This window comes from Streptomyces sp. NPDC094034, from assembly GCF_040303865.1.
Lineage (GTDB): Bacteria > Actinomycetota > Actinomycetes > Streptomycetales > Streptomycetaceae > Streptomyces.
In genome coordinates, this window is record NZ_JBEOUD010000001.1 from 1 (window position 1) to 56,820 (window position 56,820).

The 56,820-nt window shown below is 69.0% G+C and carries 49 protein-coding genes and 5 pseudogenes; 26 read left to right on the forward strand and 28 right to left on the reverse strand.

Going from position 1 to position 56,820, the window contains the following annotated elements:
• Window positions 1-82 precede the first annotated feature (82 nt).
• Together ABTZ59_RS00005 and ABTZ59_RS00010 are read right to left on the reverse strand one after the other, a co-directional pair.
• Window positions 83-421, reverse strand: coding sequence for a transposase family protein (locus ABTZ59_RS00005; RefSeq protein ID WP_351386759.1), 339 nt, complete (start codon window positions 419-421; stop codon window positions 83-85).
• Window positions 422-512: 91 nt separating this feature from the next.
• Window positions 513-1,226: a hypothetical protein gene (locus tag ABTZ59_RS00010; protein ID WP_351386766.1), complete on the reverse strand. Its 714-nt coding sequence runs from the start codon at window positions 1,224-1,226 to the stop codon at window positions 513-515.
• 885 nt (window positions 1,227-2,111) lie between these two features.
• Between ABTZ59_RS00010 and ABTZ59_RS00015 the strand changes: the two are divergent.
• Window positions 2,112-2,387: pseudogene (locus tag ABTZ59_RS00015) on the forward strand (tyrosine-type recombinase/integrase); the annotation flags it as partial.
• 197 nt (window positions 2,388-2,584) lie between these two features.
• On the opposite strand, the gene ABTZ59_RS00020 reads toward ABTZ59_RS00015, so the two are convergent.
• Window positions 2,585-3,058 carry a hypothetical protein gene (locus ABTZ59_RS00020; RefSeq protein WP_351386771.1) on the reverse strand — a complete coding sequence of 158 codons (474 nt, stop codon included), beginning with the start codon at window positions 3,056-3,058 and terminating at the stop codon, window positions 2,585-2,587.
• Window positions 3,059-4,075: 1,017 nt separating this feature from the next.
• Between ABTZ59_RS00020 and ABTZ59_RS00025 the strand changes: the two are divergent.
• A pseudogene (locus ABTZ59_RS00025) lies at window positions 4,076-4,315 on the forward strand (tyrosine-type recombinase/integrase); the annotation flags it as partial.
• A gap of 174 nt (window positions 4,316-4,489) precedes the next feature.
• Here the strand turns inward: ABTZ59_RS00025 and ABTZ59_RS00030 are convergent.
• A complete protein-coding gene (locus ABTZ59_RS00030) occupies window positions 4,490-4,741 on the reverse strand; it encodes a hypothetical protein (protein WP_351386776.1) in 252 nt (83 codons plus the stop codon).
• A gap of 4 nt (window positions 4,742-4,745) precedes the next feature.
• Window positions 4,746-12,569, reverse strand: a complete 7,824-nt coding sequence (locus ABTZ59_RS00035) for an RHS repeat-associated core domain-containing protein (RefSeq protein ID WP_351386782.1) — start codon at window positions 12,567-12,569, stop codon at window positions 4,746-4,748.
• A 316-nt stretch (window positions 12,570-12,885) separates the two neighbouring features.
• Here ABTZ59_RS00035 and ABTZ59_RS00040 point away from each other — a divergent pair, with 316 nt between their 5' ends.
• Window positions 12,886-13,080, forward strand: a complete 195-nt coding sequence (locus ABTZ59_RS00040; protein WP_351386793.1) for a hypothetical protein — start codon at window positions 12,886-12,888, stop codon at window positions 13,078-13,080.
• A gap of 121 nt (window positions 13,081-13,201) precedes the next feature.
• Here the strand turns inward: ABTZ59_RS00040 and npdG are convergent, their stop codons facing one another.
• The gene (gene npdG / locus ABTZ59_RS00045; protein WP_351386800.1) at window positions 13,202-13,912 is read right to left on the reverse strand and encodes an NADPH-dependent F420 reductase; all 711 of its coding nucleotides are present in this window, start codon (window positions 13,910-13,912) and stop codon (window positions 13,202-13,204) included.
• Window positions 13,913-14,006: 94 nt separating this feature from the next.
• On the opposite strand from npdG, the gene ABTZ59_RS00050 reads away from it, so the two are divergent.
• Window positions 14,007-14,636, forward strand: a complete 630-nt coding sequence (locus ABTZ59_RS00050) for a hypothetical protein (RefSeq protein WP_351386806.1) — start codon at window positions 14,007-14,009, stop codon at window positions 14,634-14,636.
• A gap of 114 nt (window positions 14,637-14,750) precedes the next feature.
• The gene (locus ABTZ59_RS00055; protein ID WP_351386816.1) at window positions 14,751-16,037 is read left to right on the forward strand and encodes an MFS transporter; all 1,287 of its coding nucleotides are present in this window, start codon (window positions 14,751-14,753) and stop codon (window positions 16,035-16,037) included.
• A 122-nt stretch (window positions 16,038-16,159) separates the two neighbouring features.
• On the opposite strand, the gene ABTZ59_RS00060 is transcribed toward ABTZ59_RS00055, so the two are convergent.
• A complete protein-coding gene (locus ABTZ59_RS00060) occupies window positions 16,160-16,435 on the reverse strand; it encodes a hypothetical protein (RefSeq protein ID WP_351386820.1) in 276 nt (91 codons plus the stop codon).
• 58 nt (window positions 16,436-16,493) lie between these two features.
• On the opposite strand from ABTZ59_RS00060, the gene map reads away from it, so the two are divergent.
• Window positions 16,494-17,351, forward strand: coding sequence for a type I methionyl aminopeptidase (map, locus tag ABTZ59_RS00065; protein WP_351386827.1), 858 nt, complete (start codon window positions 16,494-16,496; stop codon window positions 17,349-17,351).
• 162 nt (window positions 17,352-17,513) lie between these two features.
• Window positions 17,514-18,173 (forward strand): biliverdin-producing heme oxygenase, encoded by a 660-nt coding sequence (locus ABTZ59_RS00070; RefSeq protein WP_351386831.1) that lies wholly within the window; start codon window positions 17,514-17,516, stop codon window positions 18,171-18,173.
• Between the two features lie 39 nt (window positions 18,174-18,212).
• Here ABTZ59_RS00070 and ABTZ59_RS00075 read toward each other — a convergent pair whose 3' ends face one another.
• The 3 genes from ABTZ59_RS00075 to ABTZ59_RS00085 form a co-directional block, all read right to left on the reverse strand.
• On the reverse strand, window positions 18,213-18,875 hold the full coding sequence (locus tag ABTZ59_RS00075; protein WP_351386835.1) for a PhzF family phenazine biosynthesis protein: 663 nt from the start codon (window positions 18,873-18,875) through the stop codon (window positions 18,213-18,215).
• An 8-nt stretch (window positions 18,876-18,883) separates the two neighbouring features.
• The gene (locus ABTZ59_RS00080) at window positions 18,884-20,560 is read right to left on the reverse strand and encodes an HtaA domain-containing protein (protein WP_351386839.1); all 1,677 of its coding nucleotides are present in this window, start codon (window positions 20,558-20,560) and stop codon (window positions 18,884-18,886) included.
• 145 nt (window positions 20,561-20,705) lie between these two features.
• Window positions 20,706-22,142: an HtaA domain-containing protein gene (locus tag ABTZ59_RS00085; RefSeq protein WP_351386844.1), complete on the reverse strand. Its 1,437-nt coding sequence runs from the start codon at window positions 22,140-22,142 to the stop codon at window positions 20,706-20,708.
• Between the two features lie 242 nt (window positions 22,143-22,384).
• Here ABTZ59_RS00085 and ABTZ59_RS00090 point away from each other — a divergent pair, with 242 nt between their 5' ends.
• The 7 genes from ABTZ59_RS00090 to ABTZ59_RS00120 all read left to right on the forward strand — a co-directional run bounded on the left by ABTZ59_RS00090 (window position 22,385) and on the right by ABTZ59_RS00120 (window position 29,990).
• Entirely contained in the window at window positions 22,385-23,533 is a 1,149-nt protein-coding gene (locus ABTZ59_RS00090; RefSeq protein ID WP_503001605.1) for a heme/hemin ABC transporter substrate-binding protein, read from the forward strand.
• Window positions 23,534-23,537: 4 nt separating this feature from the next.
• Entirely contained in the window at window positions 23,538-24,599 is a 1,062-nt protein-coding gene (locus ABTZ59_RS00095; protein WP_351386859.1) for a FecCD family ABC transporter permease, read from the forward strand.
• Window positions 24,596-25,432, forward strand: coding sequence for a heme ABC transporter ATP-binding protein (locus ABTZ59_RS00100; RefSeq protein WP_351386865.1), 837 nt, complete (start codon window positions 24,596-24,598; stop codon window positions 25,430-25,432). Before ABTZ59_RS00095 ends, ABTZ59_RS00100 begins: the two co-directional genes overlap by 4 nt.
• A 243-nt stretch (window positions 25,433-25,675) precedes the next feature.
• Entirely contained in the window at window positions 25,676-26,818 is a 1,143-nt protein-coding gene (gene efeO, locus ABTZ59_RS00105) for an iron uptake system protein EfeO (protein WP_351386875.1), read from the forward strand.
• A gap of 11 nt (window positions 26,819-26,829) precedes the next feature.
• The gene (gene efeB / locus ABTZ59_RS00110) at window positions 26,830-28,107 is read left to right on the forward strand and encodes an iron uptake transporter deferrochelatase/peroxidase subunit (protein WP_351386886.1); all 1,278 of its coding nucleotides are present in this window, start codon (window positions 26,830-26,832) and stop codon (window positions 28,105-28,107) included.
• A 43-nt stretch (window positions 28,108-28,150) separates the two neighbouring features.
• On the forward strand, window positions 28,151-29,119 hold the full coding sequence (gene efeU, locus ABTZ59_RS00115) for an iron uptake transporter permease EfeU (protein WP_351386897.1): 969 nt from the start codon (window positions 28,151-28,153) through the stop codon (window positions 29,117-29,119).
• Window positions 29,043-29,990: an SCO2278 family lipoprotein gene (locus ABTZ59_RS00120; RefSeq protein WP_503001814.1), complete on the forward strand. Its 948-nt coding sequence runs from the start codon at window positions 29,043-29,045 to the stop codon at window positions 29,988-29,990. Before efeU ends, ABTZ59_RS00120 begins: the two co-directional genes overlap by 77 nt.
• A gap of 169 nt (window positions 29,991-30,159) precedes the next feature.
• On the opposite strand, the gene ABTZ59_RS00125 is transcribed toward ABTZ59_RS00120, so the two are convergent.
• Window positions 30,160-30,912, reverse strand: coding sequence for a bifunctional DNA primase/polymerase (locus ABTZ59_RS00125; RefSeq protein ID WP_351386902.1), 753 nt, complete (start codon window positions 30,910-30,912; stop codon window positions 30,160-30,162).
• A 266-nt stretch (window positions 30,913-31,178) separates the two neighbouring features.
• Complete coding sequence (locus ABTZ59_RS00130) at window positions 31,179-31,814, reverse strand: TetR/AcrR family transcriptional regulator (protein WP_351386911.1); 636 nt, start codon at window positions 31,812-31,814, stop codon at window positions 31,179-31,181.
• Window positions 31,815-32,029: 215 nt separating this feature from the next.
• On the opposite strand from ABTZ59_RS00130, the pseudogene ddaH reads away from it, so the two are divergent.
• Window positions 32,030-32,872, forward strand: a pseudogene (ddaH, locus tag ABTZ59_RS00135) (dimethylargininase); the annotation flags it as partial.
• A 401-nt stretch (window positions 32,873-33,273) separates the two neighbouring features.
• Here ddaH and ABTZ59_RS00140 read toward each other — a convergent pair.
• The gene (locus ABTZ59_RS00140) at window positions 33,274-33,936 is read right to left on the reverse strand and encodes a hypothetical protein (RefSeq protein WP_351386915.1); all 663 of its coding nucleotides are present in this window, start codon (window positions 33,934-33,936) and stop codon (window positions 33,274-33,276) included.
• A gap of 196 nt (window positions 33,937-34,132) precedes the next feature.
• On the reverse strand, window positions 34,133-35,368 hold the full coding sequence (locus tag ABTZ59_RS00145; protein WP_351386918.1) for a hypothetical protein: 1,236 nt from the start codon (window positions 35,366-35,368) through the stop codon (window positions 34,133-34,135).
• Between the two features lie 255 nt (window positions 35,369-35,623).
• On the opposite strand from ABTZ59_RS00145, the gene ABTZ59_RS00150 reads away from it, so the two are divergent.
• The 7 genes and pseudogenes from ABTZ59_RS00150 to ABTZ59_RS00180 all read left to right on the forward strand — a co-directional run bounded on the left by ABTZ59_RS00150 (window position 35,624) and on the right by ABTZ59_RS00180 (window position 43,007).
• Window positions 35,624-36,082 (forward strand): SseB family protein, encoded by a 459-nt coding sequence (locus ABTZ59_RS00150; RefSeq protein ID WP_503001614.1) that lies wholly within the window; start codon window positions 35,624-35,626, stop codon window positions 36,080-36,082.
• The gene (locus tag ABTZ59_RS00155) at window positions 36,079-36,726 is read left to right on the forward strand and encodes a hypothetical protein (protein WP_351386927.1); all 648 of its coding nucleotides are present in this window, start codon (window positions 36,079-36,081) and stop codon (window positions 36,724-36,726) included. Before ABTZ59_RS00150 ends, ABTZ59_RS00155 begins: the two co-directional genes overlap by 4 nt.
• Window positions 36,726-41,396 carry a putative T7SS-secreted protein gene (locus tag ABTZ59_RS00160; protein ID WP_351386933.1) on the forward strand — a complete coding sequence of 1,557 codons (4,671 nt, stop codon included), beginning with the start codon at window positions 36,726-36,728 and terminating at the stop codon, window positions 41,394-41,396. The genes ABTZ59_RS00155 and ABTZ59_RS00160 overlap by 1 nt, the downstream gene beginning before the upstream one ends.
• A gap of 57 nt (window positions 41,397-41,453) precedes the next feature.
• Window positions 41,454-41,735, forward strand: a complete 282-nt coding sequence (locus ABTZ59_RS00165; RefSeq protein WP_351386938.1) for a hypothetical protein — start codon at window positions 41,454-41,456, stop codon at window positions 41,733-41,735.
• Between the two features lie 289 nt (window positions 41,736-42,024).
• Window positions 42,025-42,129, forward strand: a pseudogene (locus ABTZ59_RS00170) (HNH/endonuclease VII fold putative polymorphic toxin); the annotation flags it as partial.
• Window positions 42,110-42,613, forward strand: a complete 504-nt coding sequence (locus ABTZ59_RS00175) for an Imm50 family immunity protein (RefSeq protein WP_351386944.1) — start codon at window positions 42,110-42,112, stop codon at window positions 42,611-42,613. The pseudogene ABTZ59_RS00170 and the gene ABTZ59_RS00175, both read left to right, overlap by 20 nt.
• Entirely contained in the window at window positions 42,600-43,007 is a 408-nt protein-coding gene (locus ABTZ59_RS00180) for an Imm50 family immunity protein (RefSeq protein WP_351386949.1), read from the forward strand. The genes ABTZ59_RS00175 and ABTZ59_RS00180 overlap by 14 nt, the downstream gene beginning before the upstream one ends.
• 127 nt (window positions 43,008-43,134) lie before the next feature.
• On the opposite strand, the pseudogene ABTZ59_RS00185 reads toward ABTZ59_RS00180, so the two are convergent.
• The 3 genes and pseudogenes from ABTZ59_RS00185 to ABTZ59_RS00195 form a co-directional block, all read right to left on the reverse strand.
• Window positions 43,135-43,740: pseudogene (locus ABTZ59_RS00185) on the reverse strand (transposase); the annotation flags it as partial.
• 119 nt (window positions 43,741-43,859) lie between these two features.
• Complete coding sequence (locus ABTZ59_RS00190; RefSeq protein WP_503001620.1) at window positions 43,860-44,567, reverse strand: class I SAM-dependent methyltransferase; 708 nt, start codon at window positions 44,565-44,567, stop codon at window positions 43,860-43,862.
• A gap of 111 nt (window positions 44,568-44,678) precedes the next feature.
• A complete protein-coding gene (locus ABTZ59_RS00195) occupies window positions 44,679-45,143 on the reverse strand; it encodes a glycine-rich domain-containing protein (protein ID WP_351386961.1) in 465 nt (154 codons plus the stop codon).
• 185 nt (window positions 45,144-45,328) lie between these two features.
• Between ABTZ59_RS00195 and ABTZ59_RS00200 the strand changes: the two genes are divergently transcribed.
• Window positions 45,329-46,618: a helix-turn-helix domain-containing protein gene (locus tag ABTZ59_RS00200; protein ID WP_351386964.1), complete on the forward strand. Its 1,290-nt coding sequence runs from the start codon at window positions 45,329-45,331 to the stop codon at window positions 46,616-46,618.
• 22 nt (window positions 46,619-46,640) lie between these two features.
• Here ABTZ59_RS00200 and ABTZ59_RS00205 read toward each other — a convergent pair whose 3' ends face one another.
• From ABTZ59_RS00205 to ABTZ59_RS00245, 9 genes are all read right to left on the reverse strand, one after another.
• Entirely contained in the window at window positions 46,641-46,898 is a 258-nt protein-coding gene (locus tag ABTZ59_RS00205; RefSeq protein ID WP_351386968.1) for a hypothetical protein, read from the reverse strand.
• Window positions 46,899-46,962: 64 nt separating this feature from the next.
• Complete coding sequence (locus tag ABTZ59_RS00210; protein ID WP_351386971.1) at window positions 46,963-48,081, reverse strand: methyltransferase domain-containing protein; 1,119 nt, start codon at window positions 48,079-48,081, stop codon at window positions 46,963-46,965.
• 208 nt (window positions 48,082-48,289) lie between these two features.
• Entirely contained in the window at window positions 48,290-49,156 is an 867-nt protein-coding gene (locus ABTZ59_RS00215; protein WP_351386976.1) for a helix-turn-helix domain-containing protein, read from the reverse strand.
• Window positions 49,153-49,665, reverse strand: coding sequence for a DUF6879 family protein (locus ABTZ59_RS00220; RefSeq protein WP_351386981.1), 513 nt, complete (start codon window positions 49,663-49,665; stop codon window positions 49,153-49,155). Before ABTZ59_RS00220 ends, ABTZ59_RS00215 begins: the two co-directional genes overlap by 4 nt.
• Entirely contained in the window at window positions 49,649-49,843 is a 195-nt protein-coding gene (locus tag ABTZ59_RS00225; protein WP_351386985.1) for a hypothetical protein, read from the reverse strand. Before ABTZ59_RS00225 ends, ABTZ59_RS00220 begins: the two co-directional genes overlap by 17 nt.
• A gap of 118 nt (window positions 49,844-49,961) precedes the next feature.
• A complete protein-coding gene (locus ABTZ59_RS00230) occupies window positions 49,962-50,480 on the reverse strand; it encodes a DUF6879 family protein (RefSeq protein ID WP_503001625.1) in 519 nt (172 codons plus the stop codon).
• Between the two features lie 99 nt (window positions 50,481-50,579).
• Complete coding sequence (locus ABTZ59_RS00235; RefSeq protein ID WP_351386988.1) at window positions 50,580-50,843, reverse strand: hypothetical protein; 264 nt, start codon at window positions 50,841-50,843, stop codon at window positions 50,580-50,582.
• The gene (locus tag ABTZ59_RS00240) at window positions 50,840-51,013 is read right to left on the reverse strand and encodes a hypothetical protein (protein ID WP_351386993.1); all 174 of its coding nucleotides are present in this window, start codon (window positions 51,011-51,013) and stop codon (window positions 50,840-50,842) included. Before ABTZ59_RS00240 ends, ABTZ59_RS00235 begins: the two co-directional genes overlap by 4 nt.
• 216 nt (window positions 51,014-51,229) lie before the next feature.
• Window positions 51,230-51,385, reverse strand: a complete 156-nt coding sequence (locus ABTZ59_RS00245) for a hypothetical protein (RefSeq protein WP_351386997.1) — start codon at window positions 51,383-51,385, stop codon at window positions 51,230-51,232.
• A gap of 116 nt (window positions 51,386-51,501) precedes the next feature.
• On the opposite strand from ABTZ59_RS00245, the gene ABTZ59_RS00250 reads away from it, so the two are divergent.
• Window positions 51,502-52,335, forward strand: a complete 834-nt coding sequence (locus ABTZ59_RS00250) for a helix-turn-helix domain-containing protein (RefSeq protein ID WP_351387001.1) — start codon at window positions 51,502-51,504, stop codon at window positions 52,333-52,335.
• Window positions 52,332-52,616: a DUF397 domain-containing protein gene (locus ABTZ59_RS00255; protein WP_351387005.1), complete on the forward strand. Its 285-nt coding sequence runs from the start codon at window positions 52,332-52,334 to the stop codon at window positions 52,614-52,616. Before ABTZ59_RS00250 ends, ABTZ59_RS00255 begins: the two co-directional genes overlap by 4 nt.
• Here the strand turns inward: ABTZ59_RS00255 and ABTZ59_RS00260 are convergent.
• Window positions 52,613-53,617, reverse strand: coding sequence for a small ribosomal subunit Rsm22 family protein (locus ABTZ59_RS00260; RefSeq protein WP_351387011.1), 1,005 nt, complete (start codon window positions 53,615-53,617; stop codon window positions 52,613-52,615). The genes ABTZ59_RS00255 and ABTZ59_RS00260 overlap by 4 nt on opposite strands.
• Window positions 53,618-53,835: 218 nt before the next feature.
• Between ABTZ59_RS00260 and ABTZ59_RS00265 the strand changes: the two genes are divergently transcribed.
• Window positions 53,836-55,158 (forward strand): hypothetical protein, encoded by a 1,323-nt coding sequence (locus ABTZ59_RS00265; protein ID WP_351387016.1) that lies wholly within the window; start codon window positions 53,836-53,838, stop codon window positions 55,156-55,158.
• Window positions 55,159-55,312: 154 nt separating this feature from the next.
• Here ABTZ59_RS00265 and ABTZ59_RS00270 read toward each other — a convergent pair whose 3' ends face one another.
• Window positions 55,313-56,740, reverse strand: coding sequence for a Bcr/CflA family multidrug efflux MFS transporter (locus tag ABTZ59_RS00270; protein WP_351388699.1), 1,428 nt, complete (start codon window positions 56,738-56,740; stop codon window positions 55,313-55,315).
• Window positions 56,741-56,820 lie beyond the last annotated feature (80 nt).

The window sequence follows — 56,820 nt, forward strand, 5'->3', positions numbered from 1 at the left end:
CCGCGATCTGGCACAACCGCAACACCGGCCGAACCATCACACGCTCGCTAACCGCCTACGACCACTAACCAAGCCTTCGGACTTACTCGTCTAGGGCATCACCGTCGATGCGGGCGAGCAGTCGGCGGACCGTCGCCTCCGAGGGCACCAGCCTCCGGGGCAGTATTGGATCGGGGCGCACGCCGAGTCGCTCCAGCACGTGCGGCGGCGCGTCCGCGATCCACTCGCCGACCGCCAGTAGCGAGGTGGCGCCGGTCAGCACCGCACACGCGGTCAGCGTGAGCACGATGGCCAGGGCATGGCGCACGCCGCGCGGGTCGCGTGGATCCGGCACCTGAGCCAGCCGCTCCAGCAGGCCGGGCACCTCCCCGGGCCCGACGTCGGACTGCTCGCGGAGCCGGTCAAGGGCAGGTGGAATCATGGATGATGCGTCGGCAGGCACGGTCTTCCAGGCAGGTCACGGGCGTAGAGCACTCCATGATCACGGGAGCCATCCCTGTATCGCCCCCCGGTCACAGCAACGTTGCAGCCTCGCCTGCCACCCAGGTCCGCCAGACACGACGGGTGTTCGGCAGGTCAGGGCGGTCAAGGAGCCAGAGCACATACCCGGCATGGCACCGGGCCCACGGACTGTCCGAATCAGCTGCCCGATCGAGCCTGGCCCGTAGATCAGCGCTGTCGACAGCCCGGGCAACCCGCACGTATTCGCGATCCTTGCAGCGATACGCCCGCTGGACGACGACCTCGACCAGGTCGGTGAGCTTCGCCTTGATCGTCTCCTCGTGGCGAGCACGGGCCACCTCCCGGATCAGGCGCTGCTTCGTACCCCACGCCTTCGCATGCTGCGTCCACTCCAGTGGGTACCTCGCCTCCCACTCCAGGAAGAGCAACACATAGGGCAGCCCCGGCCACGTCGCCAGATCCCTGCCCACAGGACCACCCCACACCCCATCAGGCAGCGAACGCCTCTGGGCTTGCTGATGCCTCCGGCGCGCCTGCAGAAAGGCTGGCTCGCGGTACTGCTCGTCCGCTCCCAGGGGTCGCGTCAGCAGCCACATCTCGTTGGACCGGGCGAGCGCGTCAGTGACCTTCCTCTGGGCCTCCACCAGATGGACGAGCGCTGCACCTCTCGCAGCCGGATCCTCCGCTATGAGTCCGAACGCCCAACCCAGTCGCTCAGCCCATACACAAGCGTCGTCCGCATCTGCACCTGCCTCTTCAGCCACGCACGGGATCATCTCCTAGCGCAGTCGGCTCGCTCCACCCGACAGTGCAGGGGAGACGCAAGGGCTCCGTGTCGGCGTCAGACATGAGCAGGAACCGCCCGCTCTCCCTCTCGTCATCTCAAGTGATCACGAAACGGACGCCCGCCGACTACGCCGAGGCCCTGTCCCAGACCCCTGCTGCCCCCGCCGGATTCTCCGGTGGGGGCAGCAGTTTAATTCCTCAGACATCCCTACGGGGAATCGTCCCAGCAAGGCATCTCAATCCTCGACCGGCACACCTCCGTGCGAGAAGTCGAGGGACTTAATTCCGATTTCTTCGATCCCTCTCGGATTGGATTCCCACGGCCGGAAACCAACAATCGGACGTGGAGACCCACCTCCCCAAGAATCCCAAGAATCCCAAGAATTGAAGTAGATCGAAGCTCTGACTATTGGCCCATAAGGACCAACCGCCACGGGCTCCCCAATCGACTGCTGGATGGCATCCAGCACTTGTCCCACCTGGTCAGCATCGACCCTCGCCTGAGTGCTCCAACAGCCGAGCCAGGCCACCGGCGGCAGTGATTCAGGGGACCGCAGGCATACCCAGGTCCTTTCGGGAAGCTCACCATCCCCACGCAGCACGAACGCCGTGAAGTGTACGGAGGACTCCAGTCGGACAGCCCATGCCTCCACTCGTTCCCTCCAATCATCATTTCAATGAGTGTATCCGGGTGCATCCGCCCATCCAGAACGCGGTTCCTTATCTCCTCGGTTCTGTTATTCCCGTCAGCAATATGCAGCCCGGATCCGGGAAGATTTACATCATCCCCAGGAGAGAATTCCCTGAACCCGGTAATGGGTTCACGCCCATTCGGCCCGCCGAATGGGATCAGGTCGTCATTACTCAGTCGCCGCTTCCGCACCTTCCTCGACCGGGCCGGACTCCGCCGCATCCGCTTCCACGACCTCCGCTACTCAACCGCCACCCTGCTCCTGGAACAGGGCGTCGAACTCGGCGTGATCAAGGGACTCCTCGGCCACGCCCACATACGCGTCACCGCCACCGTCTACGCCCACGTCCGACTCCGCCTCCAGCGCGACGCCATCGACACACTCGGCACCGCGCTCGGCAGCCGGGAGACCACCGAGACGGCCCGCTCCGGCGGCGACGAACCGCCCCCCGCGCCACTGGCGTCCACTGACGTTGCCGTCAACTACTGCCGTCAAACACCAAATCAGCCCCGCCAAGCACAGCTCGGCGGGGCTGATCTTTGCCACTGCATGATCCTTCTCATGGCGCGGCTGGGTCGAATCGGATAACGAATCCCATGCGGTCCATGAGAGCCAACGTTACGGAACCCGATACCTGAGACCCATCAAAAAGAACCGAAGAACCGGTCCCACCAACTCGGCTCCCCAGAACCGTGGAAACGCAAGAGAGTGGGCCCGCCATAGCTTCTTGTAAGAAGTTCTTCTGGAATCGTGATGTACCCCGATTCAGCAAGAACTTGCTCTACCTTCGCAAGGTCATTCGCGTCGAGCTCGCCCTCAGCGTGCGCTTCATCCGTACCCAAGAAGGCGCCAGGGTTATCGGCCGCCACCATTGCCAACGGCTGGAACTTGCTCACCAAGACAACAATCCTCGTCCCACAGACTGTGGCTTTCCCCGGCACTTCGATTCGTCCGTACTGAGCGGAGTCCTGGATGTCTCGATCGATTTCACAAGGCGTCGAGAAGCGAGAACCAACCTGCACAGCCAGACGGCTGAACGAAGCTGCGGCATCAGCTGCGTTGTAGTCAGCTGGCGTTTCTGGACATCCGGGATCATCCAAACGATGCAACAGTTCCATCAGATTCGCACCTCTCTCCATTAACCCTCCAATCATCGAAGACGCTACACCTGGATCGGGTGAACCATTTGCTCAGTGCGGGAACGCTGTGAGCACCTTCCCGGTGAGAGGTTCGTAACGCACTAGCATTCTCACCCCTCCCACTGACCCGATCACATTCTGAACCGCAGGTTCGCCCTTCCTGGTCTTCAGGGTTCTCTCGGCATGCACAGCAGATCCCCTGTACCAGGTCCTTTGACTGTTCGGACTCGTCACCACGTCAGCAACAGCATCCAAAATCTGGTCATCAGACCACCCCTTCGGGAAAGCGTCCTTACCCGGCGCCCCCGGGTACCTGTGACCATCAAGGATGTGATCCGCCCTCTCGTCACCGATCAGCTCCCGACCAATTCCGCAGTTGCTGTTGTGAACGAGTACCGGCGTCGCCCCCGCCACCGCATAGTACGTGTGCTCGCCGGCGGAGTCCGGCCCGGTCGAGGAAGGTGCGGAAGCGGCGGGTGAGGTTGGCCGGGTCGCGCGCGGTACGGCCGCCCGCCCGGCCCGCTCTCGGCTCCGCCACCGCGGGCCTGCCAGCGACCAGGCCGCGCAGAAACACGTAGCGGACCACCGGAAGCGCGGAGAAGGCCGGACGCGCCCGGACGACGAGCGCCAGGCCGACGGCGAGGCGGCTGCGGGGAGTTGGCCTGGGCGGAGGCCCGGAGGTGAGGTCGGTCGGCTCCGTGGGCTTTACCCACCTCCCGGGGCTGGGGCCCGCGTCAGGCAAGGCCAGGGGGCCACTCGTTCAAATTCCGGGCAGGCTCACGACCTGCCCGAGTTGCCGGGCCAGCGTACGGCCCCCTGACCATGCCCGACCCCAACCCGGGCAGGGCACCGGCCAAAGCCCACTCCACCGCCCTCACGTGCGTAGCCGTACTGACGGCTACGCCGACGGCAACACAGGTGCACAGCACGGCACTTCCACGTACGCGCACGGACCGGCTGGAATTTGCTGACCAGCGAAAATGAAGGTGACGCCCGCTCCGCCGCATCCGCTTCCACGACCTCCGCTACTCAACCGCCACCCTGCTCCTGGAACAAGGTGTCGACCTCGTCGTGATCAAAGAGCTCCTCGGCCACGCTCACATCGGCGTCACCGCCGGCGTCTACGCCCACATCCGACTCCGCCTCCAACGCCAAGCCATCGACACCCTGAGCGGCGCCCTGGGGCACACCGAGGGAACCCCTGACGAGCCGCCCGCCGCAACGCTCGTCCGCTGACGTTGCCGTCACCGTTGCCGTCAGACCACGCTGAAGCCCCACCAGGTGTTACCGGTGTTACCTGGCGGGGCTTCAGATTTGCACCCGTGGATTCACTCCCGGTGCCGCTGATTGGGCATCATCACCGAGGCGTCGCAACGAATCCGGAGCAGCTCCCTCTCTTACGGGAGAGGATCAGAGTGTATCGATTTCGTTCCCCTTCGAGTCAATGATCGCGTAGTCGCCGGGATAGGGGACCCAAACCCCAATCCCATTAGGCCACGAGACAATTTCAAGCGAGGCCACGTTTGAGATTGCGGTCCGGAGAAAGACCGCCTCACCGTTGCTCAGGGAGAAGGTGGTTCCTAGCGGCTCGAAGCACACCTCGACGCTTTCCCCTTGCGCCGCCGCAAATTTCAGGTCTACGACCTGCTCGTCCTTACTCACCCGACTATCTCCAAGCATCGATGATCTCCTGAGTCAGCACCACGCGCGCCGGTGCAGTCTTTCCACCCTTCCCTGCAAGCGCTGCACTCTGGTAGAAGTCCTGCAATTTCTCCGCGTCACCCCTGCTCGCCAACCCTCTCAATTCAGCCGGAGAGCGTGTTCCTATGAGGTGAGAGGGATCTCCAGAACCCCAGACGCGCCCGCCCACTTCTTGCAGGGTGCCACCTTCAAGTTTCGGAACGCCGACCCTGCCGCCCGGATTGGTGAGATCGGTGGCGTTCCCCTTGGAGTCGACCGAAAAGCGAGGATCACAGTTGCTGTTGTGTACCAGCACCGGCGTCTGCCCCGCCACCGCATAGTACGTGTGGAGGTCGTCGACCGTGAGGTTGTAGACCGTCCTTGGCTGCGTGTGGTGGCTGATCGCCGTGATCTGGGCCCAGGTGCCCGAGCTCGTGCGGAGCCACTGGCCCGGGTGGAGGTCGCCGGCGGGGGTCCATTCCTTCAGGTCGGGGAGCCAGAAGGGGTGGCCGTCGGTGGCGGTGATTTTGGCGGGCTTGCCGTTCTCGGTCGCGGCGGCGACCGTGATGTCCGTCAGGGACTTGTCGCCGGATCCCTGGATCAGGGTGGTGACCTCGCGCGGGCCGCTCTCGCCGGTTTCGGGGTCCGTCGCGAGGACCTTGTCGCCGACTCGTACGTCCTTGATCGGTTTGCGGGTGCCGTCCGCCATCAGGACCGGGGTGTCGCCGGTGAAGCTGTTCTTGCAGCCGACGCGGGCGAGCTTGCCGGCGCTGCCCGCTCCGCCGAGCATGCCGCCCAGGCAGCCGAGGGCCGCCGAGGAGCCGACCTGGCCCCAGTCGACCTTGCGGCCGGAGAGACGCTGGGTGAGCCAGTCGAGGCCGCCGTCGAAGGCCGCCCCGCCCACGCAGCCGATCAGGAGAGGGTTGTTGCCCGAGGGATCGGTGTACGTCGTCGGCGAACTCAGCGCGTACTGGTAGAGGTTGGTGCCGCCCGCGTAGCCGATCGGGTCCTGGGAGATGAACCGGCCGGTCTCGGGGTCGTAGTAGCGGTTGCGGTAGTGGAGCAGGCCCGTGCCGTCGTTCTCGCGGCCGGTGAAGGTGTACGGGTTGCTCGACTCGGCGCCCGACGCCGTGGGTTGGCCGTAGGGGTCGTAGGCGTAGCGGGTGGCGATCGTGCCGTCCTGGTCGGCGAGGCCGATGACCGTGCCGAGGGCGTCGGTCAGATAGATCTGGGTCCGGCCGCTCTCCGTGCGGGTGAGGTATTCGTCCAGGCCCGAGGTGGCCACCGTCGCCGTCGTCTCGCCCGAACCCGACTGTTCCACCAGGGGGTTGGAGTCGTCCGTGAGGAATCTCCGCGTGGTGTCGCCGAGCGTCCTGGCCGAACGCGTGCCCAGCGGGTCGTACGTGAACGTGCTGTTCCGACCGCCCGTTTCGGTCAGGCCGGTCAGCTCGCCCCGGGCGTTCCAGTCGTACGTCCGCTTGCCGTCGGACTTGAGCTGTCCCTCGGCGTCGTACGTGAAGGAGCGGCCGTTGAACGTCGTGAGCCGGTTGTCCTTGCCGTAGACCGCGCCCGACTCGGCCGCCGGGAGGGCGATGCTCGCGAGGGAGCCGGTCAGGCGGCTCTGGAGTCCTCGTTCGTCTCGGGTGTAGGTGAGGTCGCCGACGGTGGCCCCGGCGCGGGTGTAGGAGATGCCGGTGGTCGTACCGGTCTTGTCGTAGCCGGTGGTGCGGGTGAAACCGCCGGGCAGGGTCGCGGTCTTCTCGCGGCCCACCTCGTCCAGGCCGAAGGTGACGGCCTGGCCGCCGGTGGTGACCGAGGTGAGGATGCCGGAGGTGTCGTAGCCGTATGCCGTGGTCGTACCGCCGGCCGTCATCTCCTCGCGGCGGTCCGCGCCGTCGTAGTCGTAGCCGACGGTGCCGGTCGGGCCGGTGACCGACGTGGTCCGGTCGTAGGCGTCGTACGTGAAGGACTGCGTAGAGGGCTGCGTACCGGCCACCGTGTCGGTGACGGTCTTGGGCAGGTCGACGCCGTCATAGGCGTACGTGGTCGTCGACTGCGCCTGGCCCGCCGCGTCCACGCCGTACCTGGCGTTCTTGGCCCGGCCCAGCAGGTCGTACTCCGCGGTGGCGACCTGGCCCGTACGACTGGTGACCTTGGTCAGGTGCCCGGTCGGGTCATAGCCGAAGAGCGCCCGCGCCCCGAGCGGGTCGGTGGCCGACAGGGGGCGGTCGGCGGTGTCGTACTCCCAGGTGGTGGCGTTGTTCCTGGCGTCCGTCAGGGTGGTGAGATTGCCGTTGTCGTCGTAGTCGAGGGCGGTGGTGTGGCCGAGCGGGTCGGTGACCTTCCGCGCCTGGTTGAGCGCGTCGTAGGTGTGGGTCGTACGCGCGCCGGACGCGTCCGTCGTGACCACCGGCCGGCCCGCGGCGTCCAGGAACTGGCGGCCCGTGCCGCCCTCGGCGTCCTTGACCTCCGTCAACTCGCCGTAGTGGTAGGTGTATTCGGTGACCGCGCCGGACGCGTCGGTGACGGTCTCCACCTGCCCGTCGGAGGTGTGGGTGAGGGTGGTGGCCCGGCCCTCGGGGTCGGTCACCGTCCGGAGATCACCGGCGGAGTCGTAGTCGAGGGTCGTGATCTTGCCCAGCGGGTCGGTGAGGGCGGTCGGCTGGTCGTACGGGCCGTCGTAAACCGCCGTCCCGGACGTACGGGCCTGTGGTGTGCCCGCCAGTTCCTTCGCGGAGGTCACATGGCCGTTGGTGTCGTAGGTGAGTTCGGTGCGGCGGCCGTACGGGTCAGTGACCGCGTCGATCCGGTGGTAGGAGCCGCGTTCGTACACCGTCGTGCGCGCCAGCGTGCTGCCGTGCGCCTGGGTGTCCGATACGCCGTAGCCGTCCGCGTCGAACTCGACCCGGCGCACGGCGCCGCCCGGCTGTGTCACCGTCGCCGAGGTGATCTTGCCCGCGCCGTTCCGCGTGTACTCGAAGGAGTACTTCGCGCCCTCGGTGAGCGTCTGTTCCTTGACCCGGCCGTCCGTGTCGAAGGTGTTGGACATGTACGTGATGCCGCGGGCGTCGACGGCGGTCTTGATCCGGTTCGTGGTGCCGTCGTACGTGTACCGGCTGACCTTGCCCGCGGGGTCGGTCACCGTGTCGAGGCGTCCCGCGGTGTCGTAGGTGTACGCCGTGGTGCGGCCCGTGTTGTCGCGGGCGCTGACGATCCGGTGGCTGGTGTCGTATCCGAAGCTGATCCACCGGCCGCCCGGGGTCGTGACCTGGGTGATATCGCCCTTGGTGCCATTGAGCCGGCTGATCTTGAGCGTGTTGCCGTGCCGGTCCTGTATTTGCTGCAACGGCGCGTACTGCGGATACGTCCATATGCCGCCGTCGCGGAACCGAATCTCCCAGCGGCCGTTGCCGCCATAGATCTTGGATCCGCGGAACTCGCTCGGAGTGTCGAGAGGTTCGAAGACGGCGTCGTTCCAGCCGGTTCCGGGTGAGGTACGGGTGTAGTGGACCTTCGCCCCGCCGGGGAGATACAGGTCGACCTCGCGGTACGGCTGCGCCGAGTGGAGGAAGGAGTTGTAGATCAGATCGCGCCCGATTCCGAACGCTCGTTTGTATGTGTCGCCCTGCCAGTAGGTGCGGGTCACCTCGGCCGGGCCGAGCGGGTCGGAGACGGCGAGGTCGGTACGGGAGTCGGTGAGCATCCCGGTGGAGAGTTCGACCGGGTCGCCGGAGAGCCAGTCCAGTGTGTCCTTCAGCCAGGACGTCAGCCAGGGCGGCAGCTGGCCGGTGTTGAACATCGCGCCGTGGAAAGCCCATACGCGGGTCTTCGCGTCCGGCACCACCTGCTTTCCGTCCGCGGACACCCTGCCGTGTCCGTAGACGTACCAGCCCTTCTTCTTCGGGTCGTAGTCCATGAACTCGACCTCGGTGCCCGGGGCTTCGCGCGTGTAGTTGGGGTAGATGACCTGGGCGCCCTTGGGGAACACATACGTGCCGCCGGGCTGCACGGTGAAGAACACCGGCACGACGCTGTTCTTCGGCAGGGGGAACGGCGGCCGGTCGAGCGGAATCGCCGTGATTCCCAGCTCGGTGACCGGCCTGCCCTTCTCGTCACGGACCACGGACCCCTTCGGGATCCGTACCTCAAGTCCCGGAATGCTGGGGGTCTTCAGTACGACCTCGGTCTTCGCCGGGGCCGCGAAGCGGACGGTGTGCTTGGTGTCCAGCGGCGTCATCCACACCGGGAAACCGAGGTCGACCGAGCGCCCCGCCTCGGGGCGGATCCGGATGTCGAACCGGCCGTACTGGCGCTGCTCGGTGTTCGCGCTCGCGCCCTCGACCACCAGGGTCGTCGCCTCCGGACCGAACCCGGCGAGCAGGAACCGGCCGCGGGCGTCCGTACGTGTGGACGTGTCTCCCACCGAGACGGTGACCTTCGACAGCGGCTTGCCGTCGAGCTTCAGTACATGGCCGGTCAGCGCGGTGGAACCGGGCGGGGCGCGCAGCGCGGGCGGGGCCTTGGGCGCGGCCCCGCGTGCGGTGATCCAGTCCTGGCCCTGGAGGTTGTGCCTGCCTGGCCGCCAGGCGTCCGGGCCGCTCGGGTCAACACCCGGCGCCGCCTTCTCGGGTGCGTCCGCGCCGGCCGCGACGGCAGCGTCACCCTCGGCGTCCGCGACCGCCGTGCCCGCGGCGTCGGTGGGTGCCGCCTTCAAGGTCTGGGCGGTGAGCCCCAGGGTGTACGTGCCTGTCTTCAGCGCACCGGGATCGGCCGTCAGCGTGTAGAGACCGTCGGCCGGGAGCGCGGCGAGGGCGTACGAGAGGGTCGTGGCGCTCATGGAGCGCTCGTTGACCAGCCACTTGCCGTCGGGGCCGTGGACGGACAGGATCCACTCGGATGCCGGTGCCGCGATGCCCAGCGTGAGCTTCTGCCCCTTGGTGCCGGAGAAGGTGAAGTGACCGTGCCCGCCCGGGGTGGCGATCACCAGCGGCTTCTGCGGGCCGCCCACCGTCAGCGTTCCGCCGTCCACGTCCTTGACCAGGGTCGCCGTCGTACGTCCGGTGGCCGGCGCGTTCGGCTGCACCAGCACCCGGTGGGTGCCCGCGGTCAGCGGGGCACGCAGCGCGACGTCCAGATCCGTCGTACGCAGCGAGCCGATCGACACATCCGCCGAGGCTCCCGGCGGCAGATGCCGGACGCTCGACTGCGAGGTCAGCGTGGTGCCCGAGAACGCGACGGCGAAGCCGTCCCCGGCGGTCGCGTCCGTACGGAGCTCGGCCTGCTGCCCCGGCCGGGTGATGTCCACGGTGGCGGAGGGGGCGGCCGGGGTCAGCACCGCGGCGGGCGCGGGCTTCGACAGCCAGAGGGTGAGGGAGCCGGTGGCCGCGGCGGCGGGTGTCAGCAGCAGCGTGTACTTCTTGCCGGCCGTCAGACCGGTCAGGTAGTAGGCGCCGTCGGCGCTCTTGGTGAAGGAGCCGACGGTCTGCGCGGTCCCGCTCTCGGGGATCAGCCGGACATCGGTCGCCTGCGGAACGCTGTTGCCGGTGGCGGCGAAACCCAGTGACGCGGTGTCCGGCGCGGTGAACTCGGCCCGGACCCGCTGCCCGGCGCGTGCGAAGGACACCGGCACCGAAGGCCCGTCAGCCGTCAGCGGCGCCAGGACATCCGTGGACAGGGTCAGGGCGAGAGTCCCCCCGACGCCCTTGTTCGGGTCGATGATCACCTGATACGAGCCGGTCTCCGGCAGCACCGGCAGGTCGATCGTCGCAGGCTTGCCCGCGGCGACGATGTCGGCGTCGACGACGGCCGCGCCGCTCGGCGCGAGGACAGTCACCGCGACGGTCTCGGTGAAGGTGTTCCCCGTGATGCCCAGCGAGAGTTGCGTACCGGCCTGACCTTGGAAGGCCGACTCGGCGTTCTGTCCGAAGCGTCCGATGGTCGCCGTGCCGGGATCACCCGTGGTGGAGAGCGGGGCGAGCGCCACCGGACGGGAGAGTGTCAGCGTCAGCCGGCCGGTCGCCAGCGGGAGGTTCGGGAGTACGGCGATCGTGTACGTGCCCGACACCGGCAGTGCGGGACTGTCCCACTCGGCGGCCGAGTTGTCGGGGACCAGGAAGTATTCGAGCAGCGAGCCGTCCGGCCGGCGGATCTCCATCCGTACATGACTGCCGAACCCGGTGCCCGCCACGCCCAGTGACAGACGCTGTCCGGCCACCGCGGTGAACCGTGCCCGCCCGTCCTGTCCCGGCCGGTCGACCGCCAACTCGACCGCGGGAGCCGCCGGATCGATGGCTCCCGCGTCGGCGTAGTGCGAGCCGGTCACGCCGACCGTGCCGGTGGCCGCCGCGTCGGGGTCGAGTCTCAGCGTGTAGGTGCCCGATTGCGACAGGACGTCGACATCGATCCCGCCCGCGCCGTTCGCCGCGATGTAGCGGCTGCTGACCTGGCTGCCGTCGGGCCCGTACAGACGTGCGTACAGGCTCTTGCCCAGGGGCGCGGCATCGATGCCGAGACTGAGGGAGTCGCCCAGCAGCGCGGAGAAGGAGAGCTTGCCGTCCTGTCCGGCCCGGGACAGCGGTACCTGAGCCGTCGGTCCTGTCAGCTCCAGCAGTCCGGTCACCGGCTTGGACACGGTGACGGTGGCGGCGCCGAAGTTGGTCGATCCGGGCCTGAGGATCAGCGAGTACTGGCCCGCGAGAGGGAGATTCTCGACCTCCCAGTCCCCGGCCGTTCCGTTGAAACTGCCGTTGCTCCCGACCTTCTCGCCCTGGGGGTCGTACAGCTCAAGGGTGACGGACGAGTTGAAGGTGGCGTTGGTGAAGCCGAAGTTGATGTCGTCGCCCGGGTCGGCGTCGAAGAGCACCTGCGCCCGGTTGCCCGGCGTGGTGATCGAGGCGGTCGGTGGTGTGGCGTCCGAGACCGATGTGGTGACCGTGGACTCGATCTCCCCGCCGGCACCACTGGGGGTGATCCGGAAGCCTGTCGCGGTGGCGGTGCGGCCGTCGGGCGTCTCCACCTCGACCGGGCCGGTCGCGGCCCCGGCCGGGACCTTGACCGTGAGCGCGGTGGCCGTACGGGCGGTGACCTCCGCCAGAACGCCACCGCCGAACCGCACCACGTTCTCGGACGGCGTCGACGCGAATCCCGAGCCCGTCAGCACCACCGAGGCGCCCACGGCCCCGGCGACCGGGTCCACCGTGGAGAGCGACGGCGCGGGCGCCGCGAGCGTGAACGACTCCGGCGACTGGGCCGTGCCGCCGCCCGTCGTCACCGACACCACGCCGTTCCCGGCCGCCGCCGGGACCTTGACCTTCAGGCGGGTGGCGGACGCGGAGACGACCTCGGCCGTCTTTCCGCCGAACGAGACCGTGTTCGCGCTCGCCGTGGTGGAGAAGCCGGTGCCGGACAGGGTGATGGTCGCCCCGACGGCGGCGCGGGTCGGCACCAGCGACAGCACCGACAGATCGGCGGACGCGAACCGGTCGACGCCCAGCCGGTTCCCGGCCTCGTCGTAGCGGTAGCGGGCCGTCTCACCGGCCGGGTCCGTGACACCGATCAGACGGCCGGCCGCGTCGTACGCGTATACGGCATCGCTGACGGTCGGAGCCGCCGCGGCGGGGGTTGCCGTGGGCTTCGCCTCGGCGGGCGGCGGCGCTGATGAGGACACCCCCGGCGAGGGGCTGGGGGCCGGTGGCGGCGCCGCCTCGGCCGACACCAGGCCGACCGACAGCGCCAGCACCAGCGCGCCGACGGTCAACGACCGTCGGCGCGCGGACAGATGGACCCCGAAACGCTCGCCGTGCGTACGCACGCGCCCTCCCCAGAGCATCAAAAAGAGGCCACAGAAGGCCCACAACGCCCACACTCCCCACGCGGGCGGTCACAACGTACACACATTCCGTCACCACCGCACCCTCAATGTCGACAAGTCCATGCCAACGTCGGAAGGTCGGCACCCGGCGACTCCTCGCAGGTCAGAGGTCCGGCACGGAGTCCGCCGGGCGGCGGTGGGACGTTCCCGGGCATGGGGGACACTGGAGCGCGTACAGCGCGTACCGCGTACCGCGGGTACGACAACAGCCCAAGCGCCCACGCCACCCACGACGCCTCGACAGGAGCCGCCCCCCATGCCCCGCCTCGCTCAGTACGCCCTCGCCGTCTGCGTCCTCACCGTCGCCGCGGCCGTCTTCTCCTTCATCCGGGGGAACTGGCTCGGCATCGTGTGGGTGCTGCTGGCCGGGCTGTCGTCCAACATGGCCTGGTACTACGTACGCAAGGCGAAGGCCGAGCGCGCGGCCCGTACGGCGACGGCCACGGGGTGACGGCGGCCCGTACGGCGACCGCCACGGGCTGACGGCGCGGGTCGGGTGGCGGGCGCCCCGTGCCGTCGTTGCCCGCGCCTCCCCCTGTACGTACGTCCCTGCACGTCCGGTACGTACGTCCCTACACGTCCGTCACACGCAGGCCCGCGTGCGCCTTGTACCGGCGGTTCACCGAGATCAGGTTGGCCACCAGCGACTCCACCTGGTGGGCGTTGCGCAGCCGGCCCGCGAAGACCCCGCGCATGCCCGGGATACGGGCCGCCAGCGCCTGGACGAGGTCGGTGTCCGCGCGTGCCTCGCCCAGCACCATCACATCCGTGTCGATCCGCTCGACCGCCGGGTCCTGGAGCAGCACCGCGGAGAGATGGTGGAAGGCGGCGGTCACCCGCGAATCCGGCAGCAGGGCGGCGGCCTGCTCGGCGGCGCTGCCCTCCTCCGGCTTCAGCGCGTACGCGCCCTGCTTGTCGAAGCCCAGCGGATTGACGCAGTCGACGACGAGCTTGCCCGCCAGTTCCTCCTTGAGGGATTCCAGGGTCTTGGCGTGTCCCTCCCAGGGCACGGCGACGATGACCACGTCGCTGCGGCGGGCGCACTCGGCGTTGGCCAGGCCCTCGACGCCGTTGCCCAGTTCGGCCGCCGCCGTCTCGGCCCGCTCGGCGACCCGGGATCCGATGATCACTTTCTGTCCGGCCCGCGCCAGCCGGTAGGCGAGCCCGCGCCCCTGGTCGCCGGTGCCGCCCAGTACCCCGATGACGAGACCGGAGACATCCGGGAGGTCCCAGGGGTCCTTGGCGGGGGGCTTGGGGGTGCTGCCACTGTCCGTTGAAGTCATGGTCACGACCCTACTTCCCGGTACAAGGGCACGTTCGGGTGAGCCGTCTCCGACCGCCCGCGCCGCGCGGCCGACTGCGGCAGGATGCGGGCCCATGGATGCCGTACGCGTCGCACTGCTGCGTGAAGTACTCGCCGAAACGCAATGGCCGTCCGCGACCCGCCGGTTCGCGGGGGCGCTGCGTACCTCCGTCGTGTCGCAGGGCGGCGGGCTGCTGCTCGTCGGGACGGCGGAGTACGAGCCGTGGCATCTCACCGCGCATCTCGTGGACGAGGCGGCGTGGTCGGGACAGCCGGAGCTGACGCCCACGCTGGTACGGCACCGGGTGCGCGCCGGGGACCCGGCGCATCTGGCGGTCGGCCTGAAGCGTCTTGAGGCGGCCGGCCGGGGCGAGACGCTGCTCGTGGTGGCGCCGGAGCGGCCGGGCACCGGCCTGCTCGAACGAGTTCACGGCGCGCGCCGGGCCGGGGCGACGGTGCTGTCGCTGGACGGCGGGGACGCGGAGATGCGCGGGCTGGCGCACGAGGCCCTGTCGGTGGCGGCGGCGGACGCGCCGGGGGCGGCGGGGGCGGCGCACGGCGTGGATCTGGACACGGTGCAGCATCTGGTGAGCGCGGCGGCCGGGGAGAACAGCCTGCCGGGGCCGCGCGGGCGGCGGCGGTTCCGGGACCGGCTGTCCCGGCTGGCCGACCAGCTGACGGCGCCGCCGCCCGCCCGCTGGTAGCCCGCACGCTGGTAGCCCGCCCGCTGGTAGCCCGCCCGCTGGTAGCCCGTCTGTGGGTCGGTCAGCCAGAATTCGTTTGCCCGATCCACCCGTCCACACCGAACATGGCCTTTTGTGACCAAAAAGCTCGGCGCGATACTGCCGGATCTCTCCCCGCTCCGTTCCTCCCGGGAATTCCGGCTGCTCTGGGTGCAGGGGCTGGTGACGAACTTCGGCAGCTTCATGGCGATGATCGCGCTGCCGCTCCAGATCAAGGACCTCACCGAATCGCCGCTCGCCGTCGGCGCGATGGGCGCGGTGGAGCTGGTGCCTCTGGTGATCTTCGGGCTGTACGGCGGCGCGCTCGCCGACGCCGTCGACCGGCGCAAGGTCATCCTGCTCACAGAGGCGGGGCTCGGCCTGCTCGCCGTCATCCTGCTGGTGAACGCGCTGCTTCCCGAGCCACTGCTGTGGCCGCTGTACGTGGTGGCGGCCGGGGTGTCCGCGCTGGCGGGGCTGCAACGCCCGGCGCTGGACTCGCTGATGGCGCGGATCGTCCCGCACGACCAGCTCACCGCGGCCGCCGCGCTCAACGCCCTGCGCTGGCAGCTCGGCGCGATCGCGGGGCCCTCGCTGGCCGGTCTGGTCGTCGCGTACGCCGGTCACGGCCCGGCGTACGGGGTGACGATCCTGGGCTTCGCCGTCTCCGTACTGCTCTGCCTGCGGCTCTCGCCCGCGCCCGCCGCGCATGACGCCCAGGCGCCGTCCCTGCGGGGCATCGTGGAGGGGGCCCGTTACGCGTGGAGCAGACCGGTGCTGCTGGGGACGTACGCGATCGATCTGGCCGCCATGTTCTTCGCGTTCCCGAACACGGTCTTCCCGTTCCTCGCGGACGATCTCAACGCCGAGTGGTCGCTCGGTCTGATGTACGCGGCGGGGTCGGTCGGCTCGGTCGTCCTCAGCCTGACCAGCGGCTGGACCTCACGGGTCCGCAGACATGGCCTGTTCGTGGTGTTCGGCGCCGCGGGCTGGGGGCTGGCGATCACGGCCGCGGGGTGGTTCTCGAACATCTGGGTGGTGCTGGTCTGTCTGGGGTTCGCGGGCGCGGGCGACATGCTCAGCGGTCTGGGCCGCTCGACCATCTGGAACCAGACGATCCCGGAGGAGCTGCGTGGCCGGCTCGCGGGAATCGAGGTGCTCTCGTACAGCGTCGGACCGCAGCTCGGCCAGATCCGCGCGGGCACGATGGCGGGCTGGACGGGCACCCGCCCCGCGATCTGGAGCGGTGGGCTGGCCTGTCTGACCTCGGTGGGGCTGCTCGCGGCGGTGCTGCCGAAGCTGGTCACTTACGACTCGGAGACGGACGAGGACGCCCTACGCCGCCGCGCCCAGAAGGAAGCGGCGACGGCGACGACGGCCTGACCCCGCCGGGCGGACGGGACCACGAAGTGCGGGCGGGGACCCGTCGGACGTACGTGATCCGGTGGCCGGTGGCCGTACGTGATCCGGTGGCCGTACGGGATCCGGTGGCCGGCCGGGACCCCTCAGCCGGACGGGTTCGTGTCCTTCCCGCTCACGGACCCACCCTCGGAATCGCCCGCGGACTCGCCCTCGGACGCGTCGTGCCAGCGCGGATCCGTATCCCACTCCAGATTGCGTTCCTGAGCCGTCCGCATCGCGTGCTCCGCCTCCTGGCGGCTCGCGTACGGCCCGAAGCGGTCCTTGGCGGGGCACTCGGGCCCCTCCTCGACCTTCTGGTGCTTCAGGCAGTAGTACCACTCGCCGGGCTTGCCGACCGTGCGCTTCTTGAACAGGGCCATCATCGGCTCCTTCCTCTGACGCCATGCTGCCCCACCGGCGCTCGTTAGACTCGCCAACATGTCTGGCCAGTCACTCCTCGTACCAGGGGAGCTCTCTCCCGTCCGCTCCGTCCCCGGCGGAATCCGGCGCCCCGAATACGTCGGGAAACCCGCTCCCACCCCGTACACCGGGCCGGAAGTGCAAACCGCGGAAACCATCGAGCTGATGCGGATCGCGGGCCGCGTCGCCGCGCAGGCGATGGAGGAGGCCGCGAAGCACATCGCGCCCGGCGTCACCACGGACGAGCTGGACCGGGTCGCGCACGAGTTCATGTGCGACCACGGCGCCTATCCGTCGACGCTCGGCTACCGCGGCTTCCCCAAGTCCCTCTGCACCTCGGTCAACGAGGTCATCTGCCACGGAATCCCGGACTCCACGGTGCTCCGCGACGGCGACATCGTGAACCTGGACGTGACCGCGTACCTCAACGGGGTGCACGGGGACAACAACGCCACCTACTTCTGCGGGGATGTCGACGAGGAGTCGAAGCTTCTGGTGGAGCGGACCCGCGAGGCGTTGAACCGCGCCATCAAGGCTGTACGGCCCGGGCGCCAGATCAATGTGATCGGGCGGGTCATCGAGTCGTACGCCAAGCGCTTCGGCTATGGCGTCGTCAGGGACTTCACCGGCCACGGGATCAATTCGTCGTTCCACTCCGGGCTGATCATCCCGCACTACGACAGCCCGCACGCCACCACCGTCATCCAGCGGGGCATGACCTTCACCATCGAGCCGATGCTCACGCTCGGTACGTACGAACACGACATGTGGGACGACGGCTGGACCGTCGTGACCAAGGACCGCAAGCGGACCGCGCAGTTCGAACACACGCTGGTGGTGACGGAGACGGGGGCCGAGATTCTCACGCTTCCCTGAGGTTGCCGGCCGCTGTGAGCGGGGTAGCGTTTTTACCGACAGGACGTCGGGAACCAGTTGACTTAGGTAAGCCTAAGTAAGAGTATCGGTCCTGGCGGCCGCCCGTGCCGCCGACGCCGGTATCCGCCTGCTCCCGTCCCCCTCGGTCTCCGGAGGCCCGCTTTGAACGCAACCGCCACCCCGTTCTCCACGCTCATCCGCGTCGCCTCGCACGCGCAGCACACGGAGGCGGAGACGTCGACGTTCATGAGCGATCTGCTGGGCGGCCGGCTCGGGGTGGACGCGTACACGCGCTACACCGAGCAGCTGTGGTTCGTGTACCGCGCGCTGGAGGGCGCCTCGGAGTCGCTGCGAGCGAACCCGGTCGCGGGGCCCTTCATCCGGCATGAGCTGGCGCGCACGCCCGAGCTGGAACGCGATCTGGCACATCTGCGCGGGGCGGACTGGCGTACGGGCCTGGAGCCGCTGCCCGCGACCGCCGCGTACGCCGCGCGGGTCGAGGAGTGTGCGCACGACTGGCCGGGCGGCTTCGTGGCGCACCACTACACCCGCTATCTCGGGGACCTCTCCGGCGGCCAGATCATCCGCGACAGGGCGGAGAAGACCTGGGGCTTCGCCCGCAAGGGCGACGGCGTCCGCTTCTATGTCTTCGAGGGGATCGCCAATCCGGCCGCGTTCAAGCGGAGTTACCGCGAGCTGCTCGACCGGGTGGCGGCGGACGATCTGGAGAAGCAGCGGATCATCGACGAGTGCAAGCGCGCGTTCGACTTCAACGGAGCGGTGTTCCGGGAGTTGGGCGCGCGGTTCCCGCTGAGCGCGTAAGCGCGGCGCGCGCCGCGCCGTGCGGTCAGCGGTCAGCGGTCAGCGGGCCTGCGTGGCCGTGAGCAGCCGCACCCGGCCGCCGATCTCGATCGATCCGTCAGGGCCGGGGGCCGTGATCAGCTGCGACCCCCGGCCCTGTGTGATGTTCAGGGCACGGCCCAATGCCGCCGTGAGCAGCAGCGCCGCCGCGCCGGTCGCCTCGTCCTCGGCGATGCCGTCGTCACGGCGCGGGAAGGCGCGGGCCCTGACCCGGCCGGCGGCCTCGTCCTCCCAGGCCCAGGCGTAGAGCCAGCCCTCGCCCGGCGGCGGGGCGGGCAGCGCGTCGACCTCGGCGGCCGAGGCGTACCGCCGGAGCGTGCGCGGCGGCGCCCATTCGGGGCGGGCGGTGATCCAGGTGAACTCGCCGTCCTGGCGCACCCACACCTCGCCCGCGGGCGGGTTCACCGTCTCCAGATCCAGCAGCCAGGCCGCGCCGACGAGCGGATGCCCGGCGAAGGGCAGCCGCAGCCCCGGCGTATAGATGTCGACCACACCGCGCTCGGGGTCGTCGACGAACACCGTCTCGCTGTAGCCGAGCCGGGCCGCGATGGCCTGCCTGGCCGCCCGGTCGGGGTGGCGACGCCCCTCGCGGACGACACCGAGCGTGTTGCCGTGCCGGCCGTCGGCCCCGCAGAAGACGCTGAGTACGTCGATGTCGCTCACGCAGGCATTTAAGCACCGTCGCCGAGCGGCTTGGCCCGGCCCGTACGGCGGCGCTGGGCCGCGAAGACGACGGCCGCGCCGACGGCGGCGATCGCACCTGCCGCGCCCATCAGCGCGCCGGCCGGGACCCCGGCACCGGTGGAGGCGAGGGACCCGCCCGCCGCGCCGCCGACAATGCCGCCGCCCGCCGCGCCGGTACCGTCCGAACCGCCCGCGCCAATACCGTCCGAACCGCCCGTGCCGGAAGTGCCCGAACCGCCCGTGCCACCGGGGAGGTTGGCGTTCTCGTCGAACGCGACCGCGAGGGTCAGCCTGTCCAGCTCCGTACCCTCCTGGTACATCCCGCCGAAGGCCTTCGTACCGTCGGCGGTGAGGGTCGCGGGTACGGCGTTCAGCGTGACGACTCCGTCCTTGGCGACCGGACCGGCGGCCGGGATGTCGAGCGTGGCGAGGGTCAGATCCTGGTACGTGGCGACCTTGTGCGTCTCTTGGTCCTTGGTGCTGACATCGGCGACCAGCGTGCCCTTGCCGTCCTCCACCACGACCTGGAGACCGCTCAGCCGGACGTCGAGAACGTACTCGCCGTCCTCGTCCTGGTGGCCGAGGAAGCGGACCGTACCGCCGAAGGACGCCGAGAGGGTCCGCGCGGTCGCGTCGAAGTCGCCCGTGCCCTCGGGGAAGCGGTAGGCCGTGGCGCCCGACTTCGCCGCGCCGTCGGAGAGTTCGACCTTGCCCCGGGCGATCGTGCCGACGACGTACGAGCGGAAGGACTCCTTGACGCCCCAGTCCAGGGTGCCGTCCACGATCGCGCCGTCCTCGGCCCTCGGGGGCGCTGCCGGGGCGGCGGTGGACGGGGCGGTGCTCGGGCTTGTGCTGGACGGGGCGGTGCTCGGGCTTGTGCTGGACGGGGCGGTGGCCGGGCTTGTGGCGGTCGGGCTTGTGGCGGTCGGCGTGGGCCCGGGGGCGGTCACCTCCGAGGTGGGGGCCGTCGTCGGCCCGGGCTCCGTGGACGGCGGCGGGGAGGACGTACCGCCACCCGTCTCGTAGCCGACGGCGAGGGTGGCCTTGTCCAACTCCGTGCCCTCCGCGTACATCCCGTTGAACGCCTTCGCGCCGTCGGCGGTCAGCGTGGCCGGGATGTCCTTGAGGACCATCCTGCCGCCCGTGGTCTGCGGGCGGATCCCCGTCAGATCGATCGCGGCCAACTCGATGTCGTTCTGGGTGGCGCCGTTGAGGGTGACGTCCGCCTCGATGGCGCCGCCCGTCCCCGCCGTGACCAGCCTCACGTCGGCCACCTTGATCTCGAAGCCGTGGGCCTTGGAGGAGAACAGCACGCCGCCGTCGAAGTCCGTGGCCACATCGTGGGTGGCGGGATCGTACGAGCCGGTGCCGTTGGTGAAGGTGAAGGGGCCGTTTCCGGTGGCCTGGGTGGCGCCGTCGGTGGCGGTGATCGTGCCCGCGGCCATGCCGGCCACATACGTGCGGAAGGACTCCTTGAGGCCCCAGTCCAGGGTGCCGTCCTTCAGATCGAGCTTCGGTGCGGCGCCGGGCGCGGCGAGCGGTCGCTGAGGCGCGTCGGCCGGGGCGCCGGACGCGAGCGCCGGGACGGTGAAGGCGGTGGCTCCGAGGGCCGCCGCCGTCGCGATGGCGGCGGTGAGTGCTATGGGGCGGCGGGTTGCTGCCATGGGGGATGTACTCCTTGACGGTGGGACATGGAACGCACGCGCGAACACACGGAATCCGCTCGGAAAAGGGCAGAGTTGTGTGGTGCGGGGTGCGGGGTGCGAGGGGTGATGAAGTGCGGTGATGAAGTGCGGTGATGAGGTGGTGCTATGGCGTGTTGGCGCCGCGGCGCCTGCGGACGGCGACGGCCGTGAAGCCCGTCAGTCCCGCGACGACGAGCGCACCCGCGCCGATCGCCACGTACGTCCCCGCGCCGGCGGACGACGAGGACGACGAGGACGAGGCGGCGTCCGTGGCCGCTCCGGTGGAGGGCGCGGCGGACAGGGAGGCCGGGGCCTCCGGCGCCGCGGAGGGCGACGCGTCACTGCCCAGGTCGGGCAGCGCGGGCAGCGCGGCCTTCTTGTCGACGGCGACCGCCAGCGAGATCGGGTCCATCGCGGTACCGGCCGCGTAGAGGGAGCCGAAGGTCTCGGCGCCCGGTGAGGTGAGCGTCGCGGGAGCCTCGGAGAGCGAGGCGAGACCGTCCTTCGGCGTGAAGTCCTTGGCCTCGAAGGTGACGAGCGGCACGGCTTTACGGGGCGGACTGCCCTCGGCCGCGTCGAAGACATCCGCCGAGAGCGTGCCCTTGCCGTCCTTCACTCGTACGGCGACCTTGCTGAGCGTCAGATCCAGCCGGGTTCCGGTGAACCGGACGCTGCCCGCGAAGGCGGCGTCGAGCGTGCCCTTCCCCGCGTCGTACGTCCCCTTGCCCCGAGGGAAGCGGAACAGCGCGCCGCCGTCCTGGGCGCCGCCGCCCAGGGTCCATTTCCCCTTGGCGACGGGGCCGGTGACGTACTCGCGGTAGGTGCGGCGCACGCCCCAGTCGACGGCCGCGTCCTGGATGGTGTTCTTCGTCTTCTCGCCGTCGCCGGGTCCGGACGCGGACGCGGACGGCGCCGGTGACGTCTTCCCCGGTGTGCCCGCCGCCCGCGTGTCCACGGACAGGCTGACCGGATCGAGCGCTGTTCCGGCGGTGTAGTAGCCCGCGAAGGCCGTGGCGCCCTGTGCGGTGAGCGTCGCCGGGACGCGGGTGAGGACGACGGGGCTGCCGCCGCCCTTCATCGCGATCCCGGAGAGGTCGAGAGTGGCGAGCGGGACCTGAGATGCCGAGGTGACCTTGCCGCCGCCCTTCGGCTTGCTGGTCATGTCCGCGTGGAGTGTGCCGCTGCCGCCGGTGATCCGGACGGTGGGACGGCTGATCGTGAGATCGAGTTCATGGCTGCCGTCGGCCTTGAGATGACCGAGGAACCGGACCCCGCCGGAGAAGCCGGCCCTGAGCGCGCCGGTGTCCGGGTCGTAGGTGCCGGTGGCCGAGTGGAACCGGAACTGGCTGCCCACCGTGGCCGCACCCCCGTTCAGCGCCCAACTGCCCTGCGCGATAGGCCCGGTGACATAGCCGAGGAAAGACGACTTGATGCCCCAGTCGAGCCGGCCGCCCTGCACCGTACGGTCGGCGGCCCCCGCACCCGCGGTCGGCAGCAGGGCCATCGGCAGCGCCATGAGCAGCGCGACGACGAAGGCGCGCACGGATCTGAAGGACGGCATCGAAGTCACTCCCACGTCTGACGAGCAGGGACGGCGGACCCGGACGTGGAACAGCCCCGGGCCTGACAAGCAAGGTAAGGCTAACCTAAGCTATCTCCAACCTGTGCTGGAACCCCTCCCCACGGGGGCCCCGGCCGAACCACTCGACAGCTCACCCACTCGACAACTCACCCGCTCGACAGCCCGACAACCCAACAACCCGACAGCCCGACTCGACAGAACGACTCGACAGAACGAACAGGATGGTGCGCTCGGTGCGCAGATCACGCCTCACGGGCGCCTTTCTCTCCGTCATCGCCCTCGCCCTCGCGCTGACCGGCTGCGGTTCCAGCGGCGGAGGCGGCGGCGGTACGGATACGACCGACGCGAAGCGGAACCCGACGCCCGCAGCCGCCGCCGACCGGCTGGAGCCACTGGCCGCCGCGCCCACGCCCCGGCTGCCTGTCACCGTCAACTCCGCCGACGGCAGGAAGGTCACGGTCGCCTCGGCCGACCGGATCGTGCCGCTGACCGGCTCGCTGAGCGAGATCGTCTTCACACTCGGCCTCGGCGAGCGGGTCGTCGCCCGCGACATCACCGCCACCTTCGAACAGGCCGCGAAACTGCCGGTGGTGACCAGGGCGCACGATGTCTCGGCGGAGGGCGTGCTGTCGCTCGGGCCGACGCTCGTCCTCGCCGACTCCACCACGGGACCCGCCGAGGCCATCGGCCAGATCCGGGACGCGGGCGTTCCGCTGGTCGTCGTCGACCCGGCGAAGAGCCTCGCCGATGTCGGGACGCGAATCGACGCGGTGGCCGGCGCGCTGGGTGTGCCGGCGGCGGGCGCCGAGCTGAGGAAGCGTACGGAGGAACGGATCGACGCCGTACGCGACGGGATCCCGACGGACGAGCAGGGCACGCGGGGCAGCGGGAGGGACGGCGGCAAGGACAGTGGGAAAGACAGCGGGAAGGACGGCGGGAAGGACAGCGGAAAGGACGGAGGGAAGGACGCAGGGAAGGACGGCGGGAAGCCGCGCGTGGCCTTCCTCTATCTGCGCGGCTCGGCCTCCGTCTATCTGCTCGGCGGCCGTGAGTCCGGGGCGAGTTCACTGCTGGAGGCGGCCGGCGCGGTCGACGCGGGCAAGGAGTCGGGGCTGACCGGGGACTTCACCGCGATCACGAGCGAGGCACTGGCGAAGGCCGCGCCCGACGCGATCCTCGTCATGACCAAGGGGCTCGACTCGGTGGGCGGGGTGGACGGCCTGGTGAGGATCCCCGGGATCGCCGAGACACCGGCGGGCATGGACCGCAGGGTCATCGCGATCGACGACGGAGTGCTGCTGAACTACGGCCCGCGCACCGACGAAGTGCTGCGGTCGATCGTCAAGCAGCTGTACGCGGACGGGAAGTGACGTGATGTCGGCGTTCACCGCGATCGCGCGTCGGCGACTGCCCGGGAGCACCACCCTGCTGACCGGCGGACTGCTCGGTGCGCTCGTCGTCCTCTGTCTGCTCTCGGCCGGGATCGGCGCGTACCACATCCCTCTCGGGGATGTCCTCGCCTCCGTACAGCACAGGACCGGGCTCGGCGGCTCGGCGCTCGACCGGGTCGGCGAGAGCGTGCTGTGGAACGTACGGCTGCCCCGCGTCGTCCTCGCGCTCCTCGTCGGCGCCTCGCTCGGCTGCGCGGGCGCCCTGACGCAGGGCGTGTTCGGCAATCCGCTCGCCGAACCCGGTGTCATCGGCATCTCGTCGGGCGCGGCGGTCGGCGCGGTCGCCTCCATCGCGCTGGGGCTGAGTTTCTTCGGCGACTGGACGGTGACGGTCAGCGCGTTCGTCGCCGGGCTCGCGACGGTCCTGCTGGTGTACGCGCTGTCGCGCTCCGGCGGCCGTACGGAAGTGGTCACGCTCATTCTCACCGGCATCGCGGTGAACGCGTTCGCGGGGGCGCTGATCGGACTCTTCGTCTTCTTCGCGGACAACGCGCAGATCACCCAGATCACCTTCTGGCAGCTCGGTTCGCTGGCCCAGGCGACCTGGCCCAAGGTGCTCGCGGTGCTGCCGTGCGCGCTGGCGGGTCTGGCCCTGGCGCCCTTCTACGCGCGGCGGCTGGACCTTCTCGCCCTCGGTGAACGGTCGGCCCGTCATCTGGGGGTGGATGTGGAGCGGCTCCGTAGGGTGCTGGTGCTGGTCGTCGCGCTGCTCACGGCGGCGGCGGTCGCGGTGGCCGGGATCATCACGTTCGTGGGTCTGCTGGTGCCGCATCTGCTGCGGATGGCGAACGGCCCGGGACATCGCTTCCTGGTCCCGGGCAGCGCGCTCGGCGGCGCGCTGGTCCTCGTCACGGGCGATCTGGCGGCCCGTACGGTCGCGGCCCCCGCGGAACTCCCCCTGGGCGTACTGACCGCGCTCTTCGGCAGCCCGTTCTTCTTCTGGTTGCTGCGCAGGACTCGTCGCAAGCAAGGTGGTTGGGCATGAGCGTCCGCGGTCTGTTCGCCGCGCGCGGGCGCGCGCTGCCCGCGCCCGCTGCCCCCGGCACTCCCCTCGCCGAGGTCCGCGGCCTCCATGTCCGGCTCGGACAGCGCGAGGTGCTTCGCGAGGTCGGCCTCGGTGTCCGCGCCGGTGAGGTGCTGGCGCTCGTGGGGCCCAACGGGGCCGGGAAGTCGACCCTGCTCGCCGCGCTCGCGGCCGATCTGCGGCCCGACCGCGGCGAGGTACGGATCGCCGGGCGCCCCGCGCACGACTGGTCCGCGCGCGAACTCGCCCTGCGCCGCGCCGTACTCCCCCAGGCGGCCGTGCTCTCGTTCCCTTTCCCGGTGGCGGAGGTGGTACGGATGGGCCGGGCGCCCTGGGCCGGGACGGCGCGGGAGGACGAGGACGAGGCCGCCGTCGCCGGGGCGATGGCGGCCACCGAGACCACCGAGTTCGCCGCGCGCCCCTTCTCCGCGCTCTCCGGCGGCGAGCGGGCGCGCGTCGCGCTCGCCCGTGTCCTCGCCCAGCGCGCCCCGCTTCTCCTCCTCGACGAGCCGACCGCCGCGCTCGATCTGCGCCATCAGGAACTGGTCCTGCGGGTCTGCCGGGAGCGGGCGGCGGCGGGCGACGCCGTCGTGGTCGTCCTGCACGATCTGGGGCTCGCCGCCGCCCACGCGGACCGTGCCGCCGTACTGCACGACGGAGCCGTCGCCGCCGTGGGACCGCCCATCGAGATCTTCCGCGGCCACCTGCTGAGCCGGGTCTACCGCCAGCCCGTCGAGGTCTTCCCGCATCCACGGACCGGCGTTCCGCTGGTGGTCCCCGAGCGCGCTTCTTGACCCGCGCTTGACCCGGCCTTGGGGTGCCCCGGGGACTGCTGTGACCTGCTCGTATCCGGGGGAAGCAGTGAGAGGCGAATCACTGCGCGAGAGGTCACGGCACAGGTAAGCCTCAGTTAAGTTAGGGCCGCCTCACTTCCGTACTCCGACGTCTGTACCCCAGCCGTTCTCCGGCGTCTGTACCCCTGCCGTACTCCGGCGTCTGTACCTCAGCCGTCCTCCCGCCCTTCTTATGGAGCCCGCATGCGACCTGTCCGTCTCTCCGTCGTCACCGCCACCGCGGCGGTGGCCGCCTTGACCGCCGTGACGGGCTGCGCCGAGAAGAGCGACGCGCAGGCCGGTGACGGTGCCGTCCGGGTCACCGCGGCGGACGACTCCTGCGAGGTGTCGGAGAAGGAGTTCCCGGCCGGCCATGTGGAGCTGGCCGTCGAGAACAAGGGCACCAAGGTCACCGAGGTCTATCTGCTCTTCCCCGACGACCGGATCGTCACCGAGCGCGAGAACATCGGCCCCGGTACGAAGGCCAGGATCACCGCCGAGGTGAAGGCCGGTTCGTACGAGATCGCGTGCAAGCCAGGGATGAAGGGCGACGGCATCCGGCAGAAGGTCACGGTGACCGGCACAACCGCCGCCGCCGAGCGCAGCCCGGAGATGGACGCCGCGGTCGCCGCGTACCGCGAGTACGTGCAGACGCAGGCCGACGAGACGCTGCCGAAGGTCAAGGTCTTCACCGACGCCGTGCGCGCCGGTGATCTCGAAGCGGCGAAGAAGGCGTACGCGCCCTCCCGTATCGGCTGGGAGCGCACCGAGCCGGTCGCCGAGTCCTTCGGCGACATCGACCCGAAGGTCGACGTGCGCGCCGACGGTCTGGAGACCGGCCAGAAGTGGACGGGCTGGCACCGGCTGGAGAAGGAACTCTGGCAGGACAAGAAGCTCGGCCCCGACGCCAAGGCGCTCGCGGACACGCTGGACAAGGACCTCGCCGACTGGCAGAAGCGGGTCGGCAGGGCCGAGATCACCCCGACCTCGATGGCCAACGGCGCCAAGGAACTCCTCGACGAGGTCGCGGCGGGCAAGGTCACCGGCGAGGAGGAGCTCTACAGCCACACCGACCTGGTCGACTTCAAAGGCAATGTCGAGGGCGCGCAGCACGCGTACGAGCTGCTCAAGCCGGTCGCCTCGAAGAACGACCCGACGCTGGTGACGGAGCTGGACAAGCGGTTCGCCGCGCTGAACAAGCTGCTCGACACCTACCGCGAGGGCGCGGACGCGTACACCTTCGTCTCGTACGAGAAGGTCGGCAAGGCGGAGCGCAAGGAGCTCTCGGACGGTGTGAACGCACTGGCCGAGCCGCTTTCCAAGCTCGCCGCCGCCGTCGTCAAGTAGGTATGCGCGCCATGCCCTCCGACGACACCACACCGGACGGAAAGCACCACGCGGAGGCACCGTCCCCGCCGTCCCGCCGCGCGCTGCTCGGCTGGGGCGGTGCCGGGCTCGCGCTCGGCGCCGCCGCGGCCGGTGGCGCCGTGGCCGCGGTGGCGGACGGTGGCACCGCCGCGCCCGCCGCCGAGTCCGGCGCGGCCGTCCCCTTCCACGGCCGCCACCAGGCCGGGATCGCCACCGACGTCCAGGACCGGCTGCACTTCGCCGCGTTCGACGTGACGACCGAGGACCGCGCGGAGCTGGTCCGGCTGCTCAAGGACTGGACCCGCGCCGCCGAGCGCATGACGGCCGGGCACGCGGTCGGCGAGGGCGCGTACGGCGGTCTCCCCGAGGCCCCGCCCGACGACACCGGCGAAGCTCTCGGCCTCAAGCCGTCCCGGCTCACCCTCACCGTCGGCTTCGGTCCCGGCCTCTTCGCCAACGACCGGTTCGGGCTGGCCGGGCGGCGCCCGGCCGCGCTTGTCGAGCTGCCGAAGTTCCCCGGTGACAACCTCGATCCGGCGCGCGGCGGCGGCGATCTGTGTGTCCAGGCGTGCGCGGACGATCCGCAGGTCGCCGTGCACGCCATCCGCAATCTGGCCAGGATCGGCTTCGGGAAGGTCGCGGTGCGCTGGTCGCAGCTCGGCTTCGGCAAGACGTCGTCGACCACGCCGGGCGCCCAGACCCCCCGTAATCTCTTCGGCTTCAAGGACGGCACCAGCAATATCGCGGGCACGGACACCGCCGCCCTCGACAAGCACGTCTGGGTGTCGGACGCGGACGGCCCCGGCTGGCTGGCGGGCGGCTCGTATCTGGTGGCCCGCCGGATCTCGATGCGGATCGAGACCTGGGACCGTACCTCCCTCCAGGAGCAGGAGGACGTCTTCGGCCGGGACAAGGGCGAGGGCGCGGCGGTCGGCAAGGCGCGCGAGCACGACAAGCCCAATCTGAAGGCGATGCTGCCGACCTCGCACGTACGGCTGGCGCATCCGGACTCCCACCACGGGGCGCGGATGCTGCGCCGCGGCTACTCCTTCACGGACGGTACGGACGGCCTCGGCCGCCTCGACGCGGGGCTGTTCTTCCTGGCGTACCAGCGCGACGTACGGGACGCGTTCATCCCCGTACAGCGGTCCCTGGCGCGCTCCGACGCGCTCAACGAATACATCCAGCACGTGGGTTCAGCGGTCTTCGCGATCCCGCCGGGCGTCCGGGACAGGGACGACTGGTGGGGCCGGGCCCTGATCGCCTGATATCGGAATTCGGAATTCGGAATATCGGAAAGGGAGTTCCGACGTGTTCGGAAACTATCTGATCGGTCTGCGCGAGGGCCTTGAGGCCAGTCTCGTGGTCTGCATCCTGGTCGCGTATCTCGTCAAGACGGAGCGGCGCGACGCGTTGCGCCCCATCTGGATCGGGATCGGGGTCGCGGTCGCCCTCGCGCTCGGCTTCGGCTTCGGGCTCGAATTCGGCTCGCAGGAGCTGACGTTCGAGGCGAAGGAGGCGCTCGGCGGCTCGCTGTCGGTCCTCGCGGTGGCGCTGGTGACCTGGATGGTCTTCTGGATGCGGCGTACGGCGCGGCATCTGAGGGCGGAGCTGCACGGCCGGCTGGACGCGGCGCTCCAGATGGGTACGGGCGCGCTGGTCGCGACGGCGTTCCTGGCCGTGGGCCGGGAGGGTCTTGAGACCGCGCTGTTCGTCTGGGCGTCGGTACGGGCCTCCTCGGACGGCAGCCACGCACCCCTGATCGGTGTGCTGCTCGGCATCGCGAGCGCGGTGGTGCTCGGCTGGCTCTTCTACCGGGGCGCGCTGCGCATCAATCTGGCCAAGTTCTTCACCTGGACCGGCGGGATGCTGGTGATCGTCGCGGCGGGTGTGCTCGCGTACGGCGTCCACGACCTCCAGGAGGCACGCTTCCTGGGCGGCCTGTCCAGCAAGGCGTTCGACATCAGCACGACCATCCCGCCGGACAGCTGGTACGGCACGCTGCTCAAGGGCGTCTTCAACTTCCAGCCGGACCCGACGGTCCTTCAAGTCATCGTCTGGTGCCTGTATCTGGTCCCGACGCTCGCGCTGTTCCTGGCGCCGGTAGGGTTGGGCCCGGTCAGTCGGGGTCGAGGAGCAGAGAAGGCCGATGAGCAGGCGGGGAAGGCCGATTCGGGCAGCGGCGGTGCTCGCGACGGCGACGGTGCTGTCGCTGACGGCGAGCGGGTGCGTGACGGTGCACGGGGAGCTGGCGGTACTGCCGACGGCCGACCGGAGTGAGGCCGCGCGGGCGCTGAAGGATTTCACCGACGCGTACAACGCGGCGGACAAGGCGTACGATCCGGCGCTCGACGCGGGCCGGGTGACCGGCGCGCTGGGCGCGATCAACCAAGCCGGTCTCAAGGCGGCCGGCATCATGAACCCGGATGGCAATCCGCGGCATCAGCCGCTGGAGCTGACCGACGCGACGTTCACGATCCCCAAGAAGGCGGGCTGGCCGCGCTGGTTCGTCGCGAACACCGACAGCAACCGCGACGCGGACGACGGTGGCCCCCAGGACACGCGCTGGCTGCTGGTCTTCGTGCGCAACGGCCCCGAAGAGCGGTGGAAGGTGCCGTATCTGACGATCATGGCCACGAGCGAGGTCCCGGATTTCGCGACCGACAAGGACGGCTGGGGCGAACCGGCGGCGCCGGACAGCGAGGCGCTGGCGGTGGCGCCGGGGAAGCTGAGCGAGGCGTATGTCTCGTATCTGCGCGACGGTGCGGGGAAGACCTTCATGGACGGGCCGCACACGAACGGATGGCGGGAGGCCCGCGAGAAGAACGCGCGGCTGCCCGGTCTGGTCACGCAGTATGTCGACCAGCCGCTGAACGAGGGCGACTTCGCCCCGCTGGGGCTGCGGACGAAGGACGGCGGCGCGCTGGTCTTCTTCGCGACGCGGTACTTCGAGCGGCAGACGGGCGCCAAGGGTGTCAAGCCGGTGGTGAAGCCTGATGTCAAGGCGCTGTTGACGGGCGACATACGGAACACGCTCACCAAGGAGTGGGTGTCCAGCCAGGTGGCGCTGGTCCCGCGCGCGGGAGCGGACACGCCGACGGTGTGGGTGGCGAGCCGGCTTCAGGGGGTCACGGGCGCGAAGGGATCGTAGGGCCGCGAAGGGATCGTGGATACCGCGACGAGGTCGTGGGCACTTCGTGGGCTCGCACGTACATCAAGCTCGCAGGCTCGTACGTACAACGTGGGCTCGTAGGTACTTTCGTACGCGCTGTGACGCGGGTCCCGACTGTCCGGCCCGGGCCGGACAGGGCCGCCTCGTGTCAGCGGCCCAGCGGCCAGGCCACCGCGTGCGGGTCCAGTTCGCCGTTCTCCCCCGCGTATCGCGCACACGCGTCGGTCAGGCTCTCCAGCAGCGTCAGCGGATCAGGCAGCGGGTGCTCGGGGCCGCGCAGCCAGCGCACCGACAGTTCGCCGGGCAACTGGGCCGGGGGCACGAGCACATAGCTGCCCCGGCAGTGCCAGCGCAGCCCCGGGTGCTCGTCCATCGTCTCGGGGTGGCAGTCCAGCTCACAGGGCCACCACTCGTCCTCGTCCTCGGGGGTGCCCCGGGTCGCGGTGAAGAAGAGCATCCGGTCGCCGCCGGAGTCCGCCACGGGACCGACGTCGATGCCCTGTTCGAGCAGCCGCTCCAGCGCCCGGCTGCCCGCTTCCAGCGGCACGTCGAGTACGTCGTGGATCATGCCCGTCGCGGTGATGAAGTTGGCCTCGGGCTGGTTGCGCGCCCATCGCTCGATCTGCGCGCGATCGGTCGTGGACTGGGTCTGCCAGGCGAAGGAGAGGGGGTGTCTGGCCGGGGTGGGACAGCCGATCCGTTCACAGGAACATCGGTAGCCGACGGGGTGCGCGGCGGGCGAGACGGGCATACCGGCCTGCGCGACAGCGAGCAGCAGCGCCTCGCGGCCGGCCACGTCCTCGTCGAACGCGGAACCGCCGGCGCTCTTCTTGGGGCGCCTGCGCAGCCACTGGGGAATCCTGCTCTCCGTGCCGCGGTAGCGGCCGAAATCGTCGCCCATCTATCCCCTCACACCTCATGCTCGTCCCTGCGGACACTCCCCATCGTCCCACTATCCTGCTCCCCGGGTGGCCGGGAGCCCCCACCGGGGTACGGGGAGCCACCCGTCACCACGGGGTGAATTGCCGCTTGTGCGGTGGTATGCCGCCCCGTACGGGGTCTCCGGAAGCGATGGGATTCACCACACCCGCCCCGTATGCATCGACGCGCCCCCGCGCGCCCCCCGGCGCCCGGACGTCTCCACGCGCGGGCACCGCACGCCGGCACTCAGTGCCGCACGGGCGGCCTCGGGGCCAGTCCGCGCACCGCGTACTCGACGATCGTGTCCGCGTACGCGTGCGTCAGCGGAAGCGTCCGCAGCAGCCAGCGATGGGCGACGGGGCCGACCAGCAGCTCCAGGGCGATACGGGGATCGAGGTCCTGCCGTACCTCCCCGGCGTCCTGGGCGGCGCGCAGCCGCTTCACATAGAGCTGAAGCTGCGGTTCGAGCATCTTCCTGGCGAATTCGGCACCGAGCTCGGCGTTGACGATCCCCTCGGCGGCGAGGGCGCGGGAGGGCACCTCGTACTTCGGGTCGTTCATCTCGTCGACGGTGGCGCGCAGGACCAGCTTGAGATCCGCCTCCAGATCGCCGGTGTCGGGAATCTCGCGGATGCCCTCGCCGCCGTCCGCCGCCTGCGCCGCCTGATCGCCGAGGTCGAGGAAGGCCTCCAGCAGTACGGCGCCCTTGGAGGGCCACCAGCGGTAGATCGTCTGCTTGCCGACCCCGGCGCGGGCCGCGATGCCCTCGATCGTCGTCCTGCCGTAGCCGACCTCGCTCACCAGGGCGAGGGCCGCGTCATAGATCGCCCGGCGCGAGCGTTCACTGCGCCGGGTGGAGTCGGGTGCCCTGCTGTCAGCCATGGCCTCAATCTACAACCGGGGAGGCGGGACGTATCGTCTCGTACGGCCGGGGCGGCGCGCGGGGAACCACCCGAACGGTTGACAGCGCGCGGGCCCGACGGAGCGGACCATGGCTTTCACGCGCACACGTGCACACACCCACACGCACACACGCAGACGCAGACGCACACGCACACGCACACGCACATCGAGCCTCTCTCCCCCACACACCACGTGCGCCCACAGCTCGTGAGGAGCCCCCATTGCCTCGTGACGCCTCCCCCCGCCGCTATCTCATGTGCCCGCCGCGCCACTTCGCGGTGACGTACTCGATCAACCCCTGGATGAACCCCTCGAAGCCGGTGGACCTGCCGCTGGCCCTGGCCCAGTGGGAGGACCTGCGCGACCGCTACACGGCGCTCGGCCACAGCGTCTCGCTGCTGGACCCCGACCCCGGCCTGCCGGACATGGTCTACGCCGCGAACGGCGCCACGGTCATCGACGGCCGCGTGCTCGGCGCCCGCTTCGCCCATCAGGAGCGGCACGGCGAGGCGCAGGCGCATCTGAACTGGTTCCGTGCCCATGGCTACAGCGACATCCGTGAGCCGGTGCACATCAACGAGGGCGAGGGCGATTTCGCCGTCACCTCCACCTATCTGCTGGCCGGGCGCGGCTTCCGGTCCAGCCCGCTCTCGCACGACGAGGCGCAGGAGTTCTTCGGCCGGCCGGTGATCGGCCTGGATCTGGTCGACCCGCGCTATTACCACCTGGACACGGCCCTGTGTGTACTGGATGAGGCGGCCGACGAGATCATGTACTACCCCGACGCCTTCTCCCCCGGCAGCCGGACCGTACTCGCCCGGCTCTTCCCCGACGCGCTCACCGCCGCCGAGCCGGACGCGGCGGCGCTCGGGCTGAACGCGGTGAGCGACGGCCGTCATGTGCTGCTGCCGCAGAGCGCCGCCGGGCTCTTCGCCCCGCTGCGCGACCGGGGGTTCGAACCGCTCGGTATCGACCTCGGGGAACTGCTCAAGGGCGGTGGCAGCGTGAAGTGCTGTACGCAGGAGCTACGCGGCTGAGGTGCCCCCGGCGGCCGGCGGGTCGTCTGCGATCGGCGGGTCACCGGCGGCCGGAGGGTCACCGGGCGGCGGACGGGTCACACCGGGCGGCGGACGGGTCACCGGGCGGCGGGCGGGTCACCGGCGGCCGGTGGCGAGAAGTTCGGCGGCAACGAGTAGGGTCCCGGGAGATGTTGGGATGACGGGGGCGGGGAGCGGATGCGGCGCTGGATCAAGGTGTCGGTGGCGGCTGCGGTGGTCCTGGGCGTGGGCGGATATGTCGCCGCGCCCTACGCACAGGACTGGAGGCTGGCCCGGAACGCCTGCGGCGGGGCGCTGCCCCAGGACTCGGTGGAACGGCTCACACCGGAGGACTCGCGGCTGAAGTCCGAGGAGGCCCGGCAGATCGACGAGCTCGGCTCCTACTGGTGCCGCCTCACCCTTGAGGGCGACGAGGGGCGGGACAAGCGGTTCGTCGAGATGGCGGCGTACACCCGGCGGGAGGACCAGGACCGGGAGTTCATGGCGCTCTTCCCGAAGTCGGGTTTCTCCGCGCAGGCTCCACTGCCCGAGGGGCTGCCCGGGTTCGTCGGCCAGTACGGCACCATCCAGCTCCTGCTGGACTGCCCGGATCTCGGCAAGGACGACGAGGGCAGACAGCGCAAGCTGCTGGTGAACACCTGGCTGGGCCGGGACGTCAACACCGGGGTCCCGGGAGCGGCGTACCGTACGGCCGTCGCGCTCGCCAACTCGGCTTCGGAAAGACTGGGGTGTGGCGCGAAGCCCCTTGAGGCCCCGAAGACGGACATCGCACTGCCCGACCCGGAGAAAGCTCCGAAGACGGTGCCGTTGTCGGACGCGAAGGACACGGCCTGCGGGTGGGTGACCGGGGCCGGGCTGTCCGAGAGCGCGCAGTGGCGGGTCGCGGTGGCCGCGAACCACTCGGCACCGACGGGGCGGTGCGACCTGTATTCCAGGGACGAGGAGTCCGGGAAGCAGACGTCACGGATGGTCTTCGTCTCCTGGTACGGCGACTGGAGCAACCGGCTGACGGCGGAGAACGACCGATACGAGCGTCTTTCCATGACGGCCACCGCCCGCTGCGACGGCGAGGCGGCCAACTACGCCCTCGACGCGTCCGACGACATTCCGGGGGTCGACAAGGCCGCGCGGCAAGGGATGCCAAGCGGTTCGCGGAGGACGAGGTGGGTCGGCGTGGCTGCTCAGACCTGCGCTTCTCCTTCTGATCCCGGCCCTTCTACATCCGCCTTCTTGTCTCCGTCAGTACCTCAGCCACAGGGCGCGGACATACGCGTCGTCCATCAACTGCTTCATGGCACTGGCACGTTGGGCGGGTACACTCCGGTCCTCCGCCCAGCCGTCCACCACCGTGAACAGCTGGCGCCGTCCGTCCATCAGGTCACCGCGCACCGGCCCGGAGACCGGCCGGCGGGCGATGTCGCCCATCGGCGGCCGGGTGTCCAACCGCTCCGACGCGGGACGGAAAGCGCCCCGGGTGTGGGAACGCACGGACGCGTCGAAGGCGGCGAGATCGGGGATCGTCCCGTCCCTGGCGTAGCGGGCGCGGTATTTCATGAGGTCACCGACGCGGTCCGCCAGATCCTCAAGATCGTTGTCGGGCCAGGTCGTGGCGTCCGAGGAGCCTTCGCGCTTGTCGGGCGAGGCGCGGAAGGCGGGGTCGCCGCCCCGGTCGGTCAGCCGCTCCAGGTAGTACGCGAGATAGGCACGCTCGGCGTCGTAGAGGATCGCGAACGCCTCCGGGTCCTTGGCGAGTTCGGCGACCAGGCTCTCCACGTCGGCGTCCGCGCCCGCGAGATCGTCGGCGTACTCGAACGTGGCGTGCGCTTCACCGGGGGCGAGGAAGCGGCCGAGCCACACATACCCTCTCCCGTCGGGCCGGACCTCCTCGGGAGCCGCCGCGGGGCCGATCGCGTCGTCGTCCCTGCCGAGACTCCCGGCACGCCCCGCGTCCACGACATACTCGGCCATCATCCGGGCCACGGCCGGGGCGAGCCCCGCGGGGAGTTCACTGCCGTGGAGGGCGGCGACCACCGCGTAGGCGCTACCGGCCTGCGCCACGGTGTGCGGCTTACCGGGCCCCGCGGAACGCGTCGCCCCGTCCACAACACGGCCCAGCACACGGGCCCCGTCGCCGCACACCTTCTCGTGCGCCAGCAACTCCCGCGCGGCGGCGAGCCGGGTGACATCGCCTCCGACGTCGAGGGCCTCGGTCGCGGCCGCCGGTTCGTCGGCGAGGGCCCGCGCCGAGGCGGGCAGCCGCCAACAGGGCTCGTCGTCACCGGAGTCGGCGACGGCCCACGGAATCACCACCGCCCCGGCGAGCACCACCGCGGTCACCCCCAGGGCGAGCGTGCGATGCTTCCTCAGCCGACGCGACAGCCGCCCGCTCCCACCGTCGCTGTCACCGCCGCCGTCGCTGCCACTGACGCTGTCGCTGCCACTGACGCTGTCGCTGCCGCTTCCCCCGTTACGCATTCGGGCAGACTAGCGACCGTCGGCGCCCGGACCCCCGGCAGGTCCTTGCTCCCACCGGAGGAACGCCCCAGTTCCCCCGACGGCCTCCCGGCCGGCCTGCGAGGCCCGGGACGGCGCTCCGAGCCAGGGTCGACAACCAACCGCCGGTGACCGTGGCTGCCTTGCTCGCGGGAACGCGCCCGTGACAGCCTCTCGCATGTGCGTGGAAACGGGGATGAGACAACAGGGCCCGACCGCCCGTCGAGACTGACCGAGTTGGTCGACTGGCACGACGCGGAGCGTCCGGCCGCGCGTCCTAGGACCACTGCCGAGAAAGCGCCCCGGCCGTCGCCCGACCCGACGCCACCGGATCAACTGACGATCGCGAGGCGTCAGTTCGCGATGTTGCTGGGCGAATTCCGACGCACGGCGGTGTTGGTGCCGTTCGACGCGTACGGGAGCCTGTGGACCGCCGAGCAGAACGGTGTGCGGTGGATCTGCGCGTTCTCGGACGAGGAGGCGCTGGCCAGGTTCGCGCGGGCGCAGGGTGACGCGCGGCGTGAGTGGACGTACCGCACCATCCTCGGTGCGCGGCTGCTGGATGTGATGGTGCCGATGCTGCCGGGTCCGGCGGGTGTGGCACTGGACGCGGGCAGCGAAGGGGGCATGTTGTTCCCGCCGGTCGTGGGCATTGTGCCGGAGTCGGTCGCGGTTGATCTCGGGGGGACGGAATGACCGGTGACAATTCTGACCTGCGGGCGTCTGCTTCGGCGCTCGCGGACATCGCGAAGGGCATCAACCTGGCGCATGCCGAGTTGAAGGAGCTCGGGATGATCGGCGAGGCGTCGACGGGGCGGGGGTTCTCGGATCTGTCGCTGTCCGGGCTGGAGTTGGGGCACGGCGGGCTGACGTCGGAGTTCGAGACGTTCTGTGATCGCTGGGAGTGGGGAGTTCGGGCTCTGACGCTGCGCGGGAACGATTTCGCCCGGGGCGTGGGGTTGTCGGCCGGTGCGTTCGCCGAGCAGGAGCAGTACGTCAAGGACTCGATCAAGATCGGGGTGAACTCGCTGAACGGAAACCCGCACCTCAGCGAGGACGAGGTCAAGAACCTCGGCTGGAGCGAGATCAGCGAGCAGAGCGCGTACGACAACCCGGACTTCAGCGCCGAGTCGTTCTCCGAGGCGCACGCGGAGGTGAAGCAGACGTGGAAGGACACGGCGTACGACGTGGAGGACGCGATGCTCGACTCGCTGGAACGCACCGGAACGATGGACCCAGAGGTACGTGACGTCCTGGACGAGCAGCTCAAAGAGACTCTCGATCCCTCCGCGGAGGCGGTCACGCAGGCTGAAGAGCCGCGCTGGGGAGAGAGCCGCTGATGGTGGACTGGGGCGGGCTCGCCGACAACGTCATCGACGGCGTCGGCAAGGGGATCGACAAGGGCAAGGAGATCGTCGGCGAGGGGGTCGACTGGACCACGGACCGGGTCGGTGAGGGCCTGGACAAGGCGGGCGCGCACGACTGGGCGGATGCCGTCGAGGACTGGGGGGACGAGACCGCCTCCTCGCTCGGCGCGCAGGTCGGTGAGCAGCAGCTCGGCCAGACCGAGGAGGCCGACGAGCTGATCCACGGCAGGCCGGAGAAGATCGCCGCGACGGTGAAGAACCTGCGGGACTTCCAGAAGGCGTTCGATCTCGTCGGCGGCGGGATGAAGAAGCTCGACTCCGGTCACTGGAAGGGCGAGGGCGCCGACGCGTTCCGGGAGAAGTTCCAGACGCTGCCCACGGACTGGCTGCGCGCCGCCGACGCCTTCGAGGACGCGGCCAAGGCACTGGAAACATACTCCACGTCGGTCACCGGCGCGCAGGGCAAGGCCCGCGAGGCGATCGCCCTGTACAAGGAGGGCAACGAGACCTCCAAGACGGCGGCGGACGAGTTCAACAAGAAAGTCGACGCGTACAACGCGGCCCGCGACGGCGAGGCCCCTCTTCCCCATCCCGGGAAGTTCACCGACCCGGGCGCGGCCAAGCGTCAGCGTGCGCGGGAGATCCTGAACGACGCCAGGCGCGCCCGCAATGAGGCCGCCGAGACCGCGAAGGGGGCGATCACCGCGGCGATGGCGCATGCCCCAAAGGAGCCCACTGGTCGCGAGCGGGCAAAGCTGGAGCTCATGGACTGGGGCCTGGGCCAGGGCGTGGAGCTGGCCCACTTCGGTGGCGGCGTCGTCAAGGGCACCGCGGGCCTGGTCAACTTCGTCCGCTCGGTGAACCCGATGGACCCGTACAACCTGACCCACCCCGCCGAGTACTACAAGGGCGTCAACATGACGCTCGCCGGCCTCGCCTCCACCGTCGCCAACCCGGACCGCGCGCTGAAGAACGCCTGGGAGTCGGCGAAGGGCGACCCGTCCGAATTCCTCGGGCGCCTCGTCCCGGAACTGATCGGCACCAAAGGCACCGGGGTTCTGAGAGGCGGTCTGCGGGCCGGGATGAAGGACCTTGCCGAGGGCCCGAAGGGCGGGAACCGGCACGGGTACGACAAAAACCCTGACAACGGCGGCAAGAAGTGCGGCGAGACGAAGTGCAGCGGGGACCCGGTCGATGTCGCGACCGGACGCATGCTCCTGCCTCAGACAGACATAGCGCTGCCGGGCTCCATGCCCCTGGTGTTCCAGCGCACCTTCGACTCCTCGCGTCGCGCGGGCCGTTGGTTCGGTCCGACCTGGTCGAGCACGGTCGACCAGCGGCTGGAGATCGACGCGGAAGGTGTGGTGTTCAGCTGTGACGAGGGCAGCCTGCTCGCGTATCCGCATCCCGCGCCCGGCGTCCCCGTCCTCCCCACACACGGCAGGCGATGGCCCCTGGACCGAGTGGACGACGGCTACACCATCTCCGACCCGGAAACCGGGCGGGTCCTGCATTTCGTCGACCACAGCGATGAGTTGGCTCTCCTGGTTCAGACGGACGACCGTAACGGCCGTTGGATCTCCTTCGAGTACGACGAGGACGGCGCCCCGACCTCGATCTCGCATCACGGCGGTTACCACCTGAAGCTCACCACGAGCGAGGGAAGAGTCACCGCCCTTCACCTGGCGGGCGCGGCCCCGGACGGCACCGACCAGGAAATCCGCCGCTACGGCTACACAGACGGCCATCTCACCGAGGTCACCGACTCCTCCGGACGGCCCCTTCACTTCGGCTGCGACGAGTTGGGCCGCATCACGTCGTGGACCGACACCAACGGCAGCCACTACGACTACGTCTACGACGACCTCGACCGATGCGTCTACCAGTCGGGCTCGAACGGACACGTCGAATCCCGTTTCACATGGGACGACACCGACCCGGACACCGGCCTGCGCATGACGTCCATCACCGACGGCCTGGGCCACACCAAGAGGTTCGTGATCAACGACCGGGCCCAGGTCGTCACCGAGATCGACGCGCTGGGCGCGGTCACCCGCTTCGCATACGACCGCTTCAACCGCCTGCTGTCGCGGTCCGACGCGCTCGGCGGGACGAGTACGTCTCAGTACGACGAGAACGGCAACCTGGTCTCGTTCACCCGGCCGGACGGCCGGACGGCATCAGTGACGTACAACGCGCTCAACCTGCCGACGGCCTTCCGCGCCACGGACGGCACCACCCACCGCCAGAGCTTCGACGAACACGGCAACCGCGTGTCGGCCACCGCCCCGTCCGGCGCCACCACGCACTACGTCTATGACGCGGCGGGCCACCTCGCCTCGGTGACGGACGCGCTCGGCCACACCACCCACGTACGGTGCGACCGGGCCGGACTCATCGCCGAGGTCATCGACCCGCTCGGAGCGGTCACCCGCTACGGGCGCGACGCCTTCGGTCGTACAGTCGCCGTGACCGACCCACTCGGGGCAACCACACATCTGGAATGGACTCCGGAGGGACGACTCGCCCGCCGCATCGAGGCAGACGGGACGGCACAGTCCTGGACGTACGACGGCGAGGGCAACTGCACCGGCAACACCGACGCCATGGGCGCCGAATCCCGTTTCGAGTACGGCGACTTCGACCTCATGACGGCTCGCACCGGCCCGGACGGCGCCCGCTACGAATTCAAGCACGATACGAATCTCCGCCTCATCCGTGTCACCAACCCCCAGGGCCTGAGCTGGGACTACGCCTACGACCCGGCGGGCCGCCTCACATCGGAGACGGACTTCGACGGCCGGACCCTCACCTACACCCATGACGCCACGGGTGCGCTGCTGACCCGTACGAACGGCCTCGGCCAGTCGATCACCTATCAGCGCGATGTACTGGGCCGGATCGCGGCCAAGGACGCCGACGGCGCGATCACCACCTATGAGTACGACTTCACCGACGCTCTCGCCCGGGCCGTCGGTCGCGACGCCACGCTCACGCTGCTCCGTGACCGTTACGGACGCCTCAAGTCCGAGACGGTCGCCGACCGCACCGTGTCCTATACCTACGACATCCTGGGCCGCCGTATCGGACGCACCACCCCCGCCGGCACCACCAGCACCTGGAGGTACGACGCGGCGGGGCGACGCTCCGCCCTCACGGCCTCGGGCCGCACCCTCGTCTTCGAACATGACGCGGCGGGCCAGGAGCTGGCACGCCACCTGGGCTCCGCCTTCACCCTCACTCATGCCTGGGACACGGCCGGGCAGCTCACCGCCCAAGCCGTGCGCGGCCGTGACGCGGACCTTCTCCAGCTCCGCGCCTACACCTACCGAGCGGACGGCAACCTCACCGGCATCGACGACCAACTCTCCGGCAGTCGCCGCTTCGACCTGGACCCGGCAGGACGTGTCACCGCCGTCCACGCGACGAACTGGACCGAGACCTACGCCTACGACGAAGCCGGCAACCAGACCACCGCCTCGTGGCCGGACCGGCATCCCCGCAGTGAGGCGCGGGGAGAGCGCACCTACACCGGCACCCGCATCACTCGCGCGGGCGACATGCGCTACGAACACGACGCCCAGGGCCGCATCACCCTCCGCCAGAAGATCCGCCTCTCCCGCAAGCCGGACACCTGGCGCTACAGCTGGGACGCAGAGGACCGTCTCATCTCCGTCACCACCCCCGACGGCACGCGCTGGCGCTACCTCTACGACCCGCTCGGCCGGCGCACCGCCAAACAGCGACTCGCCGCCGACGGCGCCACGGTCGAGGAGCGGGTGGACTTCACCTGGGACGGCGCCACCCTCTGCGAACAGACCACGCGATCCGATGAACTGCCGCACTCGGTCACTCTCACCTGGCACCACAACGGGCTGCACCCCCTCGCCCAGACCGAACGCATCACCCCGGCCGACGCCCCTCAGAAAGAAATCGACGAACGCTTCTTCGCCATCGTCACCGATCTAGTCGGCACTCCCACGGAACTCGTAGACGAGACCGGCTCCCTCGCCTGGCACACCCGCACCACCCTTTGGGGCACCACCACCTGGGCAACGAACAGCACGGCCTACACGCCACTCCGCTTCCCGGGCCAGTACTTCGACCCCGAAACCGGCCTCCACTACAACCACTTCCGCCACTACGACCCCGAAACCGCCCGCTACCTCACCCAAGACCCCCTCGGCCTCGAACCGGCCCCCAACCCGGCGACGTACGTCCACAATCCCCATACCTGGTCCGACCCCCTCGGCCTGGGCCCTTGCCCGCCACGCATCAAGGATGGCGGATGGGATTTGCGGCAGAGCAATCCACTGGATGTGGTCCCATCTGATGCGACGGTCCGTCACCTCACACCAGATCCGAATGGAGGAGCCCAGAAGGGAGTGGAATATAAATGGACTGACCCTGAAACAGGAAATGTTGTCCGCATGCGCGTCCACGATGCCGACGGGAAAGCTCCTGCGGGATCGAATGCAGCTAATGGCGATGTCTACAGAATATCCATCGGCGGAAGGTATCAAGACGTTTCAGGGAATCTCTATCATCGACAATCGCACAACCCCAACAGCCCTCACTACAATCCGAGTGGCGCGAACGATACACACATACCATGGCCAAGCCAGTACCCTCTCCCCTACTAACCCCAAGGGATCCGCAAGACCATGCACGCCCGTCACCTGCTCGAAAGCGTTCGAAAGATGACCTCCCTCGATGCCAGGCAACGAGAGCTCGGGGCAGATGAGGCGACAGACCAGATCGGTAGCTATTCGCCGGCCGACGGGAGAATGCTGGCAACTGTCCTTTCCGTTACCGCCGCATGTGAGCAAGACCACGCAGCCCTCGAATCACAGCTCAATGCCCTTCTGGAGCTCGGATCCGGGGGATTCACGAATTCCGGGGAACTTGAACACCTCAACGAGATCAGACTCGAATCAGTCCCCGAAGTGCTACGGGAATATATTGGCGACCTGCTTGAATGAACGACTTGTCAGGATGCCTGCCACAACCTTGTTCAAGCGGACCTTCTACGACTATTCCGGCGGCAGGCGAGGCTAGCGTTCAAAGACGCCGGCATCCCTGAAGGCCAACAGCCATTCGATGTGGGCGACTGGGGTACCCGCGACAACTCCGGACTGGCAGGGCGGCAAGCAACTGCCGGACGAAAACGACCAGCGCATCCTCTACAGCGAGGAATGGTACGAATCACCGTCCGGAGATATCGTCGTCTATCAGGACCGCTGATTCGGCCGCCAGAAGCCTGGCGAGTCCGGCCACCAAGGGCCACGCATACACGTGAGACCCTACGAAAATACCCGAAACGGCCAGATCCCGGGCACCGGGGAACACTATTACTATGACCCATCGATGGATTGACCTGGTGAGAAATTCGGATCCGCTCACCACTCTCTATTCAACAGTCCCCCCGCTCAACGCCGTCAGACTACGGTCAATCCACCTCAACTGGCGCGGGCCCACCCTGACATTGCGGATGGACCTCCCCTCTTTTCCGGACAATGCACCAGCCGACTGGGTCGAGTCAGGAAATGACACGTTCCAGTGTCACCTCCAGTTCCTGGCGGTCAATAATTTCAGAATGAGCGCATGGAGGCCTCCCCTCCTCGCCGACATCTCTATCTCATCAGTCCGTGATCGCCAGATTTCCGTCAGCGCCACAGGAGTGGAGGACATCTTTTCCTTCGACAGCAGTGACTCAATCCTTGTCGGCCACATGAGCGCTTTCACGGGCTGCGATACCGGGCGGGACACCGGCCCGCGTAACTTCCTGGGGCGAGTCGACTCTCGACGTTTCACGTCTCTTCCGAATACTTACGAGAAGACCTTCTATGAGCACCTCTAGCTGGCCGTCTTTTCTGGACAACCCGCAGAGCATCTACAGCCAGTACGACCAGGAACCGGATCTCAACACGTGCGACCTGTTCTATTTCCTCATGGATGAACGCGGGATCAGTATCACTCTAGGATTCGAGACACCGTACATGCCGCAACTGGGACGCCACGAATGGGAGCCCTCAGGAGCCAATTCATTCGAGTTCTATCTCATGTTCTCCGAAGTGACGCAACTCGATATCACCGGATGGAACGGGCCTGCCGACAAGGACATCACATTTACGCGAGGATCCAACGGAGACATCCTTGCGGGGATTGAATCAAGAGGAACCTCGGTGTCCTTTCACGCGAAATCTCTTTCACTCACTAAGTCACGCGTGAGCCTTGTATCGAGAAATGATTAGGAGATGGGATCCGGCGGATTCGCGGATGCCGGGAAACTTGCGCACCTCAGCAAGATCGCGGGGGGTGCCTCTATGTCCTTCGTCAGGGCACCCCTGTCGATTTTGGGGTGATTCGTTCTGGCCGGGATCATGCGGCGGGTTCGGCGTCGGTGGGCGGGCGAGATTCGTAGAAGGTGCCGTCGCGGAGCATGGCGAACAGGGCGCTGATGCGTTGGCGGGCGAGGCGGAGGAGGGCTTGGGTGTGGTTTTTGCCGCGGGCGCGTTGCTTGTCGTAGTAGGTGCGGGAGGCGGGATCGGCGTTCATGCAGGCGAAGGCGGAGAGGAAAATGGCACGTTTGAGCCGGCGGTTGCATCCTCGGGGCGCGTGTTCGCCGTGGATCGAGGTGCCCGACGACTTCGTGGCCGGGGCGAGTCCGGCGTAGGAGGCGAGGTGGGCGGCGCTGGGGAGGCTGGTGCCGTCGCCGACGGTGACCAGCAGGACGGTGGCGGTCCTGACGCCGACGCCGGGCATCGACGTCAGGACCGGGGAAAGAGGGTGGGCCTCCAGCAGGGCGTTGACCTGGGCTCCCAGGGCCCGGCGCTGGTGCAGCGAGGAGCGGCTGACCCGCGCCGCGAAGTGGCACCAGTCCGTGCCCCGTTCGATCGGGCACGCGCCATCGTGCGGGCAGGGGGCGGCGATACGGTAGCCCGCCGCGATGAGCCGGTCGCGGGCCTCGGTGATCCGCAGATATCGACAAGCGGTAAGAGGAATCGCGCTGCTGGGGTGCCCTGGTGGCTCGGATCGCCAGGGACGGGGTTCTTGCGACCGGCAACGCCGATGGACTGACAGCCCGCCGCCACTGACCGACGAGCTCAGGGATCTTGCTTGCGTACTGCGGTCACAAGCAGCGTGTCCGCAGTGCGCGGCCCGGGGAGCGTGGATGGCAGCACGTCAATGGTGATCTGGGTGAATCCCGCCTCGTCCAGGACCTTCACCCACACCTGTTCCTGGAGTACCCAGCGGCGCATCCAGGTCGCTTCTCCCTCCGGGGTCTTCGCCGGGACGTCGGTGCCCACGACGTCCGGTTGAGCGACGGAGCCGTTGAGGTAGTGCGCCAGAGTGGAGAACGCCAGTAGCCCACCGGGCTTGAGGGCAGAGGCAGCCGCCGGCAGAAGCTCGCGCGGGTCGGTGAAGTCGAGCGCGCCAAAGACGCTGTACAGCACGTCGTAGGTATCGGCCGTCGCGTTCAGGTGCGACACCGCGTCAGACCGCGCGATACGCAGACGCGGCGCGAGGTGGCCGAACAGCCCGGTGGCCATCTCATACTGCGCGGGCGAGGCATCGACGGCGACGACCCGGGCGGGCTCGTGATAGGCCGCGAGGTGGGCGGCGTGCCGGGCGGCCCCGGCGCCGAGGTCACCGACAACCCGCGCCGAGAGGTCACCCAGGACTTCCGGGCCAGGGCCGCTGTCCTGTCCCCAGATCCAGCGGAACGTCTCGGGCACCGCGCGGTCGTGTTCGGCGCGGGTACGGCCGTAGTGGTGCCAAAGGTCCGGGGAGATAGTGGTCACCCACACCATCCTGGCGGGCAAGGGATGGCTCCGGGCCGGTCCCGGGAAATGTCACTCCCGCGCGCACTTTGCCCCGGCCGGGGGAGCTTGAGTTGGCCGGAGCTCAGTGTCTTCCCTCGGTCAGTGCGAGTCGTTGCCCGGGTGGCAAGGACCGCAGTCGGCGGCGTCCACCCACAGCGACAGGTCGACATCCCAGCCGTCGGAGGCGATGATCTGTGCCGTCGTCATCACCGAGCCGTCGTTCTTCATCTCCACCTTGGGCACGTGGTGCAGGAAATGCCCGCCGTTGAAACGGTCGCACAACTCGGCATACGCCACGGTGTCGAGGATGATCGCGTGCACGCCGATGTCGACGAGCCTGCTGGGGGCGAGGCCCAGGGACGCGCCCCGGTGCTTCATCGCGGTCAGCAGGTAGGCGTAACCCTGGCCGAGGACCCTGGCCGCCATGATCGAATCGTACGGGTAGTCCCGCACCAGGAGCCTGACCTGCTTGTCCCACAGCTCGGCAGACACGACCTCCCGGATGAGGCGGACCGGGCCGGTCGTAGGGTCGGTGGCCAGTTGGGGTGCGGCAGCCGTTGCCATGGAGCCCTCCGATGGACGGTGCCCCGTGATTCGGGGCGCTGGACCCAGCACACCGCGCCGAACGAACCAGCGGTAATCAACTCGCTTGCCGTGCAAAGGCTTTGCACGTTGTGCAAGCAGTCTCGACGACTTCGTCCGGTATGCGTACTGTGGGCCGCCCCGGTCGCATGGCGTGGGAGGGGCCTGTGCCCGTTGACCCGCTCTGGAACAGCACGAGAGCGCGCGAGTTAGCCGCGCAGCGGCGCCCCGGCGCCCTCATCCGGCTTGGCCGTGAACACCGGGCCTGGACCCTCGCTGTCCTGGGTGACCGGCTCGGCTGTTCACCGGCAACGATTTCCCGGCTGGAGCGTCGTAACAGGGTCGTCGACCTGGCCCTGGTACACCGCGCCGCGCTCGAAGTCGGCGTTCCACGGAACATCCTGGCGAGTTCTCTGGCGCCACCCACGCCGACAGCATCGGCGGCCACTAGAGTAACGGCCAATCCGCACGCCGAGGAGGACCCGATGCGCCGCCGTACGCTGCTCACCGCCACGGCGGCCGCCGGACCGGCCGCCCTACTGCTGGGGCTGGACGAGGCCCTGGCCCACACCCCCGCACCGACCGGCACGGGGCCGCTGGACACTAGGCTCGCGATTGCCCGCGAGTTGTATGACAAAGGCACGCACGGACGGCTGCTTGCCGCCCTGCCCGGCCTTATCGCGGACGGGCACGCCGCCGCCTCTTCGCGCCAGGCGCTCGATCAGGCACGGCTCTCTACCGTCTACAGCCTCGCCGCAGCCGTGCTGAGCAAGCTCGGCTCCTACGAGCAGGCCCGACTGACTGCGGATCGCGCCCGCACCTGGGCCGAAGTGTCCCGCTCCCCCCTCGCATCGGCCGCTGCCGCCAGGGAACTGGCGATTGTGCTGCGCCACCAGGACCGCAACGAGGAGGCACAGCGCCTCATGTCCGCAGCCGCCTCCCACGTGGAAGCAACGGGCCTACGGACCGACGCGTCGGCGTCCGCGTACGCGCAGATGCTCTGCACCCTTGCCTACACCGCTGCTCGTGGCGGACACCGTAACGAGTCCCTGGCGATGACCGAGGAAGCCCGCCGCGCTGCCCGACGGCTGCCGCAGACCGCCCCAGCGGGCCGCCTGTTCCCCATCAACCCGGCCTCCGTCGACCTGTATGCGGTCGGCGTGCACTGGGCTCTCGGAGACGCGGGCGCCGCCTTGGAGGCGGGAAAGGACCTGCGCCCTGAGCAGTTCCCGACCGCCGAACGCAAGGCCCGGCTGGGCACCGACATGGCGCGAGCCTGGTGGGCATGGCAGCGACCGGAACAGACGGCCCAAGCACTGCTGTCCGCATACCGAGCCAGCCCCGGAGAGATCCGGGACCGGCCCGCCATCCGCAGCATCATCCACAGTTTGACGGAACGGCATCCACGCACCAGCGGCGTTCGTGAGCTGCACAGCGCCGTGAAGAGAGCCCTTTGAGTCTCTGATCAACAGAACGGGGTCAGCGACCCTTCAGGCGTGTTCTGTGGAGGGCCGCGAGAGCGAGGAGTTGGCGTTCCTCGTACGGCGTGGCCGGGCGGACCGAGATGCGGTGTACGTGCCAGCGGAGGCCGGTGGGGCGGGTCAGGAGGACCATCGGGCCGGCAAAGCCGGTGATCACCGCCGGCATGTCGTAGTGGCGGTCGAACACCGTCATACCGACGCGGAGTTCACCCGGTGCCGACCGCGACCGCGGCGCCGACCGCGGCGCCGGGCTCACGGTCGGCGTGGCTCCCTGGAACCGGAAGCCCCCACCGAGTCGGGGGCTTTCCTCCGCTCAGGGCCTACGGCCGGGCGACGACATTACGCGGGTCATCCAGCCAGACCCGCTGACCGCCGCCGCCATCGACCGACAGACCGAAGCGGGACCGTTCCGGTTGCCCCAGGTCGTACCACCGCAGGAACGTCTTCCTCACCTCGGCCCACAGCGCACGGGGGCCGTACTGCTCCACTTCGTACGTATCCGCATGCGGGATGTACTCCACCGTTGCCCACGACTTCCGGTCGTCGGCGACGAGCCAGAGCGTCGCTTCTCCGCTGTCGTCGTCCGCCTCGTACCAGCGATACCACGCATCGGTGACGCTCAGGCCGGTGAAGAACGCGGGATCGTCCTGGATGACGTTCTGCGGCGCGATGTCTGTGGTGCCCTTCTCCCCCTCCTCCCCGTGGTAGATGTCCGTGACGCGCCCGGCACCACCTCGCTGGGTGCGGTCCCACATGAAGGCCGGATATCCGGAGAACGTGCCCCGGGCCTCCCCGATTACCACATCCAGCGTGACGTACGAACCGCTGAAGAAGCTGCTGCCCCACGGAGTGACGATCCGCCCGTCGGGACACTGCTCCAACCACGCCTCAGGGATGTTCCGCATGGTGCACGTACTGAGGATGCGGTCGTACGGAGCACCGTCAGGATCCCCGTCGCGGCCGTTCCCGAGAACGGTGGTCGGCCGAAACCCCGCGCGCTTCAGATTCCGCCTGGCGGTGGCCAAGACCGCCTCGTCCAACTCCACGCTGGTCACGGATGATTCACCGAGTCGGTGACACAGCCAGCCGGCGTTGTAACCGACCCCTGTGCCAATCTCCAGCACCCGATGCCCTTCCCTCACATCGAGCAGGCCAAGCATTTCGAGCATGATCGACGGCATCGAAGAAGACGAGGTGAAGAGTCGGAACGCCCCGTCGACCGTGGGCTTCCCGTCATTGACCTGCGTCACGACGGGCGCGTCCGCGTAGACCGCCCGCAACCACCCCTCGGGATCTCCGTCAAAGTCACCGCCCTCGAACACTTCGGGGATGAACAGCGCCCGGTCCACCGAGGCCACAGCCTCCCGCCACTCAGGCGGCAGTGCGCCCTTGTCCTCAAGAGCCTGAACGAGTCCGTGCTGCGTCTGTCGCGTTGTCATGCGCCGTCACTTCTTCGGCGGCTCGTAGGGCCTGGTCGGACCCGGCGGTTTGTCGCGGTGGCCGTCACTGCTGGAAGTATCGGGCTTTCCGGAGTGATCTCCGCCCTTCTTACCCATCGATGTCTCACCTTTCGTTGCTCCTTGTACGCTCCTTGTACGCCATCGGCGTGGAACTCATTGTTGTACCGAAAGCAGCTACTCGCTACCGTCAGTCGCGTTCCCGCATGGATTGGGCCCTGTAACCGTCTGCCCAGGACTCCAAGATGGCTCGCGCGTCCTCTTCACTCGCCGAGTGCTCAGCAAAGAAATCGAACAACTCTCGGTAATAGTCAGCGTCCTTGGGATCACGCAGAACGACTTGGCCGCTGAACAGTTCAGCCGTTACGAGACGGTCGTCGTAGGTGACGAACGTATGAAATGGCGCGTCCGTTACTCGACGCGTCAAAGGCAGCACCGATAGACGTACGTTGGGAAACCTCGAAACCGCCACGAGGTGATCAACCTGCACGGCCATGACCGAGGCATCGCACAGTTGCCACCGAACTGCTGATTCCGTCAGCAGAAATTCGAAACGCTTGGACTGGTCATGGAGTACAGCCTGCCGCTCAAGCTTCAGGACCACGGCTCGGGAGATGTCACCTCCTGCGGGCTCCACGGCGGGAGACATGGCTTGCCGCATGTAGTCCGGGGTTTGGAGTAGACCGGTGACCATGGCAGGCAAGAAATGCCGCATATGGCGAGCACCAGATTCCAGGGCGGCGAGTTCCCGCTGACGATGGTGCAGGCCGCGTCTCACAGACGTTCTGACGTCCTCGTACTCGGCATTCGCGACCTGGGCCAGGTTCAGCAGATCCGTCGCCGTGACGTCGTCCACGCCCAGTGCGCGAAGTATCTGCTGTACGTCCACAACAGACGGCAGGAATCGCCCCGTCTCGATTCGAGAGACCTTGCTCTGCGACATTCCACAGCGCACGGCCAACCGCTCACCCGACAGGCCGGATGCACGGCGTAGCTCCTTGAGCGCTGTTGCGAGGTCGAGGCGATCCTGCCCGGCCTGTTGCGGGTCTATCTTCAATCTGCGCCGTACTCCGAGAACGGAACCGACAGCGAAATAGCCAGTTCCTTCCATTGCCGATACTGGTTGAGGTCCGGAGTCTCAAGAAGGTCCCGGCCGATCTGTGTGCCATCGGACCGATAGTTCATGGCGACGACTTTGGAACTGTCGAACAGCCAGAAGTCCTGGTCAGGCAGTCCCGGGTTCTCACGGTCGGTGAGATCGAGGATGCGCACATCCTCTCCGGCCACTACGTTGTAGCGATACGCGGCAAATTCGTACCGGAGGTAATCCGTGAGTGGGCGGGTGACGACGTGAACTCGTCGAATCTGTCGCCCGGAATCACGGAAGCTCCGAACCTTCACCAGCCATGGATCATCCTCGGGGAGTTCCAGTTTCCCCGTCGCCCGGAAGGTCTCGAACTCCTCCTCTTCACCCTCCATGGAATAAACAGTGAGGGTTTCGAGCCTGAACGCTTCCCGTTCGAACGAACCGAAGAAGGTGGTCCACCGATCACCATCCAAGTGCACGCACGGCCTCCTTCAGCACGTCTTCGGGGATGGAGACCACGGCTTCACCCTCAGGCGTCGTGTGCTCGACGATGTAACCCTGAACCGCAAGCGTCTTGGGCTTGTCCGTGCGGTAGACCGTGGGGCAGTCGTCTGTCCGGCAATCGGGGTCTCCGCCGGAGATCCGCGTCAGCTTCATGATTGCTCCCCCCTTGCTTCTCTGCGGATACGTGTCTCGGACGCTAGAGTGCTGATCGTTGGAGAGCAAGAGCTACCCGCGTTCCCGCATAGACCCGTCCACCGCGTGGTCGGGTTCGTCAGTGGGCGCTGAACGGTACTGCGCTTTCCAGGGCGAGATCCCGCCATGCGAGATACGAGTCAATGTCCGGGTCCTGGATCAGTTCCCGACTGATTTGCGTCCCGTCAGGGCGATAGTTCAGATGGACCACGACCGTCTCGTCGAACATCCAGAAGTCCTGCCCAGGCAGTCCGGGGTTCGGTCGGTCCGTCAGATCCACTATGTGGTAGTTCTCCCCGGCCGCCACGTTCCCCGGGATGCACCACTCGAACAGGTAGCGACTGTACGGCGTGAGCGGCCGACGGACGATCTTGGCACGGGTCATCGTCCGCCCGGCTGCCGCGTGACCCCGAATGGTCTGGTGCCATGGCGCGTTGAAGCCGTCCGGCTTCGGGGCTCCGGCCAGGAAGTCACGGACGGTGGCTCCCTCTGTCGGCATGGTGTACGTCTGGTGGACTTCCAGGCGGAACGCGGAGCGCCTGAAGTCGCGGAAGTACGCCTGCCACTCGTCGCCGTCCAGCAGCACGGGCTCCTCCACTCCGACCTCCTCCGGTCTGTGTGCTGGGGAAGTTACGGTCAGTCTCGCCGTCGTCACAAGGCGGGCGCGGCTCAAGTCACGAAGTCGCATAGAACGGGGTCAGCGGCCCTTCAGGCGTGTTCTGTGGAGGGCCGCGAGAGCGAGGAGTTGGCGTTCCTCGTACGGCGTGGCCGGGCGGATCGAGATGCGGTGTACGTGCCAGCGGAGGCCGGTGGGGCGGGTCAGGAGGACCATCGGGCCGGCAAAGCCGGTGATCACCGCCGGTATGTCGTAGTGGCGGTCGAACACCGCCATGCCGACGCGGAGTTCGCCCGGCCCCGGCCGTGACACAGGAAACGGTCGCAGGCGCGTGAGAGGGCTCATTTCCAGTCCCCCGAGCGGCGGTGCGGGTGATTGCGGAGCTCGTCGTTCCAGTCGCGCACCATGCGGCCATTGCCCACGGCCCGCGCTTCCTCGCGCTGACGCCGGAGCGCCGCACACACGTCGCACCCGGTCGCGGGAACCGTCTCATGTTCCGGTAGGGATATGGTCATCGCTCGTCCTCGCCCGGGCGGGGCGCCGAGTCGGGGCGGGGTGCCGAGTCGGGGCACGACGGGTGACCGCAGACGCACGGCGGCCACGTGAGCGCGGCCCCGGGAGCGAGGTCCGCGCCCTCGGCGCCTGGGTCGTCCGCGGAAACGGAATTCGGTACGACCAACGAACCGTCCACCCCGTACGCGGCGATCATCAGCGACAGACGCCTGCGCGCCTCACTTCGCCTCATCGGCCAACCTCCGCAGTCCCCGCTCCACGCGCCGCGCCAACTCCAGTGTCGGCTCGTCGAATTCCCATGGCACCCCATCGGGGATCAGCACGACCACCTCGTAGTCCTCGGTGGCCGAGGCCGGTGCTTCCCTCTCTCGCATTGGCGCGCCCCTCCGTCGTCGTGGCATTACTGTGTGTGTTCAAGATTCGGCACGCGTGCCTTCGCCGAACAGGGTTGAGCGCACGTCAACGGGCCTGGGGTGAAGGAGAAAGAGGCATGGCCGACGAACTGAAAGGGCCGGTGGGACCGGTCAGCGGAGCTGCCTACTTCGGCAACGAGGTACGGGAGTGGCGGCTGGCCCGGGGGCTGAGCCAGCGGGAGGTGGGCGCACCGGCCCGATACGGGCAGCAGTACGTGGCGAAGGTGGAGGCCGGAGACCGGATGGCGAGCCCGGAGTTCGCCGCAGGGTGTGATCAAGTCTTCGGTACGCCGCGTACGTTCGCCCGGCTACGGGACCGTTGCGCGGAAAAGGGTGGCTATCCGGACTGGTTCGAGCCGTACCTTCTGCTCGAACAGAAGGCGTCCTCGGTCCTGGACTTCAGCTCGGGCCTGATCATGGGGCTCTTGCAGACCGAAGCCTATGCTCAGGCGATCTTCCGGAAGGGTCGGCCGAACGATCCCTTGGAGGTGACCGCCGCGAAAGTCGCACGCCGGTTGAAGCGGCGTGCGGTTCTGGAGCATGAGAACCCGCCGCTCGTGTGGGTCGTCCTGGACGAGTCCTGTCTGCGACGCGCGATCGGCGGTCCGGCTGTCATGGCCGCGCAACTGGCGTATCTGATCAAGGAAGCCGAGTCCCCCCGCTTCACCATTCAGGTCCTCCCGTTCAGCTCCGGGGCTTCTGCCTGGCCTCTGGCTTTCACGCTGCTGAGGTTCGCGGACGATGAGCCGGACATGCTCTACCAAGAGGGTCCGGGCTCGGGTCATGTGACCGACTCCCGGAAGGTCGTGGCGGATGCGAACCTGCTCTACGATCGGCTACGAGCCGACGCGCTCTCCCCCGATGCGTCGATCGACATGACGCACAAGGTGATGGAGGAATGGACCCGATGAGCACACTCGATCTCTCCGGCTCACAATGGGAAAAGTCCAGCTACAGCGACCAGCAGGGGGGCAACTGCGTCGAGTTCAGCCGGTCGTTCCTCTCGGTGTCCGGCGCGCAGTGGGAGAAGTCCAGCTACAGCGGAGACAATGAGGGCCAGTGCGTCGAATTCGCCCGCAACCTCGCCCCCTCCGGCATCGTCCCCGTACGCGACAGCAAGAACCCCACCGGCCCGGTCCTCCTGGTCTCCCCCGCCGCGTGGAGTGACTTCGTCGCCTTCGCGGCCGACTAGCCTTCGTCCGGCGGCCAGGTGTCGCCCCAGGCCACATCCCTCGCCGCCCGGTACAGCGCGCCGTGGCGCTTCGTGACCGTCTCGCGGCGCAGGCCGTCGTCCCTCGTGCACAGGTCCAGAAGCACCTGGCCCTTGCGGATCTGTGGCTTCCGCGTCACCCGGGCCCGCGCCGGGCGCGCGTCGAAGCGGACCGCCGCGACATAGCTGAACTTCTCGTCCTCGTACGGCAGCGAGCCGCCCTTGACCTGGCGGTGCAGCGAGGAGCGGCTGACCCGCGCCGCGAAGTGGCACCAGTCCGTGCCCCGTTCGATCGGGCACGCGCCGTCGTGCGGGCAGGGGGCGGCGATACGGTGGCCCGCCGCGATGAGCTGGTCGCGGGCCTCGATGATCCGGAGATAGCCGTCGGGCGTACCGGGCTCCACGATCACCACGGCCTGCCCGGCCCGCGCCGCCTCGGCGACGAGTGCGGTGCGGTCGCGTTCGGTGAGTTCGTTCAGCACGTACGAGATCGTCACGAGGTCGCTCTCCGGCAGTTTCAGTGCCGCGTCGATCCTGGCCCGGCGCCACTCGGCGGCGCGCAGCGCGGGTGTGTCCGTGGCGGCGGCCAGTTCACGGCCCAGGGCCAGCGCGGGTTCCGCCCAGTCCAGAACCGTGGTGGTACGGGACTCACCGGGCTCCGCCCAGACCGCCTCCGCCGCCCAGACCCCGCTCCCCGTGCCGCCGCCCACATCGAGATGGCTTCCGGGCGCCCACCCGGGCGCCGCGTCGGCCAGGGCCTCCAGCGCGGCCCGTACCGCCTCGAAGGTGGCCGGCATCCGGTAGGCGGCGTACGCGGCGACATCGGACCGGTCCCGCAGTACGGGCGCGTCCGTCGGGATGGTGCCCCGGTAGTTGGCGATCAGCCGGTCGACGGCCTGGGCGGCCTGCTTGGGCGGCAGCCCGTCGAGGAGCCCGGCGAGCGCGGCGCGCAGCGCTTCGGCGGTGGAGAGGGTGGCGTTCACCGACGAATATTAGGCCCGGACACGGACAGCGGGCGCCACCGGGAGGGCAAGCGGGCATCCCGGGCCGGGAAACGGACACCGCGCGCCCCGGTGCGTGGAGCGAACTGCGAGGGTCATAGAAGCAGTTGCTACGCTGACGATCCTTGCCCCGTAGCCGCTCCCACTGGGGACACATGAGACTGCGCCTGAGACAGTACCGGCCACCCAGCACGGGGACCATGAGACAACGGGTCGTACGCATGATCCTCGTCGGCGGGATCATTGTGCTGGCACTGCTGCTCCTGCTCGCCACGTGTGGCGGCGGGAACAAGGCCGCCAAACCGAAGGACGACGGCGCGGCAAAGAAGCCCGTGACGAACGTCCTGGACCGGGCGCCCCGGCTCAGCGTTCCCGACGCGTACGACACCGCGCGCGGCTGGGAGATCGTCGGCGGCTCCCCCGATGTCGCCGTCGCCCATGACACGAACCGTCTCGCCTATCTGGAGCGGGTGGGCATGGACCGGTTCCGGCTGCGGACGATCGACCCCGAGACCGGTCGGCGCGGCTGGGACGGGGAGCCCTGGCGACCGCTGTTCGCCCCCGACCGGTTCCCCCGGCTGCTGTCCGTGACCAAGGACGGCCAGGAGTACTTCGTCACCTGGTCGTACGGGAGGCTCAGCGCGGACGCGCTGCGCCCCGCCGACTCCATCGTCTCCCTCGACATCTACAACGCCTCCGACGGCACCCGTCGGCGGGTCGAGATTCCCTGGGCGGACGCGCCGAAGGTGAGCGCCGCCGGGCCCGCCATCCTGATCAGCGACGGCAAGGCCACCAGCGCGGTGATCGATCCGGCCACCGCCGAGGTGGTCAAGGTCCCGCCGGGCTCCCTCGGCTACCCCAAGGACTGCAAGGAGTGCCGCAAGCTGACCGAGGTGCGCGGGGTCACCGAGAAGGGGCTGCTGGTCAGCGGGGCCAAGGAGTTCTGGGTACGCGGCGGCTGGTACAGCCGGCAGGGCGCGCCCAAGGACACCGACAGCGCCTCGGGTGTGCCCGCCTCGATGGCGAGTGGCTTCGTTCTCGCCAAGTGGCAGAAGAAGAAGGGCGCCGCGGACGCCCGCACGCACGAGATCTGGGCGGTGCACGACGCGGCGACCGGCAAGCCCGTGGCGCAGGTCCGGTGCCGTAAGCCGGCCATCAACCCGGCCGAGGACCCGCGCCTCATCGCCTCCCCCGACGGCCGTTTCCTGATCGCGGGGCGGCTCGCCTTCGACCTGGACGCGAAGAAGGCGTACTGCTTCGAGGAGACGGACGGCACGCAGCCGCTGACGCTGACCACCGTGTCGGACGACGGCACGGCGTACGGCGCGGTGAGCGCCCGCAACACGTCGGACGCGCTGGCGGGCGGCGGCAACCCGGTCAAGGTGAATCTGACGACCGCCACGCCCGAGGCGCTGGCGACCAATGTCCGGCTGCCCAGTGCGGAGACGTCGGGAGTCGGGCTCTTCCGCTGGACAGACTCGAAGGACCGCCCGCATCTGGTCGGCTATCTGCGCCAGGGCTGAGAGAGAGCCCCGGCGCGGACAGCGCGCGAATCAGCGATCAGAAGCAGCCGTCAGAAGCAGCGATCCGACGGAACCAGTGATCAGAGGCGGTGACCGGAGACGGTGACCGGAAACGGTGATCAGAAGCGCTTCGAGTAGTGGAGTGGTGCGGTGATCAGGCGCCGGTGGCCGGGCGCTCCCTCGGCTGCTGGTGCCGCTGCCACGGCCTGACGAAGCCCAGGAAGCAGCCCACCGAGCCGACGGCGCACACCAGCTGCACGACCGCCATCGGCACGGCCGTGTCCTCACCCGCGATCCCCACCAGCGGCGAGGCGATGGCACCGATCAGGAACGACGACGTACCGATCAGCGCGGACGCCGAGCCGGCGGCGTGCGGGGTCCGCATCAGCGCCGAGGCGTTGGTGTTGGGCATCGCGAGCCCCATCGCCGACATCAGTACGAACAGCGCCACCGCGACCGGGAGGAGCCCCACGCGACCGAACACCCCGGAGGTCATCAGCAGCAGGGCCAGCGCGGCGACGGTGATGACCAGCAGCCCGACGCCCAGGACCCGGTCCATGCTGACGCGCCCGACGAGCACCTTGCCGTTGATCTGGCCGACGGCGATCAGACCGATGGAGTTGACGCCGAAGAGCAGGCTGAAGGTCTGCGGCGAGGCGCCGTAGATCTCCTGCACCACGAACGGCGAGGCCGCGACATACGCGAACAGCGCCGCGAAGGCCAGACCGCCCGCCAGCATGTAGCCGGTGAAGACCCGGTCCGCGATCAGCCCGCGCATCGTACGCAGCGCCGCGACGGTGCCGCCGCTGTGCCGCCTCTCCGGTGGCAGCGTCTCGTGCAGCCACTTCCAGACGACCAGCGTGAGGATGACGCCGACCACCGTGAGGACGGCGAAGATGCCGCGCCAGTCGGTGAGGCGCAGCACCTGGCCGCCGATCACCGGCGCGATGACCGGCGCGACGCCGGAGATCAGCATCAGGGTGGAGAAGAAGCGCGCCATCTCCACACCGTCGTAGAGATCACGCACCACGGCGCGGGCGATCACGATGCCCGCCGCGCCCGCGAGGCCCTGCAAGAGGCGGAAGCCGATGAGGAGTTCGGTGGTGGGCGCGAGGGCGCAGAGGGCGGTGGCGAGTACGTAGACGATCATGCCGAGCAGCAGGGGCCGGCGCCGACCCCACTTGTCGCTCATCGGGCCGACCACGATCTGGCCGAGCGCCATGCCCGCCAGACAGGCGGTGAGGGTGATCTGGACCGTCGCCGCGGGTGAGTTCAGCGAGCGGGTGACCTCCGGCAGTGCCGGCAGGTACATGTCCATGGACAGCGGGGGCAGCGCGGTGAGCCCGCCGAGCACGAGGGTGACCAGCAGCCCGGCGCGGCGCGCGGCGGCGACACGCTCTTTCGGGGGCGCTTGCGGGGCTTGCGGAGCCACCTGCGGGGCTTGCGTGGCTTGCGGAGCCGCTTGCGGGGCCTGCGGGGCTTGCGGGGGTTCCCCCCGCTGTTCCGGAATCGATGCCGAGCGACGCTGCTCGTGCGGTATATGTCCTTTACGTCCTTCGGTGGTTCGGCCGCCGTCCGGCATTCCTGTCTCCATGTCGTTGAATCCGTACCCATGCTCTCAGGTCAGCGGGAGCGGCCGAGACCCTTATGTGTGAAAGCCAT

Bases quoted from the DNA above. Each gene is read 5' to 3' on its own strand.
- ABTZ59_RS00005 (WP_351386759.1), bottom strand. From the start codon at position 421: ATGATTCCACCTGCCCTTGACCGGCTCCGCGAGCAGTCCGACGTCGGG.
- ABTZ59_RS00020 (WP_351386771.1), bottom strand. From the start codon at position 3,058: ATGGAACTGTTGCATCGTTTGGATGATCCCGGATGTCCAGAAACGCCA.
- ABTZ59_RS00040 (WP_351386793.1), top strand. From the start codon at position 12,886: ATGCCCCGCCTCGCTCAGTACGCCCTCGCCGTCTGCGTCCTCACCGTC.
- npdG (WP_351386800.1), bottom strand. From the start codon at position 13,912: ATGACTTCAACGGACAGTGGCAGCACCCCCAAGCCCCCCGCCAAGGAC.
- ABTZ59_RS00050 (WP_351386806.1), top strand. From the start codon at position 14,007: ATGGATGCCGTACGCGTCGCACTGCTGCGTGAAGTACTCGCCGAAACG.
- ABTZ59_RS00060 (WP_351386820.1), bottom strand. From the start codon at position 16,435: ATGGCCCTGTTCAAGAAGCGCACGGTCGGCAAGCCCGGCGAGTGGTAC.
- map (WP_351386827.1), top strand. From the start codon at position 16,494: ATGTCTGGCCAGTCACTCCTCGTACCAGGGGAGCTCTCTCCCGTCCGC.
- ABTZ59_RS00080 (WP_351386839.1), bottom strand. From the start codon at position 20,560: ATGGCAGCAACCCGCCGCCCCATAGCACTCACCGCCGCCATCGCGACG.
- ABTZ59_RS00085 (WP_351386844.1), bottom strand. From the start codon at position 22,142: ATGCCGTCCTTCAGATCCGTGCGCGCCTTCGTCGTCGCGCTGCTCATG.
- ABTZ59_RS00090 (WP_503001605.1), top strand. From the start codon at position 22,385: ATGGTGCGCTCGGTGCGCAGATCACGCCTCACGGGCGCCTTTCTCTCC.
- ABTZ59_RS00095 (WP_351386859.1), top strand. From the start codon at position 23,538: ATGTCGGCGTTCACCGCGATCGCGCGTCGGCGACTGCCCGGGAGCACC.
- ABTZ59_RS00100 (WP_351386865.1), top strand. From the start codon at position 24,596: ATGAGCGTCCGCGGTCTGTTCGCCGCGCGCGGGCGCGCGCTGCCCGCG.
- efeO (WP_351386875.1), top strand. From the start codon at position 25,676: ATGCGACCTGTCCGTCTCTCCGTCGTCACCGCCACCGCGGCGGTGGCC.
- efeB (WP_351386886.1), top strand. From the start codon at position 26,830: ATGCCCTCCGACGACACCACACCGGACGGAAAGCACCACGCGGAGGCA.
- ABTZ59_RS00125 (WP_351386902.1), bottom strand. From the start codon at position 30,912: ATGGGCGACGATTTCGGCCGCTACCGCGGCACGGAGAGCAGGATTCCC.
- ABTZ59_RS00130 (WP_351386911.1), bottom strand. From the start codon at position 31,814: ATGGCTGACAGCAGGGCACCCGACTCCACCCGGCGCAGTGAACGCTCG.
- ABTZ59_RS00140 (WP_351386915.1), bottom strand. From the start codon at position 33,936: ATGGAAAGACGCTCGTATCGGTCGTTCTCCGCCGTCAGCCGGTTGCTC.
- ABTZ59_RS00145 (WP_351386918.1), bottom strand. From the start codon at position 35,368: ATGCGTAACGGGGGAAGCGGCAGCGACAGCGTCAGTGGCAGCGACAGC.
- ABTZ59_RS00155 (WP_351386927.1), top strand. From the start codon at position 36,079: ATGACCGGTGACAATTCTGACCTGCGGGCGTCTGCTTCGGCGCTCGCG.
- ABTZ59_RS00160 (WP_351386933.1), top strand. From the start codon at position 36,726: ATGGTGGACTGGGGCGGGCTCGCCGACAACGTCATCGACGGCGTCGGC.
- ABTZ59_RS00165 (WP_351386938.1), top strand. From the start codon at position 41,454: ATGACCTCCCTCGATGCCAGGCAACGAGAGCTCGGGGCAGATGAGGCG.
- ABTZ59_RS00175 (WP_351386944.1), top strand. From the start codon at position 42,110: ATGACCCATCGATGGATTGACCTGGTGAGAAATTCGGATCCGCTCACC.
- ABTZ59_RS00180 (WP_351386949.1), top strand. From the start codon at position 42,600: ATGAGCACCTCTAGCTGGCCGTCTTTTCTGGACAACCCGCAGAGCATC.
- ABTZ59_RS00190 (WP_503001620.1), bottom strand. From the start codon at position 44,567: ATGGTGTGGGTGACCACTATCTCCCCGGACCTTTGGCACCACTACGGC.
- ABTZ59_RS00195 (WP_351386961.1), bottom strand. From the start codon at position 45,143: ATGGCAACGGCTGCCGCACCCCAACTGGCCACCGACCCTACGACCGGC.
- ABTZ59_RS00210 (WP_351386971.1), bottom strand. From the start codon at position 48,081: ATGACAACGCGACAGACGCAGCACGGACTCGTTCAGGCTCTTGAGGAC.
- ABTZ59_RS00225 (WP_351386985.1), bottom strand. From the start codon at position 49,843: ATGAAGCTGACGCGGATCTCCGGCGGAGACCCCGATTGCCGGACAGAC.
- ABTZ59_RS00235 (WP_351386988.1), bottom strand. From the start codon at position 50,843: ATGAGCCCTCTCACGCGCCTGCGACCGTTTCCTGTGTCACGGCCGGGG.
- ABTZ59_RS00240 (WP_351386993.1), bottom strand. From the start codon at position 51,013: ATGACCATATCCCTACCGGAACATGAGACGGTTCCCGCGACCGGGTGC.
- ABTZ59_RS00245 (WP_351386997.1), bottom strand. From the start codon at position 51,385: ATGCGAGAGAGGGAAGCACCGGCCTCGGCCACCGAGGACTACGAGGTG.
- ABTZ59_RS00250 (WP_351387001.1), top strand. From the start codon at position 51,502: ATGGCCGACGAACTGAAAGGGCCGGTGGGACCGGTCAGCGGAGCTGCC.
- ABTZ59_RS00255 (WP_351387005.1), top strand. From the start codon at position 52,332: ATGAGCACACTCGATCTCTCCGGCTCACAATGGGAAAAGTCCAGCTAC.
- ABTZ59_RS00265 (WP_351387016.1), top strand. From the start codon at position 53,836: ATGAGACAACGGGTCGTACGCATGATCCTCGTCGGCGGGATCATTGTG.
- ABTZ59_RS00270 (WP_351388699.1), bottom strand. From the start codon at position 56,740: ATGCCGGACGGCGGCCGAACCACCGAAGGACGTAAAGGACATATACCG.